We start from the raw sequence: 57,671 nt of genomic DNA, 5'->3' as shown, positions 1-57,671 counted from the left end.
TAAGTGTGAAAATCATTAAAAGGCTGCGAAACAACAATCTTGTTTCCACTTTGTAAGTGCTTCTTGGTTATAGGATCAGCATAGTGCATCGTACCATGGATGGAAGATGAGTCATGACCAACAAACTCCATAATATCTATCTCTCCACTTAGGGGCCAACCAACTTCACTCACATTGTTACCAAGCATCCATATAGCCGGCCACACTCCCAATCCCCGTGGAATTTTCGCACGAACTTCAATCTTCCCAAACTTCCAAGATGCCTTTCCAAGTGTAATAAGGGCTGCAGAAGTGTATGAAGCAAGCGAGTCTTTCTTCTGCCATGCAGAACTTGTGGAACTAAAATCTCTATTTGGATAAATTTCCTTTTTCGCTGTAATCGTTAATACTCCGTTTTCTACAAAAGCGTTCTCTTTTCTTTTATAGGTATAATACTGTTTTTCATTATTCCTTACAAATCCCTGCTCGTAACCCCATTTGGTGGAGTCGGGTAACCCCGAGTAATTAAACTCATCACTCCAAGCCAGTTTCCAACCGGAAGAAGTCGCCTGTGCTTGTACAGCCGAAACGTTGAGAGTGAGTAAAACAATAAAAAATAGTAAACGAACAAGTAGTCGCATAAGGTGGGTTGATTGGATATATACTTCTATTTAGTTAATGTAAAATAATCTATTTTTTTACCATCCTGGTTGTAGACGTTGTAGCTAATCGTGTTGCCTTCAATCGTCATAATGGCGTAGTTATACTCTTTCACTGTATTTGTAAAAATCATGGAAGGCATGTCTTTTCCACCTAATCCCTGTGGCGATCCCCCTGCAGTCCCGTTGGTGATGTAAACTGTTCCCGCCGGTTTTTGATACACGTGATCATCCGTCTGCGGCAACACTTCATTATTCCTGATAGGTTTATGGCGCTCGTATACATGGCGATGACCTGCAAGGCACAGATCTACTTTATACTTGTCTACCAAAGGCGTAATCCTGTTTTGCCAACCGGTAACATGACTCCACCCAAATGAATAAAGCGGGTGGTGCATATAAAGTATGATCCAGGTAATGTTCTTATCAGCTCTTGCTTTCGCTAAATCATCTTCCAACCAGCGGTACTCAGGTGAGCCCGGAGCAAAAGTAAAATTACCCGCCGCTTCTGCACCCTTTGCATGGCCGGAGCTTATGGCTACAAAGTGAGTGTTGCCATAGTTATAGGAATAGTCTATGTTGTTTGCGGGCAAATGAAGTACATCATAAAAAACCGGAAACGGCTTTTGATATCCCTTGCTCGCCGAGTCGTTGTCGACATCGTGATTACCTGTCACAGGCATGAAAGGTGCGTAGGCAGCTACAGATTGAATTGTGGTAAAAAGTCCATTCCATTTTTTACCAACAGAACCATTATCAACAATGTCGCCCATGTGCACCATGAACTGGATAGGAGATTTTTTCAATTGTTGTACAATCACTGCTGTTTTCTGAAACTGTTCATTAAACTCATTATCCTGCGTATCGCCCCAAACGCCTACTACAAATTTTGATTTGCTTCCAAAAGGCGGCGCTGTTGTGAAGGAAAACTGTTCGCTCCATCCGCCTTCACTCGAGCCACATTTATAGTAATATTTGGTATTAGGCTGCAAACCCTTCAAAGTAGCGTGGTAGATGTAATTTTTTGCAGTGTCGGAATATTTGCCAGTCGCTGTTTCCGTCTTCGTTAGCCGCTGATCGATGCCATATTTAACCAGCCCCTTGTTGTGATTATTGTCTGCCCACGTAATCGTCATTGTATTGGACGTTGCATCTTTCTTAATGCTGTTCCAACTAAGGTGAGCTTGTTGGGGCTGCGCGAAAACTTGTACTGAGAATAATGTAGTAACGATAGAAAGAACAAGGAATACATTTTTCTTTATCATAACTTAATTACGGCTTTAGTTTACAATTGAAGATATCTTCTCTATTTGTCTTAATTGCTTAAATATTGTTTCATAGCAGCGAGCTGCCCTACTAAATCAAGTGGTTCTTCGTCCAAAGCAGGGCAACGAGTAGTGCGGTCCGTTTCTTTGCTGAATAAAAGGACCAGTACAAGAGTCCGCACATCCAATCTAACTATTCCGGAGAAATTTTTTGCTGAATGTGCAAGATTTTCAAAGATTGGATTTCCTGCTTAAATACCTTAAAACCGTCGTTACTAAAAAGCTTTCCTGAGGGTTATAAACCGTCTAACAGGTAGTTCTTCATAAACAGTACTGTTGCATTTCTCTGAAAATCTATATTATTCTTTTTCCTGAAACCATGCCCCTCGTCGTTGGCCTCGAGATACCATACTGTTGTTCCGCCGGAGCGCAACTTATCTGCCATCTGTACCGACTCAGTGCGAGGCACCCGTGGATCATTTCCACCTTGAACAATAAAAAGAGGTTTTTTGATTTTATCTGAATTATTGTAAGGAGCAATCTTTTCAAAATAAGCGGCCATAGCAGTATCACGCTCGTCTCCATACTCTACCCTTCTCAAATCACGTCTATAGCTTTCGGTGTTTTTCAAGAATGTGTTGAAGTTTGAAATACCTACAACATCTAGCGCGCATCGGATCTTGTCATTGTAATTGGCGGCGACGGCAAGAGTCATATATCCTCCGTAACTTCCTCCCATTACCATAATTCTGCTCGCATCCAATTCAGGTTGTTGAGCTACCCAATCGAGCAGTGCTCCAATATCTTTTACAGACTCTTCTCTTTTCATCCCATTATCGGCTTTCAAAAAAGTCTTTCCATAACCTGACGATCCCCTTACATTAGGATAGATCATTGCTACTCCAAGTTCGTTTAGATAAAAATTATTTGCGCCTTGGAAAACAGGTAAAGACTGTCCTTCAGGTCCTCCGTGAATATTAATGATAATGGGTCGCTTACCTGTAAACTTCGCAGCAGGTTTGTAATAAAACCCACTGATCTCTTTTCCATCGAAGCTTTTCCATTTGACCAGGTCCGCAGATCTTAAAGCACCGGGTGCTATTCCACCCATTTCACTTTCGGTCCAACGTTCTGTTTTTCCGTTGGAGGTTGAAATCACATAAAGGTCTGCAGGATTTTGAGCAGTATTTACGGAAACCAAAAGATGTTTACTGTCTTTGTGAAAAGATAAATTAGCATATACACCAGCAGGGATAGTTCTGATTAAAAAATACTGCTGCGAGGGAGTGGTGGTATTTATTAAATAGAGCTTTGATATTCCACCTTCGTTGGCTATAAATGCAATTCGTTTTCCGTCTTCGGCAACATCAAAAGTCGTTACATCCCAATTAATAGAAGAAGTGTAGTAAGTAATGTTTTTTGTAAGCAGATCCAAAAATGCAAACCTGCTGAACTCGCTATCCTTGTCGGTAAGGAAATAAATGCCGGTACCACTTTTATTGAACTTGGCCTGGCCATAATAAACTCCTTTTTCCCCCGGCGCGGTTAACTCTTTTTTTGTGCCGGTCGCAATGTCCACTAACCAGTAGTGCGATTCATTCGCAGATATTTCTTCGCTAACCAATAATTGTTTGTCATCGGGTGACCAATCGATTACCGCCCAGCCACCGCCATTCACCTCAAGCAATAACTTTTTGCTCGACGTGTCTAATGGATCCATTAGATAAATATCGCGGTCTGTGCCGTTTCGCGCCGTCGAACTATAGGCCACACGTTTCCCTTTCCTGCTCCAGGCAATTCCGCCGTTTTGAGATCTTTTGCCATCGGTTAGTAAAGCAATACTTCCATCACTTAGGTTGTAGCGGTAGATCTGAGAAAACTCATTACCGCCTACATCTTTTGTAAATAAAAAATAATCGCCCCTAATTGGTTCATAGGAGGCATTGGTAATGGGTTCATTAGAAAAAGTGAGCTGCTTCCTCGCCCCAAGAGGCATACTCACCAGGTGTATTTGAGGTACATTTCCAAATCTTGTGCTTATCAGCATTTCCTGCCGCTTTGGGTGCCAGTCGCAAAAAACACCACTCCGGAATTCTGAATAAGGTCTAATGCTTTCAGCTATTGTATCGGGAATGGAAGGGATCCCGCTAATAATAAGATTTGAAGTTGGTGAAGCGGAGTCTTGGGCAAAGATTAGTTGGTGGCTTAACAAAAGAAAAATCAGAAATTTTTTCATGTCTGCTCTAAATGAAACGAGGAAGTAATAGAAAATAAAAATCGAGCAAAAGTATTTTTCAAAGCGCTAAGAAAAAAAGAAAAAATAAACGACTATAGTTTAAAATAGGTGGCAGATATCTGAACTCCCCGTTTTATTCATAGCAACCGCAATCGCTAGTTTCAATAAATTTGAATAGTTAATGCAGTAAAGGAGAATAATAAAGGAATAAGTAAAAAAGAAATATTATTACTATAGAGCCGTTTTAACTAAAAAAACATTGACCTAAAAAACTACTTGTTAATTAAACGAGTATATAAAGGAAAGTAAAATCCGTTATTTACATTTGAAGGATTCTTTAAAACACGTAACAGCATCATAGCGAGAAGGCGAAGAAGGTACAGCAGCATGAAAGATATTAGCAACTACATACAGTCAGGCATTATTGAATCTTATGTTCTCGGGTTAGCGTCTCCGGATGAAGTAAGGGAACTGGAAGAGCTTATGCTTGTTAATGCTGAGGTGAGGGAAGCTATTGATCAATTTAGCAAAGCTTTAGAGCAGGAGGCAATGGCAAATGCCGTTACCCCTGATCCGATTATAAAGCCCATGCTAATGGCTACCATTGATTTTATCAGCAGAATGGAAAATGGAGAGATGGCTGCTTTTCCACCTGAACTAAATGAAAACTCGAAGATTTCCGATTATGACGAGTGGCTAAATCGCTCAGATTTCCTTGCGCCCGGAAGTTTTTCTGACGTTTACGCCCGCATTATTGGCTATACTCCCCGGATAACAACCGCAATTGTTTGGATAAAAGAATTAGCGCCGCAAGAAGTACATCACGATGAATATGAAAGGTTTCTAATCGTGGAAGGAAGTTGCGAAATTATTATTGGACAAGATGTACACCAACTGGTACCTGGTAATTTTCTATCCATTCCACTTCACCAAAATCATCTTGTTAAAGTCACCTCAGAAATTCCTTGTAAGGTTATACTGCAAAGAGTTGCAGCGTAACAGTATTTAACCAGGTAATACAGCCTTTCGATATTCTTATCCCCCTTCTGCCTTTACTAATACTCTAAGCAAAACTTATAGTATCAAGATAATGAACAGTTTATCATTTCTTACTTGACAGCGCTTAAACGCACTTTTCCTTTCCTACCTTTGCCCTAAATTAATTTTTCTTCTATGTGGTTTAACAACATTCTTGAAACAATTGGCAACACTCCGCTTATTAAACTCAATAAGATTACTAAAGAACTTCCTTGTACTGTGCTTGCCAAAGTCGAGTACTTTAACCCCGGCAATTCAATTAAAGACCGCATGGCGGTAAAGATGTTGGAGGAAGCTGAAAAGGCTGGAAAAATAAAACCAGGAGGAACCATTATTGAAGGAACCAGCGGCAACACCGGAATGGGTCTGGCGCTTGCCGCCGTTATTAAAGGGTACAAATGCATTTTTGCCACAACAGATAAGCAGTCGAAAGAGAAAGCAGACATACTAAAAGCCGTTGGGGCAGAAGTTATAGTTTGTCCTACAAATGTTGACCCTGAAGATCCGAGAAGTTATTATTCTGTTGCTAAAAGATTGACGAAAGAGATCCCGAACTCTTTTCATATGAACCAGTACGATAACCTTGCAAACAGGCAGGCGCACTACGAAAACACTGGTCCGGAGCTATGGGAACAGACGGAAGGAAAGATTACCCATCTTGTTATTGCTACCGGCACTGGTGGCACTATCACCGGAACAGGACAATATTTAAAAGAGAAGAACAAAGACATAAAGGTTTGGGCTATAGATGTTTACGGCTCCTTGCTAAAAAAGTACTTTGAGACAGGAGAGGTTGATATGAAGCAAGTCCACCCCTACATAACCGAAGGAATTGGCGAAGACTTCGTGCCTGCTAATTATGATATGAGTGTTATTGACCATTTTGAACAAGTGACTGATAAAGAAGGAGCTGTGATGGCCAGGCGGATATCTAGAGAAGAAGGAATTTTCGTGGGATATAGCTCCGGAACCGCTTTGCAAGGGCTAATGCAGTTGAAACATGAACTTAAAAAGAATGATTTAGTTGTAGTTATATTTTCTGACCATGGAAGCCGTTATGTTGGCAAGGTGTACAATGATCAGTGGATGATGGAAAGAGGTTTTTTCGACGTTAAAACCTTTAAAGACATTGTCAACACGCGCGTGTCAAAAAGGCTGGTAACTGTTGAACCAAACCAAACAGTTGCAGAAGCGGTTGATCTAATGCGGAAATATGATATAGAACATATCCCGGTTATAGACGCGGAAGGCCTGGTAGGGGCAGTGAGCGAGGGTGGACTGTTTCAAAAAATATTTAATAATCCTGAGATTAACACATCTACTATTTCAATGGTTATAGAGCCTGCTTACCCGGTAGTTTCTTATGATACCCCTGTTGAACGCCTAGGTAGTTTAATCACCAAGGGCAATGGCGCAGTAATGGCAAAGGATGAAAGTGGCAACCTACACATCGTTACGAAGTACGATGTCATACAGAGCATGGCAAAGTAGATCGTTTTTTGCGAGATAAGTCCTGGAAAACGATTTTATGACTTAAGGCTGAAGGAAAGGAAGGTGTAAAGGAAAGAAGGGTTATGCCTTAAATTGATCAATGATATGGCCACAAATATTCGAAGCAACCATTTTTTCTGCAAGAAGTATCATATTTGAAAAAGCAGTAGCATTACTAATGCCGTGACCAATTACTATCGGTTTTGCTACACCTAGCACCGGTGTGCCCCCGACATCTTCATAATTAAAACGATGCATGAACGTATCAGGAATGTTTCGTTCTTTAGCTGCGTCATACAGGCTTTCGGCCATTTTTAAAATAATGTTGCCCGTAAAACCATCACAAATCATCACATCTGCTTTATCCAGGAACACGTCACGGCCCTCAATATTTCCAATGAAATTGATGCCACGATTTTCTTTTAATAAGGGATAAGTAGCCTGCGTAAGGATATTCCCTTTGCCCTCTTCCTCTCCTACGTTCAATAATCCAACTTTTGGATTTTCTATCCCAAAAACATCTTTCGCGTAAAGGCTTCCTAATAAAGCAAATTGATTAAGATTCTCTGGTTTGCAATCTGCGTTCAAGCCAACATCAAGTAGAATACCGGTTGCCCCACTTACCTTGGGAACTATGCTTGCTATTGCAGGACGATGCACGCCAGCAATGGCTTTAATACTATAAAAAGCACCAACAAGCATAGCGCCCGTATTACCAGCACTGATAAACGCATCGACTTTTCCTGCGGCAAGGGTGCGGAAACCTACTGCTATCGACGAGTCTTGCTTTTCTTTGAAAGCTTTTGTAGCATGCTCATCCATATCAATCACCTGTGAGGCATGTACAATCACTAGTTCAGGACTGACTAAACTGTACTCTGCGAAAAGCAGCTCTAGCTCAGCTTCATTTCCTATACAATAAAGAGTGGCTCGAGAATTCGACGTAGATAAATACGTTTGCAAGCCTTTCACCGCTTCAAGCGGCGCAAAGTCTCCACCCATCATATCTATACCGATATTCATATAAGCGACACTCTTTTGATTAAAATAATAGAACTGAAAGTAGACCAACCAGTATAAAGCACAAAAAATTATTCATCCACTTTATTAAGGGATGAATAATTTTAAAAGTATTGATTGGGAGGGTTTAAGCCTTTAAAGGCGCTTTTTCAGCAACTAGCTTACCCTTGTAGAATAGCTTTCCTTCACTAACATGCGCACGATGACGTACATGCAGTTCACCTGTTGTGGAGTCTTTGCTTAACGTAACCGGCTCAGCTTTATAATGTGTTCTTCGTTTTGCACTGCGTTGTTGCGAGTGTCTCCTTTTAGGATTAGGCATATCTCTTAATTTTAATAAATATCAAAAACGTTATTGTAAATCTTTAAATTGATCAAGTCCTTTCCAAATTCCACTGGCTTCTGCTGCTTTTGCACCTTCTTCCATCTTCTTTAGCTTCTCCAATACTTCCAAATTACATTGCGGACCGCCTACCTCATCTTCCTTACACATCCGTTGCATTGGAATGCTTAAGTTGATAAACTCATAAATCCAATCTTCCAGGTGTAAGTGGCTTTCCCCCTTGCTGATATAATAAATATCGGGATCATCCTCCTGGTCGTTCATCACTTCTGGATTATCAACCATTTTCACCACCAGGTTAAATTCATCCCATAATTGCAACTGCAGATTATTACCGCATCGGTCACAAATAAGTTCCACCTTGCCATCAACATCAAACTTGCATAGCATAAAGCCAACCTTCTTGTCTAAGGTAAACTTCACATTAGCTTTACAGTTTTTGAAATCCTGCTGTTGGAAGGTCTCGAAAAAACTATCGTCTATTTCATAAGAAAAATGATGCAACCCCGGCTTCAATCCTACAAATGCAATCTCATATTCTCTCCTATGGCTCATACTCATTTTTTGGGCACGCGAAGGTAAGGATTTTCTTGGAAAATAGTAGAACAATGCATGATCGATTGCAAGAGCAGATAGCTTTCTTCCGGGCACCGCTACTATTTAGTCAAAAATACTACAATCGTTTAACTCCTTAATTATCTTCGGGCGCGGGATATGAAAAAATATATAAATTCCAGGAAGACTACCATTATTTTTTTCACTTTAATATTGGTAATCAGTATTTTGATTAAGGTTGTTTCTTATTTCCCGTTTTGGGTTGAAAGAATGTATAGCCAAGGTTTATACCCTTATATTTCTTCTTTTTATCGGACCATCTTCGGCTGGATACCTTTTAGTTTCGGGGATGTTTTTTATGCTGTTGTAGGTTTACTTCTTTTTTGGAGTGTTTTACGTTTTGTTAAGATTATTGCTCGTCAGGGCTTAAAGCAATTCGACTATCGGGAAAATCTAAAAAAAGCTTTCTTCATCGCTTCAGTTATCTACATCTATTTCAATCTTTCCTGGGGTCTGAACTACAATCGTCCGGGCATTGCATATCAACTTCAGCTTAGTCAGCAAGACTACGGCGATAGCGCTTTAAAGGAAATAACGGCAATTTTACTAAAAAAAGTAAATGAAAGCAGGGCAGTATTAGGTAGCGAAGAGATTAAGTATGGTTCCTATGATCTCGTATTTGAACAAGCCAGTGTTGCTTATCAAAATGCATCTGCTACGTTCCCGTTCCTTAACTACAGCCCTAAATCAATAAAAAAATCGATGTATGGAAGAATGGGCAATTTTCTTGGTTTTCTTGGATATTACAATCCCTTTACCGGTGAAGCACAGGTAAATTTAACCCAGCCGCGCTTTCTTATTCCTTATGTGTCTTGCCATGAAATGGCTCATCAGTTGGGATATGCAAGCGAGAGTGAGGCAAATTTTGTAGGTTATTTGGCCGCTGTCCACTCCCCTAACAAGTTGTTTCACTATTCTGCCTACTTCGATCTCTTTAACTACGCGAATCGGCAATTATGGGCAAGCGACTCAATTGCAGCGAAAAACAACTATAAGCAACTGGATACTTTGGTTAAAAAAGACGAGCAAGAGCTGCGGGAATACTGGCGTAAAAGCGACAATATTTTTGAGCCTCTTATCAAAATTTTCTACGACCGCTATCTAAAAGCAAACCAACAGGCGAAAGGCGTAAAGAGTTACAACGAAGTTGTAGGCTGGCTAATTTCGTATCATGCTAAATATGGAAAAATCTAGACTGAACGCGCTTTACATACACGCTCTTTCTTAAAAACCGTCTAAAAACTGTTCTTCCACATCATACTTTCTATAGGCTTATTTGGCTGACCGCTATATTTCGCATTTGTTTTATTATTGTATTTCACCTGCACATCGCCTTCTACGGGGAAGTAAATAAGCTGGCCGATGGGCATGCCTTTATATATTCGAACCGGCTGTTTGCAAGAAATTTCCAACGTCCAATTTCCGCAAAATCCAACGTCGCCTTTACCTGCCGTGGCGTGTATATCAATCCCAAGTCGGCCTGTTGAAGACTTCCCTTCTAAGAAAGGAACATGCGCGTGCGTTTCAGTATATTCATCAGTAACCCCCAAATAAAAGTGCTGCGGCTCTAGTACAAAACCGTCCTCGGGTATTTCAAAATATTCTATTGTATTGTGTTTTTTTGCGTCAAGCACCGCATCAGTATAGGTGGCCAACCACTTACCGAGGTGTACATCATAACTATTGCTTCCGAGGCTTTCCCTGTCATAAGGCTCAATTTTAATTGTCCCTTTATCTATTTCTTCCAAAATTCGTTCGTCGGATAAAATCATACTATGTCTCTTTTTAATTGCATTTAGTACAAGTAGCAATAATTTATTTTCTAGATATACCTGTCTTTTTATTTTTACTCAGCAGAGTTGCGACGCTCCATTCATCTTTTTGTAACTAATGAAGCATCCTCAAAACCTTTAAAATTTAGATTAACTATCTATGCATCAACAACTATTAGCAAGCCTGCAATCTATAATATTGTAAATAGTAATATGCCCCTCTTTTATCAACAAAATATCAACGACACCACCCGCCTTGCCATTTGGGAGATTGATGAAGATGAAAAATTTTTCAAAGTAGCGGTGCCTTTGCATAAACCGATTACCCATCCGCACAAAAAACTACAGCACCTCGCCGGACGTTATCTACTACCCTTTTTATTTGAAGATTTTCCAAATGATGAAATCAAGATTGCTGATACGCGAAAACCTTTTCTTCCCAGCGAACGTTATCATTTCTCGATTTCTCATTGTAGTAACTATGCTGCAGCTATTGTAAGTAGTACAAAACGTGTAGGCATAGATGTAGAATTAATAACCCCACGACTTCACAGAATAAAATTTAAATTCTTACACCCCGAAGAACTACGTTTTGTGAACTCTCAGCTGGAAAGTCAGCAACTTCAACTTCTAAGCATACTGTGGAGTGCAAAAGAAGCTATGTATAAGTGGTATGGAGCTGGCGAAGTTGATTTCAGTGAAATGATGAGAATATTTCCTTTTGAACTTAGTGACCAAGGTAAAATAAATGCGGCATTTCTTAAATGTGACTTTCAACACCAGCTGGTTTTGCAATACAAACAGGTAAATAACCTTACAATGGTTTGGGTAGTTTCAAACATTTCATGACCAAAATCTCCTAAAGCTGAATTGCTTAAGTACGTATTAGAGGCACGGCTTTTGCAAAAAAGCAATCAATATGAAAAGACTCCTTATCTACGCCTTACTATTAAACTTTTTTGTAGCCTGTAATAATGATAACAACAACGAAGACGGCTCTGCAAATGAAGAAAAAACAGACCAAGTCACCGAGAAGAAAATTAGTAAAAGAGATTACAGCATAAACAAATCGAACTCCTACTCAAATCTTTTCCTAGACAGCGCTGCGGTTGAAGACTATATCGCCCAAAATAAAGTGAATGATACTATATCGCGGCGCATGAGAAGTTTTTACAACGCAAGAAATTATCAGTTTGCATGGTTCTCTACTGATGGACCAACAGAGGAAGGCAGAAGCTTTTGGAACCTGCACGAGTACTCGACCACTTATAAGCACAACAACTCTTCGGACGATAAAAAATTAAAGAAAAAAATGGACTACCTCCTTAGCGAGGAAAGTCTGAGGGTTAGTGCCGGAGACAATTCAATGATCAATACGGAGATTTCCGTTACTTCTCACTTTATTGAATACATTTTAGAAAATTATCAAAAGGGTGAAATTAAAAGGAAAGAAATGGAAAGGTTTGTTCCATTTAAAAAAGCTGAAGCAATGTATTTAGCTGACTCTCTACTTACTAAAAAACACAAAGACAATAAGTATTATGCTGACGTAAATCCTGCCTATGGTCTTCTTAAAAACCAGCTTCAAAAATACTACGACATAACTAAGAAGGGCGGCTGGCCGGCGATCAACAGCAAGCTAAAAACAATTAAGAAAGGCACTTCCTCCCCAGACATTTTAGCTATCAAAAAAAGGCTTGAAGTCACAGGAGAGTTGCCTGCGGGAGATACTTCTCAACTATTTGATGAGCAGCTTGAAAATGCAGTTAAAGCCTTCCAGGCAAGCCGCGGATTAACACCCACGGGAGTAGTAAATGCTTCGCTGATAAAAGAAATGAATGTTCCTGCACTAAAACGGGTTGAACAACTTTTAATTAATATGGGTAGAATGCGCTGGATGCTAACACCGGAGACTGGAAATTTGCTCCTTGTTAATATCCCTGAATTCATACTGCATGTTTACGAAGGAAAAAATGAAGCTTTTAGGATGGAGGTTGTAGTAGGAAAAGAAGGTCATAACACCACCATGTTTACCGGTAACTTAAACCAGGTTGTATTTAGCCCTTATTGGAATGTTCCCCTAAACATTGTAAAGAATGAAATTCTCCCTGCGATGGCAAATGACCCTGACTATCTATCAAGAAATAATATGGAAGAAGTTCCAGGTGGCGAAGATGGGTTACCAAATATCAGGCAACTGCCCGGCCCCAAAAACTCCTTGGGAAAGGTAAAGTTCCTGTTTCCAAACAGCTTTGATATTTACTTTCATGATACTCCTGCAAAAAGCCTATTCAGCAGCGACAAAAGAGCTTTTAGTCATGGATGCATCAGGCTAAGTGATCCTACGAAGATGGCGGAATATGTGCTGCGAAATCAGCCGGAGTGGACACCTGAAAGAATAGAAGAAGCGATGAATAGTGGTGAGGAACAATTTGTAAGGGTAAAAAAACCTATACCTGTTTTAATTACCTACTACACTGCCTGGGTTGATGAGAATGGAGTTTTAAACTTCAGAGACGACATTTACGGTCACGATGCTACCCTTGCACAAAAAATGTTTACTAATCCTTTGTAAGAGAAACACGCTTTATAAATAAAAAGAAACCTCGAAACAGGTTTCTTTTTATTTATATGACAACTGGCGCGATGATTTGTAAGATCAACAACTAAAATTAGTACAGCCCTAAACAAACAAAGGTTACCCTCAATCCTCGAAATAGAGTTATTCAGTACAAGGGTATGACACTTACAAAGGCAGGGATTATTTGAGGCATGGTAAATTTCTCAGCCCTTAGATAGAATATGGGTCTTTAAGTTGCGGACGGATATAAGCTTATCACACTCCTGCACTTCGTTATTTCCCTGTAGATCCAATAAAAAAGCCTCCCAAAGGAGGCCCTAGTTTATTATAAGCAATTCAATAATTTAACCTAAAACACAGGAAAACTCTTTTGATTAGCTGAGATGAGCACTTTAAAAAGTAGTGCCGTCAATCACCTTAACTTTCTTTTTACCGACTTTTTTCTCAAATTCCATCACTTCTTTAGGTTTGGTTTTAACCGCAGCTTTGGCGGCTTTCGTGTCACTTGCAACTTCTCCTTCTGCTAATCCTGGTTTGAAAAGATCCTGCCGTTTATCTAAGAAATAATTCTCGCTCCTTTTAATAAGTCCGTCTTCGTAAAAATTCCAAGTTCCATGTTTCACAGAGGAGCCTTCCATTTTTACTATTTGCCTATGCATCTTATTCTGATCTACAGGATCGTAGACGTCTATTGTATCATAGGGGTTTTCGGGATTAACCGCCTTCCAACTTTCTTCCCTTACTATGCCGGTAATATTATAGTATTGGCACTTACCGTCTTTATTTCCCCAGCGATAGTTTTCGATAGCATATAAATCACCCATACTCGTATAAGTTCTCCAAAGGCCTTCTTTTTTCCCATCTTTAAAAACACCTTCTTCGTCGCGACCAGGTTCACCTCGCAAACCTTCAATTTTAATCGACCATCTGCCTTGCTTTAAATCATTTTTATCAACACAATTAATGGTATCGTTATTACTGGTTATCCGGTAGCTTTTCCACTGTGCATTGCCTGCGAAAGAGATGGTTAGAAACAAAATGAATAGCGACTTCATTGGTAGATATTGAGAGAATAAAATTAGACGGATTTATCCTAATTATAGGAAATGTGCTGTTAAAGTCCCAAAGTGATTATTGGAGTTTGAGGCGAAAGTAGCTACCTATTTGTGCCCTCTTTCTCAATAAGACTGATGAGGGCTAGCTGGTATCCCTTCAATCCAAGACCAGCAATAGTGCCTTTACATTTCGCGGAAACGTGACTTATTTTTCTGAAGTCTTCCCTTGCATGAATGTTACTTATATGAACTTCAATAACGGGAGTTGTGATAGCAGCTATGGCATCTCCAATGGCTACAGAAGTGTGAGTGTAACCGCCGGGATTCATGACAATACCATCATAACTAAAACCTACTTCCTGTAACTTGTTTATCAACTCGCCCTCCACATTACTTTGATAATAAGTAAAAGTCACCTCCGGGAATTTGTTTTGGAGTTCTAGAAAATACTGCTCAAAATCCTTTGAACCATATACCTCCGGCTCTCGCTTACCAAGCAGGTTTAAATTAGGGCCGTTGATGATTGCTATTTTCATAACCCTAGCCCCTGAAAGGGGAATTTTAAAGACATTGATAAAATGATAGGCAGTTTAGTATAGCATATAGATAGCTTTCAAAGCCTCCCCTTTAGTGAGGCTGCTTGAGTTATTTCATCATGCCAATAAAATCATCAAATAGATACCGGCTGTCGTGTGGGCCAGGAAAACTTTCAGGGTGGTATTGAACGCTAAAAGCAGGCTTATCTTTCATCCTAATACCTTCGATGCTGTCATCGTTAAGGTTAATGTGGGTAATCTCAATATTTGAGTTGCTTTTTACTGCTTCCGGGTCTACACCAAAGCCATGATTTTGCGTAGTAATCTCACATAAACCTGTAATAATATTTTTTACAGGATGATTCAATCCTCTATGACCATGATGCATCTTATAAGTAGGAATGTCATTGGCAAGTGCTAACAACTGGTGGCCTAAGCAAATACCAAATACAGGCTTGTCTTCTTGTAAAATCTCCTTCAAGGTATCGACTGCATAATCCATAGCCGCAGGATCGCCGGGACCATTTGAAATAAAGTAACCATTTGGATTGAAGCTCTTCATATCACTAAGGGTAGCTGTTGCAGGAAAAACCTTTACGTGTGCACCTCTAGATGTCATGCAGGTCAAGATATTTTGCTTAACGCCATAATCGATAACTGCAATTTTTATTGGAGAGCTTTTATCGCCTTGCTCATAAGCCTCTTGTGTCGATACTCTCGAAGCCAACTCAAGCCCGTCCATGCTCGGCACCTTTGCGAGCTCCTGTTTCAATTGCTCAACTTCCAAAATTTCAGAAGAGATAATACAATTCATCGCACCCTTAGTACGCACATGAGCTACAAGGGCCCTTGTATCGACATCTTCAATAGAAACAATATTGTTTTGCTTTAAATACTCATCAAGCGAGCCCTTGGCTTGTTTCCTACTATAAAGCTCTTCCAGATTTCTTCCGATAAGTCCCTGAATTTTTACTGTCGCACTTTCTACGTCACTTTCCTTCACTCCGTAATTGCCCACGTGGACATTATTCATTATAACTATTTGCCCGTAATAACTGGGGTCTGTAAACACTTCCTGGTAGCCAGTCATGCCTGTGTTAAAACAAATCTCACCTGTGGTGGTTCCGGTTTTTCCAAAGGCTTTACCGTAATAAGTTGTTCCGTCTGCAAGAAGTAAAATTGCTGTAGCTTGTTTGTTCATTTGGAAGTTAGTGCTTGTTCAAATTGTTCAAAAAATATTTGCCGTACAATTGTGCGACGCAACCATGTTGCTATCTTTCTTAAGAGCGACCCAAAATTATTGTTATCCTGAAAAACGTTATGCTAAAGTTACCAACAACAAAAAAGGCAAAGCCGTAATGACTTTGCCTTTTGATATTTTGTAAGCTAACATTACTCAGCAGCTTTCTCTTCAGGGTTATTGTCGATAACAGCAGCATCAGCATTTGCATCAGTAGCAGCAGGAAGATCCGTAGCTGTCGTAGCTTCAGGGGTTGAAGTAGCAGCAGTTGCTGTTCCTTCGCCACCTTTTTTGCTACGTCCACGACGTGTTCTTTTAGCGGTCTCAGTAGTATCAGTTGCAACGCCTTTACCGTATATCTCGTTGTAGTCAACCAACTCGATCATCGCCAATTCAGCATTGTCACCTACCCTGGCTCCTAACTTAATGATACGTGTATAACCACCTGGGCGACCTTCTACCTTCAAACGAACCACATCAAATAATTCTTTGATAGACTCTTTATCTTGAAGATAACTGAACACAATACGACGTTGGTGAGTAGTATTTTCTTTCGCCTTTGTAATAAGGGGCTCAACATAAGTTCTTAAAGCTTTTGCTTTCGCCAATGTTGTAGTGATACGCTTATTAGCGATTAACTGAGCCGCGAGGTTACTAAGTAACGCTGAGCGGTGGGCCTTTTTACGGCCTAAATTGTTGATTTTGTCTCCGTGACGCATGACATGTTTTGTTTTATGAGTTGTACCGTGTCAGGAATTACAACCGGTGAGAAATCAAAAGTAAAAAGTGAAAATTAAAAACTTGTTTTTCGACTTTTTACTTTTGCCTTTTTACTTTTTAATAATCATCTTTATCTACACCTAATTTACCAAGGTCCATTCCGAAGCCTAGGCCTCTTTCGTTCAGAACTTGTTCGATTTCACTTAAAGACTTTTGACCGAAGTTTCTAAACTTCATCAGGTCTTCTTGTTCGTATTGAACCAATTCGCTTAAACTGTTGATCTTAGCAGCTTTAAGGCAGTTGAATGCACGAACTGAAAGATCAAGATCTTCAAGTGGAGTTTTTAGAACCTTACGAAGTTGCAATGTTTGCTCATCTACGAGGTCTTCTTTCTTTTCTTCTTTGCTGTCAAAAGTGATGTTTTCATCTGTAATGATCATCAGGTGCTGGATCAAAATACGAGAAGCTTGCTTAACAGCTTCTTCAGGATGAATAGTACCATCTGTAGCGACATCCATTACCAGTTTTTCAAAGTCGGTTCTTTGTTCAACCCTGGTATTTTCGATAGTGTACTTTACGTTTTTGATCGGTGTGTGAATACTATCGATAGGAATATATCCAAAAACAGAGTCTTTTACTCTATTATCTTCAGCTGGGACATATCCACGACCTTTTGCAATAGTAATTTCGATATCAAGCTTAGAGCTGTTATCCATGGTACAAATAAGCAACATTGGATTCATTACTTCAAAAGCTTGTGTAGCATCTCCAATCATACCTGCAGTAAACTCGGTTTGATTTTTAATGCTCAATGTTACTTTTTCGTTGTTAACGTCTCCGTCAACTCTCTTTTTGAAACGAACCTGCTTTAGATTTAATACTATTTCGGTTACGTCTTCTGTGATGCCTTTCAATGTAGCAAATTCATGCTCGGCTCCTTCTATCTTAATACCTACAATGGCATAACCCTCCAGTGAACTCAATAACACTCTACGAAGTGCGTTTCCAATGGTAAGGCCATAACCTGGCTCCAAAGGACGAAACTCAAACTGGGCATCAAAATCATTAGCTTTCTGTAAAACGATTTTGTCGGGTTTCTGAAAATTTAAAATGGCCATTATTTATTGACGATTTATTGATTTAATATTTGTGTGAAAAGTTAGTTGTCAGTGGTAAGTGAAAGCAATTGAAATTCACTACTCATAACTCACTATCTTACTTGCTATACAATTCCACGATCAGTTGCTCCTTGATATTCTCAGGAACACTTTCTCTTTCAGGATAAGCTATGAAAGTCCCTTTCATTTCAGCTTCATTCCAGTCTAACCAGCCAAACTTGGGATTCCTACCACGAATATTGCTAGTAACAGCAGTATTGATAGCGCTCTTTTCTTTTAGACCAATTATATCACCAGGCTGTAATTGATAAGAAGGAACATTTACAACCATACCGTTTACGGTTACATGCTTATGAGCAACCAGCTGGCGGGCAGCAGGACGGCTAATCGCAATACCTAAACGGAAAACTGTGTTGTCTAAACGAGCTTCTAATAACTTAATAAGGTTCTCACCTGTTACACCTTTACGACGTGCAGCCTCTACGAATGTGTTGCGGAATTGTTTCTCTAACACGCCGTAAGAGTATTTTGCTTTTTGCTTCTCTTTCAACTGTAATGCATACTCACCTAAAGTTTTGCGCTTACGCTGAGCACCGTGCATTCCCGGAGGGTTGCTGTTTTTCCCTAACCACTTTCCGTTGCCTAATATAGGCTCTCCAAACATTCTTGAAATCTTGGTCTTTGGACCAGTGTACCTTGCCATGTTCTTAGTTATTTAGATTTTTTAGTTCCCGGTACAGTTCATTAAAAATCTTAAAAATTCGACCTGTACCAGCTTTTGAATAATTAGAAAGGAAAAATGAAAAAGTCAAAACTTTTGCTTTTTGACTTTTTACTCTTGATTTATTTTATACTCTACGCTTTTTTGGAGGACGACAACCATTGTGTGGTAAAGGAGTAACGTCTTTAATCATTGTCACTTCAAGACCACTGTTAGCAAGTGCACGAATAGCACCCTCTCTACCAGAACCTGGTCCTTTTACAAATACATCTACTCTTTTTAAACCAGCGTCTAATGCAACCTTAGCGGCATCTTGTGCAGCTAATTGTGCGGCATAAGGCGTGTTCTTCTTAGAACCTCTGAAACCCATCTTACCAGCACTTCCCCAGCTAATTACCTGGCCGCTTTTATTTGTAAGACTAATGATGATGTTGTTAAAAGTAGCATTGATATGTGCATCGCCATAGGCGTCTACTTTTACGATTCTTTTTTTGGCAGCAGCTTTTGCGCTGTCTTGCCTTTGTGGTGCTTTAGCCATAATTTTTTTTAAGGTAATCTGTGATTTAAAAAGCCCCTCCCTCCTATTATAGAGATCCGGCGGCTGTATAATAAGTTACAAACTACCTGGTGCCAGTTGCAGGTTTAGTACCGCTGACAGGCAACAGGTAACTTAACAACTACTTATTTTTTGGCAACTTTCTTTTTGCCGGCAACTGTCTTACGCTTACCTTTTCTTGTACGACTGTTAGTACGAGTTCGTTGACCGCGAAGAGGTAAACCTTTACGATGGCGAAGACCACGATAAGAAGCAATGTCCATCAGGCGCTTAATGCTCATCTGAACTTCACTACGTAAAGCACCTTCAACTTTAATCTCGCTGTTGATGGTATTACGAATAGCAGTCTGCTCTTCATCATTCCATTGGTTCACTTTTTTATTCCTGTCTATTCCATTCGCATCAAGAATGTGCTGAGCAGTTGAAAGACCAATACCATAAATATAGGTAAGACCTATTTCGCCTCTTTTATTTTTTGGTAAATCTATACCGGCAATACGAGCCATATGTTAATTTCTAATTTTAAAATTTGTCTTGACGGTCAACAATTTCTCTGTTAACTGCCAACTAAATAATTACCCTTGGCGCTGCTTAAAACGAGGGTTCTTTTTGTTTACGATGTACAGCTTTCCTTTTCTTCTCACGATCTTACAATCGGCGCTGCGTTTTTTGATGGATGCTCTTACTTTCATGTCTTGTTTTTATTAGTAATTTCTATTGCTTGCAGCTATAAGCGAGGCTAACAGCTAGTTTATTTGTATCTAAAAATAATTCTGCCTCTGCTCAAATCATAAGGGCTCATCTCGACTCCAACTTTATCTCCAGGCAGAATACGGATATAATTCATCCTCATCTTTCCGCTGATAGTAGCAATGATCTCGTGACCATTTTCCAACTTAACCCTGAACATTGCATTTGAAAGGGCTTCAACTATAGAACCATCTTGTTTAATCAGTGCTTGTTTCGACATACTATTTTTCGGAGCGCGAAGATAAGAGTATGCAATTTAATAGAGAAAAAAACGGGGATAATTTTCGCTTTTTTGGGGAAAACTTAAGAAATAGGTTATAAAAAGACGCCAAAACTAAAAAAAATTATAGGAAAGACTTCTTTTGCACTATATAAAAAGAAGCAGCAAATCATTCAAAGCTTCAGAAATCTTTACTTAAATGGTTTTAATGCTGTTATCTTTCGGGTTTTCTAATTATTTGTGTTTTAAGATTTGTCTTTAAGTCTTCAGTTTTTAATTTTTTGCGGGTTTCTAAAATGGGTTTTCATTAAAATAATCCTTAAAAGTTTCTATGCTTTTGAGAAAGTCATCTTCCATTTCATTTTGCTATTTGTGCGCGCATTTGCTGCTGTTACAAACAACAAAGGAAAATACTTACCATTAACCCAGCTATCAACAAATTGATCGTAATACTTACTGCCAGGGTTGCCACTCTGGCCACCCGGATACACTCCATATGCTTCTGTGTCTTCAGTAAGTTGTACTATCATTCTCCAGCTAGGCCCATGATCACCGGACGTCGCATTAATAATATTCGTACCCCCACCAATTGGCAGGTGCAGTTGGCTCATCGAAGGCAGTTTCAACAGATGCCTTATTCCGGTGTCCTTAAACTTGCCCCAAGCTAGTTTATTATCGGCGTCGGCTATTTTCATATCACTGTATGCAGATTTGAAAGCCTTTAAAACAATATCATTTACACTTTCAATGGCTGGAGTACTTACGTCATCAATAAATTTATAGGTGCTGTCCTTTAGCAATCCTTCAAGCAAAGTACTTTCATCTGGCCACTTCAGAGGGAGTGAGGTTTGAGCAAATTCATCTCTAAAAACGGTTTGAGCAAAGTTGTCCCACCACAACTTAAAGACTGTCGGGCCTTCTTCATTTATGTCACTTCGCAGATTCCAATTTTTAAATTTATCCAGGTAACGTAACTCATCTTCTGTAAGTTTCGTTTGATCTAAATACTTAAGAAAAACCGGCTTTGCCATTTCTGCAAACACGTTGTAATTGTCCGTTTGCAACCTTTGCATGTTTGCAATAGTTATATCAGACATGTGACTGAGTTTTCTATTGATAATAATACCCCTATAAATCTCCAATTGTCCAGCGAGATAATAAGGATAAGTTGCATCAGTAGCCAATTGATTGGCACTGCTAAGAAAACCACGTGCAGGATTAATGATTGATGGGTTTTCCCGGGAAGGAATAAAGCCCTGCCACAAATAACCGGTGTCTGTTCCGGGCATTAGAAAATCACCTTGCCTTTTCCACTTGGCAGGAAATTGGCCCTGTTGACGTATCGCTATATTGCCTGTTTTGGTTGCAAACACAAAATTTTGTCCCGGTGTTTGAAAAGTGGTTATGGCTTTTATATAATCCACATAATTCCTAGCGTGGTTAAGTTTATTGAACGTAAGCAACTCGTTGCTGGCATCATGCGCCTTCCAGCGCAATGCATAGTACTTTCCATCTTTTAAGACATTAGAATAGTTTTTGTCAAACATAACAGGGCCAAAAGCAGTCATGGCAATTCGTTCCGTGACATCTTGCTGACCTTTTACCTTGATTACTTCGTTTCGAAAAGTCGTTCTTCTCCAATCACCGTTATACATGTACTCCTGCATAGAGGTATCCCTAAAGCTAATTTCATAATAGTCCTTTACATCCCGGCCAGCATTTGTAACTCCCCAGGCACAACTATCGTTGAACCCTATAACGATTGACGGCGCACCGGGGAAACTCACTCCGTAAGCATTAAAAGTTGGGGTAGATATCTGCATTTCGTACCACAAGGATGGGAGGTTTAAACCTAGGTGAGGATCATTACAAAGAATGGGCGCCCCGCTTTTAGTTTTGCTACCTGCCACCACCCAATTATTACTGCCATTATTTTTATTTGGCTTGATGATTAGGGGAGTTTCAGTAGTGTCGGTTGAATGAAAATAAACAGAGTCAGCAGCAGACGGTTTATGGGCTACAACAGTAGCCTGTTGAAATATTGTACCTTTTGGAATTATAGGGTCAAGACTGTCGCTGGTTGTTGGATACAAGAGTTCAATATCAGTTGCAGAAAAAATGTTCTTCGCGTTTGTCATTTCAAAATCGTTGTCACCACCCGCCAAATCAAACGACATGTACTTTAAAAATAATTGGGTTTTAAGGTTTGTCCATTTTTCGGGCCGATAATTTAGAAGTTTATATTCAAAAGGAATGTGATTAGTTTTTAGTGCGCTGATGTAGGCGTTCACTCCAGCCGTATATGCGTCCGTTTCATTTTTTGTAATTGGGTCCGCTTCCATTTTTTTTAGAGACTGCTCTGCCCCGTAAACCATTCCCAGCCTTCTAAAAAAACGATCTATTTTAAGAAAATTACTTCCTCCGCTCTTTTCGCCCATAATTTCGCTGAGTCTGCCTGCAGCTGCATATGTTTGAAACTCCATTTGCCATAACCTGAACTTTGCATGCAGGTAGCCTTGTACAAAGTAGGCGTCGTTTTCATCTTCAGCATATACATGAGGGACTAGCCTGTCGTCAAAGTAAACTTGCACCTTTCCCCTAAGATTAGAGAAATGTAGGGTAGCATTGAAGTCTTCATCTGCTGGTTCTGCATTTTGCCAGAAACCATGTTGAGGACTTAAAAATGCACCAAAACGGGGTGTCTTACTTCCGCTAACACTTAAAGGAATGTTTAAGACAAGAATTAAGACAATTGTTATAATAGCACATATTGTGAAAAGCACAATTCTCATAAGTAAACAATAAGAATCGAAAATACATTTTTTTAAAAGCAATCACCAATTGCAATAAAAGCAGACTTGCCTAAATCACTTCAACTATTGTTATAGATATTTGCCGAAATGCAATAAAGATCGGAGAACTGCGAATTTGACGTAGTTACAAAAGGTCGAGTAAAATAATTAAAGTACAAGGGAGTGACACAACAATTTTGCTTGTAATTGTCAGCCCAAAAACAAAAGAACAATCAGAAAAAAAGGCACTTGATGGAAGAAGTTACTGAATACCAAAAGAATATTCTAGGATTACACTTACCAACGGATCCTCGTTGGGCTGACCTTGCGAATATTTCGCTAGAAGAAATTTTAACTGATCACGCGTACTGCGAGCAAAAAGCTGCCACCAGTTGTATTTCTTTAATACAACGTTATTCGGAAAAGGAAAAACTCGTTACAGAATTAGCTCCTATTGTTACTGAGGAATGGGGCCATTTTAGACTTGTATTAGCAGAGTTGAAAAAAAGAAATCTAACGCTTGGAAAGCAGCGCAAGGATGACTATGTAAACAAGTTAATGCCATTTCAAAAAAAGGACGGAAGTGATGATGAAAGGTTCCTGGATAAACTATTAATTTTTGCTTTGATAGAAGCCCGCAGCTGCGAAAGATTTAAAAGACTAAGCGAGGGATTAAATGATGCTTACCTAAGTAATTTCTATCGCCGGTTTATGGAAAGTGAGGCAGGTCACTATACATTGTTTATTGAATTAGCCGAGACTTATATCAACAAAGAACGTGTGAGAACGAGGTGGCAGCAATGGCTTGCATATGAAGCGGGCATAATGAAAGAGCTAGAAACAAGAGGTGACCGAATTCATTAGTTTTCTACCCACACATTTTGATTGGCGTTGTTATTAAAATCCCTCTTTTTATTTTTTAAAGCGGCATAAAAAAAGTCCCGATAAGCGGGACTTTAAACTATTTAAGCTATTGAAATAATCTTATTCAGATGATTTCTTAGCAGCTTTTTTAGGAGCGGCTTTTTTAGCGGCAGCCTTCTTAGGAGCCTCAGCTTTCTTAGCAGCAGCTTTCTTAGGAGCGGCGGCTTTTTTAGCAGCAGCTTTCTTTGGAGCTTCAGCTTTTTTTGCGGCAGCTTTCTTAGGAGCAGCAGCGGCTTTTTTTGGAGCAGCAGCTTTCTTAGGTGCAGCAGCTTTCTTAGCGGCAGCCTTTTTAGGAGCAGCTTTTTTTGCAGTTGCCATGTTTTAAAATTTAATGGTTAGTAAATATCCATTAAAATTAAAAAACTTATACCAACCCTCAAAATTTATTCAGCCACAGGTACTTCTGAAGGAACTTCTGTAACTACAGATACGGTAGTTCTTTCATTTCTTCCTTTCTTAAATTCTACCAATCCGTCTGTTAAAGCAAACAATGTAAAGTCTTTACCAAGACCAACATTTTTCCCAGGATGATATTGAGTACCACGTTGACGGATGAGAATATTACCAGCAATAGCCGGTTGACCGCCAAATATTTTTACACCGAGGCGTTTAGCCTGCGAGTCACGACCGTTTTTTACGGAACCTTCACCTTTCTTATGAGCCATAATATTTTGATTTAGAGATTTTGTAATGTTCTGATTTCATGATGTAGGAGTTCATCCGTCATCGATAAATCTGACAATTACGCGATGCTTTGAATTTTAATTTGAGTATACTGAGTTCTGTGCCCAAGCTTTTTACGGAAACCTTTTCTTCTTTTCATCTTAAAAGCGATTACTTTATCGCCTTTAATAAGATCACTTACGATTTCCGCGGTAACTTTTGCTGTCACTCCTGCGCCTGAAGATAGATCGCCTTCGCTACCTGTTAACAGTACATCACTGAACTCAACAGTATCTCCGGTTTTACCTTGCAGGTGAGGTACATACAAACTTTGACCAGCCTGTACTCTAAATTGTTGTCCTGCGATTTTTACTACTGCAAACATAACTTTTCCAAAATTAGGATCGCGAAGGTAGGGAGAAGCAGTTAGAAAAGAACGGAAATAATTAAAAAAAGTCTAAAAAGTCTCTTAATAATCAGCAAATTTCACGGACAGGGTGAATCAGAGTAAAAATAAATGCTTTAGTAGAGGTTTCTATACTTTTGTCATCCCTTTTATTTTTTGGGAAATGCATGAGTATAAAATCTTTTCTGGCTAAACCATTTGCCTCTTTTATCTACAATCAAATAAAAAAGGAAACTCTTACTGCTGTCAATGACCAGAAGAAAATTCTCGAAATGTTAATCGCCAAAGCTAGTAGTACTGCTTTTGGGAAAGAGCACAATTTTGACAACGTCGCTTCTTACGAAGACTTTAAAGAAGCTGTTCCAGTAAGAGATTACGAACAATTAAAACCTTTTATCGAACGAGTAAAAAAAGGCGAAGCAGACATTTTATGGAAAGGCAAGCCGATTTATTTTGCAAAGACCAGCGGAACGACCAGTGGAGTCAAATACATTCCTATTTCAAAAGACTCTATCTCCAATCATATAAATACTGCACGGAATGCCTTACTCTGCTATATGGTCTTGAGTGGTAACTATTCTTTCATAAATGGCAAACTCATTTTTCTCAGCGGCTCTCCTGTTTTAGATCTAAGTGGAGGTATTCCTACAGGCAGGTTGAGCGGAATAGTAAATCATCATGTGCCTGCATACTTACGCTCTAACCAAATGCCAAGTTATGAGACAAATTGTATTGAAGAATGGGAAACGAAACTAGACCGGATTGTTGAAGAAACAATTAATCAAAACATGACCTTGATAAGCGGTATTCCACCTTGGATGCAAATGTATTTTGACCGACTAACCGAAAAAACGGGAAAGAAAGTCAAAGACATTTTTCCAAACTTTTCTGTGATGGTTCAGGGAGGAGTAAACTATGAACCTTACAAGGCAAAACTGTTAGACAGTATTGGGAAACCGATTGATACAATTGAACTCTTTCCCGCTTCTGAAGGCTTTTTCGCTTTCCAGGATAACTATAAGGAACCCGGTTTGCTGTTAAATACTAATTCAGGTATTTTCTTTGAGTTTATTCCTGCTGCAGAAATTTTCAACGCAACTCCGAATCGTCTTTCATTAAAGGATGTGAAGGTGGGTGAAAATTACGCGTTAATAATAAGCAATAATGCAGGGTTGTGGGGTTATAACATTGGCGACACAATTAAATTTATAAGTACGAACCCGTATAAAATAATCGTAACCGGTAGGATCAAGCATTTTATTTCTGCTTTTGGAGAACACGTAATTGCTGAAGAAGTTGAGTATGCATTGTTGAAGGCTGCAACCGAAGAAAATATTAAAATTGTTGAATTTACAGTAGCACCTTTCATAAGCCAAACGAAAGGAAAGAGTTACCACGAATGGTTTATCGAGTTTGAAAACCTGCCCACTGATCTTTCGTCCTTTTCGAAAAAAGTGGATGAAAACCTTAGAAGTAAGAATGTGTATTATGATGATCTGATCGCCGGAAATATCTTAGACGAGCTCAAAATTTCTTTGGTGAAAAAGAATGGGTTTATCGACTACATGAAAAGCATTGGTAAACTTGGCGGACAAAATAAAGTACCGAGGTTAAGCAACGATCGAAAGATTGCTGAGGAATTATCGCCATTTGTTGCTTAAGCTGCCTCCCTTTATAAAATTGCGTCTGCTGCTAGGCTATTCCCTCCTATCCAAAATGTTAAGACTTCTTCAATTCCGATTGAAGTTATAAGAGCGACGGGGTGCTTTAACGACTTACCGTTCTCATCAATTTTTAAAATCTAATATTCCTATATCTTTACCGCCCCTGATTTTAAAATTTATGTCTCAAAAAAGAATAGCAATATTTGGCTCGACAGGCTCAATCGGTACACAAGCACTCGAGGTTATTGCGGCTAATCCTGAGAAATTTTCTGCTGAAGTTCTTACTGCCCAAACCAACGATGAACTATTGGTGCAGCAGGCAATAAAATTCAACCCTAACGTTGTAGTAATAGGCGACGAAAAAAAATATTTTAAAGTAAAAGAGGCCTTAGCTGGAACAGATGTAAAAGTTTTCGCCGGCGAAAAAGCTTTGGAAGAAGTAGCTGCAATGGATTGCTACGACCTTATGCTGGCGGCGATTGTGGGTTATGCAGGTTTAAAACCAACCCTTGAAGCATTGGAAACAGGTAAAGCTGTAGCACTCGCCAATAAAGAGACATTGGTTGTTGCAGGAGACATTGTAATGAAAAAGGCAATGGAAAAACGAGTACCTGTAATTCCAGTGGACAGCGAACATTCTGCCATTTTTCAATGCCTTGTGGGTGAAACAAGAAACCGGATAGAAAAAGTGATCCTGACTGCAAGTGGTGGTCCGTTTAGAGGTAAAAAACCTAACTTCCTGGTAAATGTAAAAAGGGATCACGCGCTACAACACCCCAACTGGACAATGGGTGCAAAGATTACTATTGACAGTGCGACGCTCATGAATAAAGGCCTTGAAATGATAGAGGCTAAATGGCTCTTTAATTTAGCGCCTGATCAGATCCAGGTTGTTATACACCCTCAAAGCATTATTCATAGCATGGTGCAGTTTGAAGATGGAAGTATCAAAGCACAAATGGGTTTGCCTGACATGAAGTTGCCTATACAGTATGCCTTAGGGTTTCCAAACCGGATTGCAAATAACTCCCCTCGTTTAAACTTCCGTACATTCTCGACTTTAAACTTTGAAGAACCGGATATTAAAACGTTTAGAAATTTAGGTCTGGCAATAGAAGCATTGAATAAAGGTGGAAACATGCCGAGTATCTTGAATGCCGCGAACGAGATAGCAGTATATGCTTTTCTCCGCAACCGCATCGGGTTTTTGGATATGACCGAGGTGGTAGAGCAAACGATGAACAAAATTCCTTTTATTGAAACTCCAACCTTAGATGAGTATTTTGATAGCGATGGAGAGGCACGAAGCTTTGCAGCGTCTTTGATTCAAATGTAAGTTAGCAGCATGCAAAAAGTGGCTTACACGTGCCGAACCTTTAACGTAAATACTTGTAATACTTTCGCGGTTTATGTTTTTATTTGCCGAACAATGAGCAGACGGTACAAGTGAGTGACACAACAATGCTAGCCACAGAACTACTGTTGATTTCCAAAAACTTACAACAGGTACATCAAAACCGGTTAAAAAAATTTCATCATTCTTAACTCCGCTTAGAATACGGATTTAAGGTTAAAGTCCCGAGGGGATTAGGGTAAACATGACATTATTAGCTATAGACTGGAGTAGCGTAGCAGTTAAAACAGGACAATTTATTTTATCGTTTTCTATATTGGTGGTACTACATGAGATGGGCCACTTCTTTCCCGCCAAATGGTTTAAATGCAGGGTAGAAAAATTCTACCTTTTCTTCAATCCGGGAATAAGTTTATGGAAGAAAAAAATAGGTGAAACCGAATATGGTCTTGGGTGGGTACCATTTGGAGGATATGTAAAAATATCCGGAATGGTAGATGAGAGCATGGACAAAGAGCAACTTAAAAAGCCAGCCGAGCCGTGGGAGTTTAGAAGCAAAAAAGCATGGCAACGATTAATAATTATGATCGGCGGAGTGGTTGTAAACATTGTGCTTGCTATCGCTCTTTTTATAATGATTATGTATGTGTGGGGTGAGGAATATTTACCTGCAAAGAATCTTACTTACGGTATACATGCCGACACGCTTGCAACAAAAATAGGTCTGCAAGACGGCGATAAAATTGTCTCAATTGGCGGAAAACCGGTCGATAACATTGAAACTGTAGAAGCTGAAATTATATTGTCTGAAGCCAAACAATTACAGGTTGACAGGAACGGTCAGTCGGTAACAATTCCAATTCCTAATGGGTTAGTTAAGCAACTAAATAAAAACAAACTGCAAGGATTCATTGACGTTCGCTTCCCGGTAATATTCGACTCCGTTGCACAGAGTGCAACCTTCACCCAAGGTAAAGTTGAAAGAGGGGATAAACTCATTGCTTTCAATAATAAACCTGTTCAATTCTTTCATGAATTTGATGCGGAAAAAAGCAAGTTGAAAAACGTTGATGTCCCAATGAAATTGCTGCGGGGAACAGATACGGTTGACGTAAAAGTGAAGGTTAATGAGAAGAGTGCTTTAGGAATATACTTTAGAACGCCCGGTACTTTGTTTGGAACAACTGTAAAGACTTATACGCTAGCTCAATCATTTCCTGTTGGCTTTAATAAATGCTTTGAAACTTTAGACCGTTATGTTACCGGATTGAAGCAGTTGTTTACGGGTAAGGTAAATGCAAGCGACTCTTTGGGTAGTGTAATCAGTATCGGCAATACTTTCCCAAGCTTATGGGACTGGCAAAAGTTTTGGACTCTTACAGCCATATTTTCGATTATTCTCGCCTTTATGAATATACTGCCTATCCCGGCGCTTGATGGCGGCCATGCTTTATTTACTTTGGTGGAAATGGTGAGTGGTCGCAAGCCAAGTGATAAGTTTATGGAGTATGCCCAGATGGTAGGTATGGTATTACTTCTGGGACTGATGGCTTATGCTTTAGGTCTGGACTTTTGGAGATTGTTCAAATAAGAGAATCTGTTCTAAAAAGATCGAAAGTAATTGGAAGGGCTTAAGGAACTGTGCTGTTTTCTACCTTCTTCCTAATCTAATAAACTCCAAAAAGCTTTTACATTTCAATGCCGATCTTCTTCATCAACAAAGATGCGTTCATACTTTGGCAAATGCCGCTCTTTAACTTGTAATCGAAGTACAATTCCTCTCCTTCAACCTGAACGTCGAAATGATAGTTGCTGGCAGCACCTTGCTGCGTTTTATAAAGATTGGCAAGTTCTACATCATGCGTTGCAATTATTGCTACAGCCTGCTCCCTTATTAATTGTCGGATCAATGCCTCTGAGCCTGTATGACGATCAAGAGAATTGGTGCCTCGCAGAATTTCATCGAGTAAAATGAAGACCTTTTCATGTTGTTTTACCTGGTCAATGATACTTTTCAATTTCTTTAATTCGGCGTAAAAAGTAGAAGTATTTTCTGCAAGATTATCGGCAATTCGCATACTGCTATAAAGCTTAACAGGGCTAAACTCAAATGTGCTTGCACACACCGGCGCTCCTAATTGTGCAAGTACAAGATTGACGGCAATACTGCGCAAAAAAGTACTTTTGCCCGCCATATTAGAACCTGTTATGATGGCTACTTTCCCCGTTCCGCTGGTAGAGAAGGAATTATCAACACGCTTTTTTTCATCTATTAACGGATGCCCGATGTTCTCCCCTATCAAAGTAAAATGTTCACTGGAATTGGTTGGAAAATTCCATGTAGGATGATTGAAAGTAAGTGTTGCAAGGGTATTTACCAGTTCGATGTTTTGTAATATTTTAAACCATTCCGGCACTACCAGTGCATACTTGTCTTTCCATTTATTCAGGCTTAGCGTTTGCCGAACGTCCCAGAGAAAGAACGTGTTTAAAACAAAGAACACAAGGAGGTTTAACCGAAAATCAAAGCGTTTTAGTATTTCCTTTAAATCTCTAATGCCTTCAGTGCCGCCCTTTTTAGACACTAAAATCTCTTTATAAGAGTCTAATAATGGCGAACTACAAGGCAACTTTTCTACCAACAACAATTGCTTGTAGAGCGTGTCTAGTTCACCTTCGATTTTTGTAAGTGCCGTATATGTCTGAATTACTTTTGCACTTGTGTATTTAGCAAAAAGAAAGTAAGCAAAAACAAGCAGCCAGAAAACAGAAGAATTGATCCAACCAAAAAGGTAAGCTGCTACAGTGGCTAACGTGATAGCAGTGAATACAACAGGCAATATTTTCCACAAAGCCTGCTTTAATGGCTTAGGCATAGACAGCCATACCTTTATCTTTTGTTCGGTTGCAAAAGTCAAAGGATTTGCCATACCCGTTGATTGCAGATTCTGCCGCCACGCCCATTGTGGAGCCAGGCTTTTTGCTGCCGCTTGTCGATCTATTATGACGTTTTCTTCAGATGCCTGGAGCAGGGCGGTCGCTAATAATTGTTTCGATTGCTGCGATGTGCAACGACTTATATATTGGTAAAGAGATGCTGTTCCGAACAAATCTATGTCACCGGCATAGGGATGTTCATGAGGTAAAAAAGAAATGCCGTCTTCCCTGTTTTGATAATTTCCTGATAGTATCTCCAGTTCTTCCCGGTTAATAAATAACAATCGCTGAGCGTCGGCTATCTTTTCATTGTTATCTGCGTCAATAGAAATTACATAAAGGAAAAGAGCAATTCCTGCAGCGACTAGTATCCATGTTATCAGGGAGGATTTGAAGAAAAGAGAATAAATGAGAAGTAGTATCGCTAGAACTATTACTAATCTTAACCAACCAATATTGCTTCGTTTACTTTTTAGTTTTCTTAAGAGATCCGAATAATAACTTACCTGTTGTTTGTATATTTCTCCTGGTGTCTTCTGTTGGTTCATAGCTATAGTAAGAACATAATAAAAACGTTAAGATAACGATTGGAATAGCAATGTTTAGTAAATTTGCGCAACAACAATGGGGCTGTACCTGGTTTTGACAGCATAGGTTGTTGTGGGTATAAGCATGCAGTGCGTTGTGTTATTAGCACTTTAATCTGAAAGCTCAACAAACAAAAGGCGAAAATACTTACGCCATGGCTGCTTAATTCAGAGAATTAGCACCCATTATGGCCGGGAATGCAGGTTGACCTGTTACCACGCTTCCCCGCCGAATCAAACAAACAAAACGGGTTGCCACTACGGAAGGCTGTGACTGTAGTGTAAGACCATACAGCTAAGGAAGTGATTGGTTCGTCCGGCTCCGGCTGCTTCCCGACAAATAATTCCGGAATAAGCATGTAGAAGGCTTATGGCAAATATGTTTGGACAGCGGTTCGACTCCGCTCAGCTCCACGGTTAAGAGGATAAGTGTATTGTAAATCAATATCTTATCCTCTTATTTTTTTTATAGGGAGCAAAAAAGGTAGTAAATTTAAAAGGATTTTCATATGTTTTTACACTTACCGAGCCACAAAGCTTTCCTCAAGTGTAAAACAACCTTGATATTTTTCACATGGGAATGAGAGGTACTGCTCTACTTTTTCTTTTTCACCCGCCCCAGTCATAAATATTTTACCTGCCTCCTTTAACAAGTTCGGAGAAACTTAAAGTGCAAAATATTACTCGCACCTGAAATTGGAGGCGTAAAATTACAGTGAAGGTAAAATTTGAGAGTGTGAGTAAAATTAGAGAGTGTGAGCCAGCTATGTTTTGGTCGGGCCAAAACTTAATATCATGCGGTGCATTCATCAAAAATATTAGAGGCAATTTTGGGATAAGACATTTTATACGACCAACGGGAGTAATAAACGAGCAATGAGTTTTTGTTCGACAGAAACACCGCTCGCCTTAATACAGGCGCACTGAATTTTTGCACATAGTTTTGAGTTGAACTGAAATTTTAGCTGGTGAAAAAAAAGTAAGATCTGTCAAAATAGTATTACACTGCCTTTAGCTGATTTTCTTCATGAGAACCTCCCCAGGCTTTAACCATTACAACTTTTTTTCGCTGCTCTGTAACCTTCACATAACGTTTGAAGCTTCTATAGTCTAAATTGCCACTAATTGACATTACTTCCTCTGCCGACATCCCCTTTTCTAATGACAAGGTGCAAAACGTTTTTCGACCTGTATGAACACCAACTAACTCATATTTTGGATATGTAATTGCTTCCCGCTTTATGCCTCTGAAACGAACAATCTCTATTTGTTCGTCAATGCAAGCAAGTTTGCAAAGATCCTTTAATGCATAATTCATATTTTGATTTGAAATAACTGGTAAAGGCTTTAACATCCCTTCATATTTCTTCAAAATTGCCCGAGAATAAAGATTTAATGGTATTGTGAGGATTTCTTTTGTTTTCTTAACTGTAAGCCTTATTTCTTCACTTTTTATGTGCTCTCTTTTCAATTGCCATAAATCTGAATACCTTAAACCAGTAACACATGCAAAACAAAAAACATCTCGGACATTGGCCAGTCGCTTATTGCCTGACAGATCCATGTGAAAAAGTGTTTCAAACTCTTCGTTCGTAAGTGCAATTACCTCAAGGCTTTCACGTTTTATTTTAAAATCTTTATACTTGTCACTGACTTCAACACCCTGCTGTTTAGCATAATTTAAAAAAGTCTTTATTGTGCTTAGTTGCTTTGCTACCGTAGTATTATTTAGTCCTTTAATAATTTTCTTTTCTACCTCGCCATTTTTTTCTCGTAAAACTGTTCTGTCTTGATATAAGAAATTCTGGAAAGACTGAAAAAAACTGTAATCCAAATTATCGAAAGTGACTTTCTTGCCAGTGCTTTTACAATAATCCTGCAAGTGGTTCTTGACTGATTTATAAACAGAAATGCTCGTCCTGGTACGAATGTCTTTATGCTCGTCAATATATTTTTGCATAAAATCAAACAAAATATTAGACGCTTCCTCCTTCTTAGTGGCTGGTTTCTGTTGCTGGTTAAGCTTCTCTACAACCATTTCAGAAGAATAAGCAACGCTATCCATTTCAAAACGCTTTTCAATTTCAATAATAGTTAAGGAAAGTTTATTTAAATGAATGTTAGTTTCTTCTACTTCACTGAAGGCGGGCAAGGAATAAAAATCGATTGCAAATGATTTAGCCAATTTTTTATCAATATAAACTGCTTTTTGCGTTCCGGAATCCCAGGAGCAAGGATGAAGTTTTATTCTAGTTCTGTAATACCTTCTTTGACCCGATACTTGGTAGATTAAATCAACTGGAGAGGTGCCATCTTTTAAAGACTTATCTAAGCGAAGGACGTAGCGAATTGTTCCCATAGTAGCCTAGGTTTAACATTGAAGATACTATTTATTAAATAAATAGGTAGCAAAAAAGGTAGCAATTTTTTACTTATCTAGGTTTAATTCCGTTTACCTTTATTTACGTCAATTCCAATTAAGACATTAATAATCAAGTATTTAATATAAGTTTAAGTAAGGCTGATTTAAGATAGATATGGAACATTCGACTCCGCTCAGCTCCACTACTTGGCATTAAGAAAAAATAAAAAAGTCTGCAACTAAAGTGGCAGACTTTTTTATTTTTTTATTTTTGTAGCAAATAGCTCCATCACTTACTTTGGTATTTCAACATAAAAAGTAGTCCCCTTTCCCTCTGTACTTTCAAACCAGATGCGGCCATCGTGCCATTCTACAATTGTTTTTATAATTGACATACCAAGTCCGGTAGTAGGTTCACCTTTAATACCCATTCTTCTTGCCTTTGTAAATTTGTTAAAAATAAAAGGCTGCATTTCTGCTGGTATTCCAATTCCATTATCCTGCACTTTTATAATGATCGTTTGCTGTTGATCTTCCAGCTTCACTACAATATGTCCTCCGTCAGGAGTAAACTTCTGAGCATTCAAGAGAAGGTTATTAACGACCTGCATAAACTTTGAGACATCAATAGATACATACAGGCTCTTGAGGGGAGTTTCAAAATCGACAGTTTGCCTAGCGACCGTATGCGGATCTTTGTATTGCTCAATAATCTCCTGAATTTTTAAAACAATATCAACCCTTTGTTTAACCAATGTTGTTTCGCTTGATTCAAGAAATTCCCTGTTAATCAAGTCTCGAATCATAGTGACACTTCGCTTACTGTTTTTATCAACCAGGTCAATTAATTCCATAATATCCTCATTCTCTGCTATCTCCGGATATTTTGACAGCATTAGTGCAGACATTTGAATATTTCCAAGCGGTCCTAAAAGGTCATGAGATAAAATTTGTAGAATCGAATTCTTCTTATTCGAAAATTTATGTAAGGTCTCAATGTAGTTTTTGTACCCAGTAATATCAGAACCTGTTCCGACGACAATTTTATTGTCACTTTTTTCCGACAAGTACGCATCAACCTTAAGCCACTTGATACTCCCTTCGGGTTGCAGTATTCGAAATTCGATAGTTTGCTTTTGCTTATCCTCCTTGAGATTGAAAAAACTAGATGTCACATGAGACCTGTCATCAGGATGAACGGTTTCTAGGAGCAAGTTCAGCTTAGAACCTATTGACTCGCGGGAAATATTCCAAATGCGTTCGAACGCCTCGTTGAGATAAAGCATCTTGTTTATCTGCAGATGAAAAGCAAAGAACACTTCTTCCGTTAATTCGGGCAGTCGCTGTAAGGGGTTTCCTGAAGGTAGCGGTTCTGTTGTTTCCATAAAATCGACATTATTTCTTGTCAACTTCAGTATGCACCTTTTTCAGGTAGTTACTGGAAAACGAAGATATGCCAAATTAAATAAATGTATAATGTGATAAAATCTCGTTTTAATTAAAGGCTCAGGCGAACAACTTTTAGAAGTTGTACCGGAGCCCTATTTGAACCTGGAAAGGGTCACCTGACGGAGTTGCAATACCAGCAGTATTTACTCTATAATTAAATCTTCTATTAGAAGCATCAAAAGCTGGAAGAGCAGGACTTGTACTGGTTGCAGGTATGCCAATAGCATAGAGGTTTTGATTTCCTAAAGATTTGTTTACACCTCGGTTTCTATTGAAGACGTTTGCCACATTGAACACATCCGCCGACAATTCGAGATTGTGAGCTTTATACAGTTTAAATTTCTTGCTTACCCTTACATCGATGATGCCATAAAAACCGTTCACGCCGCCGTTCCTTTCTGCAATTTTGCCAAAGTACTTAGTGATATAATTTTTGATACTTGGGCTTGCATCAGAATTATTAAGAATTGCCGTTAATCCTGTTTGAACGTTCACTGGTACAGCAGGATTATTAGGGTCGAAAATAAATGCCAGGTCATTTGTACCTGAAACAAAATCTGCGTTACTGTTAGCACCCGATAACAAAGTATAACGGGTGCCACCAATTCCGGAGTAGCGAATTCCAATACTTACACCATAAAATGTAGGTAAGGACCCATAAACAACTACCTTATGCCTGAACTGGTTATCGGAATAACTCATTTTACTTAAATCCCTCGGATCATCTTTCACCTGCAAGGAAAGAGTAGCCGTGTTGGCGACGTTACCATTGTACGACGTATTATCCCTTGTATCGTTCCAAGTGTAACTAAAAGAGATATCTCCATCTTTAAAGTACTGGTAAGTACCATCGACAACTATTGCAAACTGGTTCACCTTACCTTGGCTATTTAATTCCAATACGCGCCCCAGTTTCTTACTGATCCGTCCTTCAAGCCAATCGCCGGCCCCGTTTGCAGGCATGGTGCTTAATGGCACATACACGCCGCGGTTGTCTTCGTCAGGCAATGTAAAAAAAGGCTGGGCGGCCATGTTACGGTCCACATACATATAATTGTGTCGACCTAGTGTTGCGTAACCTGTTATACTCATTTTAAACTTAGCGGTAAAATAATGGCTATAAGAGAGGTTAGCCTTATACATTACCGGCACTTGCGCATCCGTACCATTTGTGTTGATGGTAGGCAGCTGAAAGTCGGTTAGTGTGGGAATTTTCGATGGATCAGCACGATAAGCCGTGAAATCAACAGGTGGAATATTAGGGGCTCTTACATCCACGGTAGCTGAATGCTTACCATCAAACACCAGGTTATTGATCAAGACATAGTTATTAATGTCTGATGCAAAAATGCCGGCACCGAAACGAATAAAGTCCGTACGTTTTTCATTCACATCCCACGTAAATTGAAAACGTGGCTGTATTACCGAAGATTTAAGTTTATTGTCTGTTCGTAATTTCAGCTCATCAAAAACTAACTGATTTAGAGGAGATGAAGGATAATGAGCGTAATCGAAGCGCAAACCGGCTGTCAGATCTAAACCCGGTGCGAGGGTAGTTTGCATTTGCGCATATACCCCAAAGTTTTGGATATTGCCCACTACACTTGGATCAGGTACAATAGGTACTTCGCGGTAATACCTGTAAGGTGTATTGCTTTCAAATGCTGCAAGGTTAATGTAATGAAATCTCCCGTTTACCTCGCTACCATATCTCGAATGTGAACGGGTATTCATAGCGTCTATCCCGAACGTGTATTTAATTTTATTCGTGTTGTAATATAAATTATCGACCACCTGCACTACGTTGTTATCAAAGTTTTCCTGGGCGAAACGATGACCCCCGATCTGAATATTTGTTGACCTTGTAACTCCACCAATTGAGGAGGTAACGTTTTCTACAATTGCCCTGGGTATGTTTGCCCCAGGCAGATCATCACCGGGCTCGCTCGACTGAAAAGTGTAGAGGTGCTGTACTTTCAGCTCATTGGTAACGCGTGAACTAACAGAAGTACGTAAGGTTGCAAGCAGACTGTTATCCCTGTTGAAATCATTGCCAGTTGATTCGTATAGATTAATTGCCGTATTATCTGTCAGCCCTAACTTATTTCGGTCGTTCGTATAGTTGTCGCGAATCGTTAGCAAGTTTTTGCTGTTGATCTGCCAATCAAGACGGGCAAAAACAGCATCAGAACCGCGGTTTTTATCAAATGAACCATACTGTGCTTTGTTAGAAACTCCGTACTTGGCACGGGCAATACTTACAAAATTATCAAGGGTAGCTTTTGTTACGTTGAACCTTGTCTCATCCGCTGGCGATTGTACATCAGCAATAACTAAAGAACGTTTATCCTGCTGGTGATCCCACGCAACAAAATAATGTAGTTTATCTTTAATAATGGGACCGCCTAAGGAGAATCCATACTGGTAAGTAGAATAATTGTTATTACGCTTATTACCCCTGATATCATAACTACTGGCCAGGCGATTGTCGCGGCCGTAAGTAAATGCGCTTCCACTTAATGTGTTAGTTCCTGACTTGGTTACAGCGCTAACAGTTCCTCCTCCACTTCTTCCATAGGTAACATCGTATTGATTCGTAACTACTTTAAATTCTCTAACAGCTTCTATAGAAATGGAATATGGAGCACCACTACGGCTTGTGGTTGATCCCGCGGAAGTAGGGTTCTTAGCATTCATACCATCAATTGTGTAATTCGTGGAAGAATTTAATTGGCCGGCAATGTTTCCTCCCCTGCTTAATGGAGAAAGATCCATCAATGTCGTAAAGTTTCTTCCGTTAACAGGTAGCCGTGTCATTGTACGGGCAGAGATCGCAGTAGCGGCGCCAATGTTTTCTATTTTATTTTTTAAACCTGATGCTACAACCTGTACCACTTCAAGGGTGTTCTCCCTAACCTGCATGTTGATATTGACCTTTACTGCGTCGCCCTGATTGAGTGTATAACCGCTTATCTTTTGCTCTCCAAACCCCACATAAGTAACACTTACAGTGTATGGTCCCCCAAGGGGTAGCTCCTTAAAAGTGTATTCTCCTTGTGCATTGGTTAAAGCTTTTGTAGTAAAGCCTGTTGATTCGTTGCGAACCGTAACCGAGGCACCTACCTGTGGTTTTTTGTCATTGTTCAATACTATTCCGGAGATTGATGCTTGCGTCGTCTGTGCTATTGCGTTTGCAGACAAAAGGCCAAATAACACTAATAGAAGAGTGAATAGATTTTTACACATACGGCTAGTTTTGATTTTAAATTTGCAGCAAAAGTAGAGTTGACCTATTAAGATATTGTAATCTTAATATTATTGTTGAGTTACGAAAACCCGTCTTTGTTTAAACAAATTAGGGTATAAAAATGGATATAGCAATACCTACAAAGGGCCGTAAGTTTAAATGTTTTGGAGGCAATAAAAGGCTTTTATAAAAAGAAGGTAGGTAAAAATTAAAGGTCTTTTTTCCTTTGCTAATTTCCCTGAGGGGCAGATTATTTAAGGGCGGAAACGTTCAATTCCTGTCCTTTTAAAAATGTTGTCTATCATTCTTTCGTATTCGCTTTCTGAAGGCATCTGTAAATCCAACGAATGTTTGTTGTGATGAAGATCCCATTCCTGCAAGTCGCTATCTTTTTCTGGTAGGCGGAAATTCAATTTGCATAACCTCACCAGTTCCTTGCAACTCACTTTTTTTACAGCCGCATCTGCCAGTACTCTTCTTTTCACATGTCCACAGATATCAAAATGGGGATGAATAGTCTTTCCCATAAAATCAATCCAATCTGGATGCAGACCTATTTTATTTGCGTAATTATAAAGCTCATGAAGATTGTTGGCTGTCAAGTGACTGCCATCCGTATAAACCATACAACAGGATTTGTAAATACGCCTCAACAAGCCCGCCAACTACCCTACGAAAAAGGTTTTTTCATACTCAAAAAAGACATTAAATAACGTTTAAACCGGGAAGTAGCTCCCGAAGTGACTAGTGGATCGAGCTTCCAAGTTTTGAGTTTCACTTAATACTTCATACATTAATCCTTTAATCCTTCAACCAATTTTTATGACCAAAATTTTAAAATGCATCCTCATAGCATGTGTCATTTGCAGCTGCAAAAAAAACAGTGAACTACAAGCCGTTACTCCAAATCAGGAACAAGGGCAGCCATTGAGCAACGAACAGATCAATCATTTCATTCAGCAACAATTATTGGAAAAGGGATCATTTGACTGGAAAGATGCTACCGACGAAATGGTATGGAGTGCTTTAATAAACAGTGACAGTATCATGTCCATCGGCTACATACCTGAAAACGAATCAAGCATCGACAACAGACAATCTTCAATTGACATTACAAAAAGCGACTGGCGGGCAACTAAAGAAAAAGTGATGCAAATAATATTTAATGAAGAGAAAAAAAGAAATGCAACAATACAATTTGAAACACTGGAAGTATGGAAAGAAAATAAATTACCGGTATTGGATGTAAAGATTTCTAGCCTGCAAACCGTAAAACAATTACGACGTAATAATCTTGTTCGCTATGCAGAACCGATGGGCTATGATCCGATAGAAGAATTTGACAAAGAAGATGCAGGGCCAGCTCAACGCTCTGAAAGTGATGGTCTTTTTGGAGGTATTGGGTGTGGTGGCTATAGCGGAAGCAGTTCCCTCATTGCCGGTTCCGACTACATCTCGCTTCTTCCAAACACAAAAGTTTCTTGGAATTTTGGTTACCACAAAATCACCCAGGCTTGGACTAAGTCAACAGGAACAGGCGTGAAGGTAATGGTGATAGATACAGGAGTGAGTCCGGATCAGGACAACCTCGGCAGCCAATTCAACCAGGGATACTCGGGTGAGCGCACAATCGAAAAAATAGTAACCCTACCCGGAGGAAGCAATACCAACGACGCGTGCGGGCATGGCACTACCATGAGCGGAACGATTGCTGCGCCGCGAGGGAATGACGGCAATTCATGTGGCGTTGCTTATAACAGCAACCTCATAGTTTGCCGCGCTGCAAACAACGTGTATATCGACGGCAGTAACGAAGTAAAGGGAGTAAGCGACGCATATCTATTTGCCGCAGACAACAAAAGCGTAAAGATTGTAAGCATGAGCATGGCCCGTATTACTAACAGTGGACAAATTAAAGACGCTATCCAATATGCTTACGGCAAAGGCAAGGTCATGTTCTGTGCAGCAGGCACTTCAAAAAGTTTTCTTGCAACTTTAATCGGTGTTATGTTTCCTGCGAGTCTTGATGAGGTTCAGGCTGTAACCGGGGTAAAAGATCTCTCTTCTTTATCAGCATGTGAGGCTTGTCATAAAGGGAAGCAGGTCGACTTTGTAATAGTAATGCAGAAGCAAAGTAGCGGCCTGAAAGCTTTATCAACAGCAACAAGCGGAGACGTTCCAACCGTTGTAGGCGGCTCGTCAGTAGCCACCGCTACAGCTTCCGGCATTGCAGCACTTGTATGGAGCCGGTTCCCTTCTTATACAAGAGACCAGCTAATAAATAAACTAACCGTTACAGCAAGTGGGTATCCAAACAAAAGCAGCAATTATGGCTGGGGTAAACTAAACGCTGATGCGGCAACGAATTAATTCTATGAGATAGTTAGAATTATAAGCGTAGCTATTATCATTAAATATCTTACAACGAGCATCACTTCGCAAACTCGCCAGCAAACAAAAAATGCTCAATTTCTAAATCCCGATTTCTAATTCAACTATCTTCGTCAAAAATAAATTAGCTATATGAATTTGCATGAGTACCAGGCTAAGGAGTTACTAAAGAAATACAAAGTTCCTGTACAGGAAGGCATCGCTGTAGATACTGTTATGGCTGCCGAGGAAGCATACAGGCAAATCAAAAATGACACGGGCAATAACTTTGCGGTAGTGAAAGCGCAAATACACGCAGGCGGACGTGGCAAGGGAAAAATTGAAGGGAAAGAACAGCGTGGTGTGGCCGTAGGCAAAAGCCTTGAAGACGTTTCGAATATTGCTAAAAATATATTGGGTGGCACTTTGGTTACTATTCAAACAGGACCTGCAGGTAAAAAAGTAAGTAAGGTGCTGATTGCACAGGACGTTTATTATCCTGGTCCAAACCCTGTAAAAGAGTTCTACCTGAGCATACTACTCGACCGCGCGAAAGGTCAGAATGTAATTATGTACAGCACCGAAGGCGGAATGGACATTGAAGAAGTAGCTCATAATACTCCTGATAAAATATTTAAAGAGTGGGTTTACCCGGGTGGTGGTTTGCAAGGTTACCAGGCAAGAAAAATTGCTTTCAACTTTGGACTGAGTGGTGAAGCCTTTAAGAACTGTGTTAAGTTCGTTACCAATTTATACAGTGCATATTGTGGTCTCGATTGCAGTATGCTTGAAATAAATCCATTGTTTAAAACGGCCGATGAAAAAATCATAGCTGTTGATTGCAAGATGAATTTAGACGAGAATGCTTTAATGCGTCACGCTGATCTTGCTAATCTCAGAGATGTAAACGAAGAAGATCCTACCGAAGTAGAAGCAGGTCAGTATAACCTGAATTTTGTAAAGTTGGATGGCAACGTTGGTTGTATGGTAAATGGTGCCGGCCTTGCAATGGCTACTATGGATATGATAAAACTTGCCGGTGGTGAACCAGCAAACTTCCTTGACGTAGGTGGTACTGCAAACGCACAAACTGTTGAAGCTGGTTTTAAGATTATTATGAAGGATCCAAATGTAAAAGCAATTCTAATCAACATTTTTGGAGGTATTGTTCGTTGCGACCGTGTTGCTTCGGGTGTTATAGAGGCTTATAACAAGATGGGCAATATTAATATTCCTATCATCGTTCGCCTGCAAGGAACCAACGCCGAGGAAGCTAAAAAGCTGATAGATGAAAGCGGCTTAAAAGTTCAGAGTGCAATTTTGTTGAGCGAGGCAGCTGAGCTTGTGAAAAAAGCGGTAGCTTAAGAGTGTTTTAAGTTGTATGTAATAAGTAATAAGTTTTATAAGTAGATCCCACCTTATCGGTGGGATTTTTTGTACCTGGCAGATAACAACTATTGAACATCGTGGGGGCGTTGACAGATAGTAGCTATTGCAACAGCGGCTTTTAAAAAAGCTTTACTAAGAGCATTTTATTCAAAAATTGTTTCTTTAATTTATTCAATGAAAATATTTGTATCTGATTCTTATGAAGCGATGTCCAAAAAGGCGTTTGCGGTTTTAAATGAACGAGTGAAGGAGCAAACAACTCCTCTTATCTGTACTGCCTCCGGAGATAGCCCCGCGGGATTGTACAGAGAGTTGGTAGCTAGCGTGCAAAAGGGCGAAATTTCCGTTACTGACTGGAACTTCGTCAGTCTTGATGAATGGGTTAGGATGAATGAAAACGATGAAGGCAGCTGCAGGTATCACTTAAATCAACAGTTGTTTGAGCCGTTAAAAATTGCTCATGAGCACATTTGTTTTTTCGATGGTAGGTCGCCAGAAAAACAAAAGGAATGTGATAAGGTAGAGAACTTCATAGCTGCGAATGGTGGTATAGACGTAGCCGTTATTGGTTTAGGATTGAATGGTCATGTTGGAATGAACGAACCAGGAACGTCACCTGAACTGAGATCACATATAGCAGATATACACCCTCAGACACAAGAGGTTGGACAGAAATATTTTAAAGAAAAGCGATCATTGACAAAGGGTTTGACATTGGGAATTGCTTCGCTGCTGGACGCTAAAAACGTAGTACTGCTGGTTAGCGGAAAGCGAAAAGCCGAAATCGTTAAACAGGTGATTGAAGCGGAGATTTCAACCGAAATTCCTGCAACCTTTCTTCGCGACCACCCCTCGTTTTATATTTTTTTAGACGCAGACTCGGCGTTATTAATCGACAAAAGCAAGTACGAATAAGGGTCTTAATTTTTTCAGTATGACTGTTGCTTCCAAGATGCAATTCCTGGGCAGAGTGTCAATTTTATATTTACAGCTTTGACCCTTTTTAATAGCAATTTTACTAATGCACTAATCTACGCAGATCAATAACTAAATGAGTGAAGAATTGGCGTTAATGCTGCCGTTTTTAACGCTGCAGAATTTTTATCCTGAAAAGCATCAAACTAAGAAGCTAAGTATTTGACAGCAGAAATCGAAGGCATGAAGAAATAGGCGCCGCCCATGGTGTGAACAAACATTGGAAGATTTTGAAGTCTTTTACGGAAGGGTTTCTCCTGTATCGAAAAGCTGTTTGTTTCGTTATTGTTACCCCGCCCTAAAGGGTTTGCTACCAGTGGATCCAATTCATCTGTCAGGCTCTGGAATTTTGGATTATTGATCCATATGTTTTGAATAAACTCAAACTGGCGGGCAAGGTCTGCATTAAAGCAAATAAAATTCAGGCCCCGTGCACCCGAAGGTGCAGTGTCGTTTGTTTTAAGGATATCCTGCGGGTTCATAGATTTAGCGACAGGTGCACCAAAAGAGCGGCCCCTTCTTAGCAATCGATGTTTTCTTGTAATAAAAGACGACTCCTTAGGAATTCCTTCCAGGCAATCGCGGGGATGGTTGCGGCGAACGTGGGCACCATACGGACAACCAAGTCCCTGCGGATCCTGCGTATGGTATAGAAAATCATTTTTATCACACATTGAGGGGTCATCCTTCTCAGGACTATCGACGAGGGAAGTTCCGGACGGCCAGCGTCCCACCATTTTAGATGCAAGTTTAACGGCTTCTTCGTGTATATAATTGCCATTTTTATCTTTCGAATTCTCATAGGCGAAATCCCAAAATGCCTTCACATCCTGCCCCAGTTGACGAAAAACAAGATAGCTGCCATTTGCACCGAAATCTTTATTGTTTGTTTCAGGTTCGACAGGAAACAAATTAGCAGGATCCTCAGATGGTAAAATCGACGGGCTGTCCGTGTACTGTCCATACTCATTCTTATAACCAAGGATAAATTCTCCTATTGCTATCGGATCGTCCGCAGGTCCTTTTTCGCTCAACTCCGCTAGGAAGGGTTGTGAGATACCATCCTTAAACCCGAAATGCTCTTTTTCATTATCAGGCCTGCACGTGTCTATTTTTTCGAGTATTGTTATCCCCGCCGCATTTATTCGTTCAATTACTACCTTTTTAAATGTTTCCAAGCGCTCATTGGTATCTGTATACAGCATCAGCATTACGTGCACTTCAGGACAATGTGGTCCTCCCCACGCCCAGTTTTTTGGATCGCTTTTACCATAGTCGCCAAACATCAATTGTTTGTGTTCTGTTGACATGCCTTCTTCAAATTCACCCGAGAAGGTTTTTAAGGCATTTTTGCTCAAACCTAATTTTTTCATGCCCTCTAGCGTAAACGCAATGTTCATCGCGTTTTCCCGCGGTTTAGTGTCTCCATCTGTTATTTGGTCACCAATTTCTGCCAGCCATTTTTTTGCATTTTCTACGTTAGTTATTTGGAGTAACAAATAGATAGCGTTTGGCAAGTTGCTGTAGCCGCGAAGTATTAACCCCTGTATTTCTTTCTTAGCTAGTGTGACCATCTTAGTATTATAATAGGTTTAACCATTGTTGCGCTTTCTTATCGCTGATAGAGCCATACAGACCCATGCGAACATTGGTATTGGCAATAATATTTTTTACGGTAATGTCCTTATAAGCGCTATACCAAACCTGGGAAGGAATTTGTTTTTTTCGGGCCCATGCTACAAAACCCTTCATGTCCCTGGCGCCTTCCAGTACAAGCCATTTGGTCTTGGGGAAGTCCATCATGTGGCAAAAAATTGCAGACATAGGAGCAGGCTGCTTATTTACAAAATCAGTAAGGTATTGATCAGAAGTTCCGTCATAATTACTAATGAAGATTAACCGTTTATGATCATCAAGAAAAACCCACCTTGCAAAATGTATAGATGGAATGGTGGCCAACTTTCCCTTATTGAAAACATACCGGCTTACCCTGTTTATCATCCATAAGGTCTTCTTCAAAAATCGCAGCCTAAACGTTCCCGGCTTTATATTACCAACGGCGGAAAACTGGTTTTGTAAATTGAATTTTTCGTGCTTTTGCAGTAAGCTTACTTTTGATTTATCAAGGTGATGGTCTGTAGCTGGCTCTTTCATTTCCCTGCGGCGAAGCATTATTAATGCGGTAATGACCATGATCAAAAGAAAAGGCAGCAATATAATTGCACAACAGACCAGGAAAGCGAGGTAGCCGTAGTATTGAAAGTTTTGCTTGAAAGATCTTTTACCCGGGGGAACTTTCGACCACGCGAATTCGTCCTTACTCCAAACATATTCACGCACCTTATTTCGTATTTCAAGGGGAGATTTAGTTATTAAGGCTTCCCTGTTTGCATCAAGGTAATCTTCGACCGCGTAGTATAACTCTTTCTCCTGCTTGATTTGCTCAACCGATCTACCCCAAGCTCCAATAAACAAACCGGTCTTTGGTGCATTGTGACTATTAATGAAAACCAATACTTCTTCACGTGTCACATTTTCCTTTTCAGGAAATCCTTTGCAAGTGCGAAATATTTTTATGAAACCGGGCAAGCCAACATCCAGCATCTCGTTTATATGTTCCGCTTCGTCACCGTCGTAATCAGATTCGAAAAGCAGGTGAGCCGGTATTGGATTTCCGTCTACGTCGTGCGTTGCATCCATCATTACCCAACGCGCAAAATGGATTTTTTTCATCTTGCCAAAAGGCATCAGGTCATTCGCCTCAATATTCTCCGACAATTTATTTAATAGCTGTATTAGATCCTGCAGTTTATCTTCTCGTGTATCAAAAAGGAGGGTTAATCCGTCCTGAACATTCATCATAGCTGGTATTTTTGATTCAACGTACTAGGGTTTTTATAGTTTTTAAGGGTAAAACTTAGGTAGACTATAAACACCAATACGAGTAACATATCTCCAGCCCCGGCAACCAATACCATGTAGGTAGCCTGACCTAAAAAATAGTAATATAACCATACACCTACTGCCGCTGTTTTTCCGAGGACACCTACAATAGCCATTGCATAGTTCTGTCTTACATCCCTCGAGACAAAATAAAACCCAATACCCATGATGAGTATAAAAAGCCAGAAATTGTAATAGTGAATTTTGAAGAGATAATCGGCAGAGTAATCTACCACGTTGTAAAACAGTTTGATGTTGAACGCCAGTGAGACTACTCCTAATAATCCAGCTCCAACATTCCAGAACGCTGCAAAAAGAAAGAATTTTTTGTAGAAGGAATTTGCCTTCTCAGTTTTAATATCTCTATTGAGATTATCTCCTGGGTTCATGACGAGTTGGTTATAAAAACGAAAGAACTCTAATATAATTCGCGGGTTTTTAAAATACTAATCAGAAAAAAAATAATATAAATGGATGAGATTACTCGTTTACTGAAGAAGAGCCAAGGGAAGACGATAGCATCAAATAATTGGATGGTAAGGTTTGAAAGATTTTACTGCCTTTTTACGCTTTTTCAAAAATTACCACAAAAAGGCTTGATCGCTATGTATGAGCAGTGGCTTGGATGGAAAATGATTAAACCACAAATTATTACAATACGATGAGTGGCATAATTTAAGTAGAAAGTACTTTTGCAGTTTAAAAGCATTTCATCAATAAGAACATATAGCATGAGTACAAATGAAAATTCAAATAATCCTGATGTAGTCTTGATTGGAGCCGGTATAATGAGCGCAACTCTCGGAGTGTTGCTAAAGCAATTGCAACCCGATTTAACTATAGAAATTTTTGAAACCCTTGATGTTGCCGCAGCAGAAAGTTCTGATGCATGGAATAATGCAGGAACGGGTCACTCTGCATTTTGTGAACTTAATTATACACCTGAGCTTGAAGACGGATCAATTGATACAAGTAAAGCTGTAAAAATCGCTGAGTCTTTTGAAGTTTCAAAACAGTTCTGGGCATATCTTATCCAGCAAAATTTTATTACTGTACCGCCTTCTTTCATACGACCTATTCCACACATGAGTTTTGTTTGGGGGGAAAAAAACGTTGAATATTTAAGGAAACGGTATGAGGCTCTTACATCGTGTCACCTTTTTAAAGGCATGAAATACACCGAGGATAAAAGTCAGTTGGAAGAATGGATCCCCTTGGTGATGGAAGGCCGTGATCCTGAAGAAAAAGTGGCGGCAACACGAATGGATATTGGAACAGATGTAAATTTTGGTTCACTTACCCGCTGCATGTTCGATCATTTAAAGAAGCAGCCCGGCGTATCTCTTCATTTTAGCCACCAGGTGCGCGACCTTGAAAAGGACGAGGGCGAAACCATGTGGCGGATAAACGTGAAAAACACCGTAACAGGCCAAAGACGTAAGCTGCAAGCAAAGTTTGTTTTCATTGGGGCCGGCGGAGGTTCGTTACCGCTGCTGATAAAATCAGAAATCCCAGAAGGAAAAGGGTTCGGCGGATTCCCGGTGAGTGGTCAATGGTTGCGCTGTACAAACCCGGAAGTAATCGCAAAACACAATGCAAAAGTTTATGGAAAAGCTTCTGTGGGAGCACCGCCAATGTCGGTACCACACCTTGATACAAGAATGATTGAAGGCAAACGAGAGTTACTCTTCGGACCTTACGCCGGATTTTCCACGAAGTTTTTGAAGCACGGTTCGTATATGGATTTGCCGATGTCGATAAAATTGGGAAACATTGGGCCTATGTTATCTGCGGGAATTAAAAATATTCCTCTTACTAAATACCTGATCGACCAGGTAAGGCAATCGCCGGAAGATCGATTAGATGCGCTTCGCGAATACCTGCCCGCGGCAAGGCTCGAAGATTGGGAAATAGAAATTGCAGGTCAGCGGGTGCAGGTAATAAAAAAAGATGAAAAAGAAGGTGGTGTGCTTGAATTTGGAACAGAGGTAGTTAGTTCTGCTGATGGAACTATTGCGGCATTGTTGGGCGCGTCTCCCGGGGCTTCAACGGCGGTTTCTATAATGTTGGATCTTTTAAAGCGTTGCTTCAAAGACAAGGCAGGTACAGCTGAATGGCAATCGAAGCTGAAGAAAATGATTCCTTCTTATGGTCAATCGTTGGCGTCAAATGGAAAACTTTGTGCAGAAGTAAGAAGGCAAACAAGCGAAGTTCTCAAATTGCAGTTTGCAGAAGGTGTACTTGAGGAAATACATCAATAATACTTTGAAACTTTTAAGTATAAAAAAACCCTTGTAGCTTAAATTAGTTACAAGGGTTTTTTTATGAAAGAACAGAATAAGGCACGTTTATGTCAATAGTGAAAAAGCTGATTAAAGATTTACTGCTGAACGGAGCGTCGCAACGATAACGCATAAAGAGCTAATGTTCACTATTAAAACTACTCTGCCATCATTTGCTGGATTGTTTCGACAATATTTTCCGCATTTGGCTTACTAAAATAATCGCCATCACTTCCGTAAGATGGACGATGAGCCTGCGCCGTTAGGGTTCTTCCGGCTACATCCAAATAGCGGTAGCCGTTTTGTTCTTCGAGCACTTTATTATACATGTACGCGGCGGCCCCACCCGGCACGTCTTCGTCGATAAAAATAATACGATTCGTTTTTTTGAGGGAAGCAAGGATGGTAAGCGGGCGATCAAAAGGCACCAGTGTTTGCACGTCAATAATCTCGCAACTGATACCTAACTTTTGCAACGAATTTGCGGCTTCACTTATTATGCGCAAAGTGGAGCCGTAGGAAACAATAGTTACATCTTCTCCATCACGAAGAATTTCAGGAGTACCAAGAGGCACTCTGAGATCTAGCAGGTTTGATGGCAACTTTTCTTTCAAGCGATAACCGTTCAGGCTTTCTATCATTAAACCAGGGTCGTTGCCTTCTAACAGGGTATTGTACATACCCGCTGCCTGCACCATATTTCGAGGAACGCAAATGAAGATTCCGCGCAGCGCATTAATGACCATACCCATTGGAGAACCACTGTGCCAAATGCCCTCGAGACGATGGCCGCGGGTGCGAACAATTAGCGGACAACTTTGCAAACCTTTGGTTCTATAATGTGTAGTGGCAACGTCGTCAGCAAGCGGTTGCAGGCCATAGAGCAGGTAGTCGAGATATTGAATTTCAGCAATGGGCCGAAGTCCTCGTAGCGCTAACCCAAGCCCTTGGCCAATAATAGAAAGTTCGCGAATACCTGTGTCAAAGATGCGGTGAGATCCGTGCTTTTCCTGCAAGCCTGAAAATCCCTGGTTTACATCTCCTATTCTTCCAACGTCTTCGCCAAAGGCAATGACTTTTTTATTAGTAGCGAATAAACCATCAAAGTACTTATTGAGTATTTCAAAGCCGTTTACAATTCGTGCATCATTCGCATAAGTCGCTTTTACTTCAGTTATTCTTAAAGCAGATTTGGGCCCTTCGTTATATAAATGCGTATTGAAGATGAGCTTGTTCTCGCGCTTCAACTCTTCATAATAACTCTTGACTTCTTTACTAGCAGGAATTATTTGCAAGGCTGTTCCAAGAGTCTTCATTACGTCCCGGCGAAGTGGTTCACGATTCGTTTGTAGTTCAGCTGTTAGCTTTTTAAGCTCTTCTGATTTTACAGGATGTTGTTTCGCAACTGCATTCATCACCTGAACCACTCTAGCCACCTGCTTTTTAATTGGTGCAATATAATTTTCCCAGGCTTTTGCTTTGCTGGCTCTCACATACTCTTTAGCTGCTGATTCTATATCAAACAGCTCATCTTCTGCAGCAAGACCGTTGGCGATAATCCATTCCCTGAATTTCTTTATGCAATCCCACTCCTTCTCCCACTGTAGTCTTTCGTGGGTTTTGTAACGCTCATGGCTGCCACTTGTTGAATGGCCCTGCGGTTGGGTGATCTCTTCTACGTGAAAAAGTGCAGGAGTATGCGTTTCGCGCATTTCATCCAGCGCAGCTTCAAAAACTTCACACATGCCAGCGTAATCCCAGCCGTTTACCTTATAAATATTGATACCGTTAGTGAGGGTATTTTTTTGAAAACCGGAGAGCGCGTCAGAAATTGACCCTTTTGTAGTTTGAAGCTTTTTTGGCACAGAAATGCCATAACCGTCATCCCACACAAAAATGGCTAAGGGAACCTGCATCACGCTTGCTGCATTCACTGTTTCCCAAAAATGTCCTTCAGAAGTACTTGCATCGCCGATGGTGCAAAAGCAAATTTCATTGCCGTGGTTACTAAGATTTACCAGCTCCTTTGTGTCACCGAGATTTCGAAATGTTTTTGATGCTAAGGCAAGACCAAGTGCTCTTGGCATCTGGCCGGCTGTAGGAGCGATATCAGCAGATATATTTTTTAGATTGGTAAGGTCTAACCAGTTTCCTTCTTCGTCAACAAACTTTGTGGCAAAGTGCGCATTCATCTGGCGACCGGCACTAAAAGGATCGTTATTAATATCTGGGTCAGAATATAATTGAGCAAAGAACTGTTGAATAGTTGCAAGACCTGTAGAGAACATAAAAGTCTGATCACGATAATACCCTGATCTAAAATCCCCGTTTTTAAAAAACTTAGCCATCGCAATTTGGGCTACCTCTTTTCCATCACCAAATATTCCAAATTTCGCTTTCCCCGTCAGCACCTCTCTTCTACCAAGTAAACTGGCTTCGCGGCTTTCCATTGCAATCTTGTAATCCTGTAAAATCTCCTGCCGAAACCTGTCATACGACATTACTTCTTCGCTAATCTCAGTATTTAAATGCTGATTATCCATATGCAAACTTATAAATAATGGGGGTGCAAACGCATTTGTGTTAAAAAATACAACTTATTAAACTTGTATATAATTTACAGGTCGTATTTGCGTTACTACTCCAAACTAAAAGCCATTAATAAATTCTTAAAAACAGAAAGGGTAAGAAAATAGGCACCATTATTTCTTACCAAAAACAATAACTTTACAATCTTAAAAATCATTCCTCAAATGAAGAAAATTACTCTTGTTCTTACCAGCTTATTTGTTGCTGCTATTGTAAATGCGCAGACTACTACAGCTACTACGCCGGCGGTGAGTACTCAAATTACTCCTAAAGCCGACATTGCGAAGGTTCTTGAATTTAAAGAAGAAAATCATGACTTCGGAAAAATTCCTTACGGTAAGCCAGTTGAGTTTGATGTAGCTATCAAAAACATCAGTTCAGAGCCTATTAAGATTGAAAATGTAAAAGTTGGTTGTGGTTGTACTACGCCTAAATATGAACAAGGAAAGACTTACGCCCCGGGTGAAACTTTTAAAGTAACCCTAGGATTTAGTGGTTATGCTGAAGGCGCATTTGAAAAATATGTAGACATTTTCTTTAACAATGGATTGACGAAACAAATCAAGTTTCACGGTACTAGTTACAAAGTAGAAACTCCGGCTCCTGCCAATACAAGCATTCAGAAAATGAAAACTTCAAGTAAATAAAATTATTTAAAAGAGAAAGGTTGTTCGAATTAATTGACAACCTTTTTTATTAATACCTCTAAATATGAAAAAAGTACTTTTTTTAGTTGTTGCAGTTTTAAGCCTTTCGGTAGTTTTTGCACAAGGCAAAGCACCTATTGAATTTAAGGAAGTGAAACATAGTTTTGGAAAGATTAAGCAGAATGTTCCTGCTACCTACACGTTCACTTTTACGAATACTTCAAATACACCTGTAGTTATTGAAAATGCAACTGCAGAGTGCGGATGTACTACACCTGAGTACCCTAAAGGAGCAATTGCAAAAGGAGCTTCAAACAAAATAAAGGTCACTTACAATGCCGCTTCAGTTGGTAGCTTCACTAAAAGAGTTACAGTTAGAGTTGCAAAAGTTGCCGATCCTATTGTGTTGACAATAGACGGAGAAGTTGTTGATGCAAAAGCAACAGCTAAAACAGGAAAATAATTACCAAACCATTTTTGTCATAAAGCCACCAGCCCGGTGGCTTTTTTTTTGTTTCGAATTACTATCCTACTTCACTCAACTATCTTTGCGGCATGTTAACTATTAGCAAAAGAGGCGAAATGATGCCTGCTTCTCCAATTAGAAAACTTGTTCCTTATGCGGAGGCAGCCAAGAAAAAAGGGATCAAAGTTTATCACCTTAATATTGGTCAACCAGACATTGAAACGCCGAAGATGGTGTTGGATGCGGTTAGAAAAAGTGATTTTTCTGTTTTAGAATATAGTCACAGTGCGGGCAACGAAAGCTATCGCAAGAAATTAGTTCAATACTACAGGTCAGTAGGGATTGGGGTTGACTACAACCAGATCATTGTTACAACAGGTGGAAGCGAAGCTATTTTGTTTGGCTTTATGACATGTCTCGACGCTGGCGATGAAGTTATCATTCCAGAACCATTTTATGCCAATTACAATGGATTTGCTGTCGAAGCAGGCGTAAGTGTCATCCCTATAACTTCTCGTATTGAAACAGGTTTTGCCCTGCCACCTATCGAAGATTTTGAAAAGGTTATTACTTCACGCACAAAAGCGATTGTTATTTGCAATCCCAATAATCCAACTGGTTATTCATATAGCAGAAGCGAGATGGAGCAACTGAAAGAGCTGATTAAAAAACACAACCTCTACCTGTTTTCTGATGAAGCATATCGGGAGTTTACATACGAAGAAAAGCAGGTCAGTGCCATGCACCTGCAAGATGTAGACGACAATGTGATTATCATGGATACTATTAGCAAAAGGTATAGTGCATGCGGCGGGCGTATAGGTGCTTTTGTTACTAAAAACAAAGCTGTATTAGATGCAACGATGAAGTTTGCACAGGCTCGTTTAAGTCCACCAAGTTTCGCTCAAATCGCCGGCGAGGCAGCAGTTGATTTACCTGCTGATTACTTCAATACCACAAAAGAAGAGTATAGGAGTCGCCGAGATTTAATCGTGCAACGTTTAAATGCTATGGATGGTGTTTTTTGTCCAAACCCTGGGGGTGCTTTTTATGCAATGGCAAAGTTGCCTATTGATGATAGTGACAGATTTTGCCAATGGCTGCTGGAAAATTTCGAGTACAATAAGTCGACCCTTATGCTTGCTCCCGCTACAGGTTTTTATGGCACGCCGGGCCTGGGGAAACAGGAAGTACGGCTAGCGTATGTGCTCAATCGGGCTGCGATTAGTGCTGCAATGGATTGTCTTGAGCAGGCATTGAAAATCTACCCGGGAAAAACAAATTAACCACTGTAACAGTAGATTATGCGCAGGTGAGAAATTACTTGTAAAAAGGTTGATACCAGCAGTTGCCTTGTATAGCATCATCGTTGCGTCGCAATCTTTATCAGCATATCATTTGGCATCTTTTTTCAAAGCGGCTATAAACAAACAATTAATAACGACAGTGAAAATTAAAGAGGTTCTCCAGGTACTCGACGAGCTAGCTCCCTCCTCATACCAGGAAAGTTATGATAATGCCGGATTAATAGCAGGCGACTCCTCCGTGGAGTGTACCGCTGTCATCTGTACTTTGGATGCGACCGAAGAAGTTATACTCGAAGCCAAGCAAAAGGGCTGCAATCTCGTGGTCGCTCATCATCCAATCATATTTTCTGGTTTAAAGAAGTTAACCGGAAAAAGTTACGTAGAGAGAGCTGTCATAACTGCCATAAAAAATGACATCGCTATTTACGCCATACATACAAATCTAGACAACTTACTTACAGGTGTCAACGGTAAAATGGCCGACAAACTAAACCTGCAAAACAGAAAGGTGTTATTGCACAAGCAAAACAACCTAATGAAACTGATCGTGTTTGTTCCCGTTGCGGAAGCGGAACAAGTGCGTGAAGCCATCTTTAGTGCGGGCGGCGGCAACATCGGAAAATACAGCGAGTGCAGTTTTATTATAAGAGGGAAAAGCACCTTCACTCCCGGTCATGGAACGAATCCGCATACGGGGCAGGTTGGTAAAAGAGAGGTAAATGACGAAGAGAAAATCGAGATTATTTTTCCTGCATACTTAAAAGAAAAGTTAATTACTGCGATGACGGATGCACATCCTTACGAGGAAGTGGCTTATGATATCATCGCGCTCAACAACTATTTCCACGAAGTTGGAAGCGGGCTGATTGGCGATTTGCCAGAACCAATCGAAATAACTAGTTTCCTTAAAACTGTCAAACGGCAATTTGGTCTTTCAGTCATCCGCCACACGCCTTTTGTAGCGAAAGAAGTACAGAAAGTTGCCCTTTGCGGCGGTGCAGGAAGCTTTCTAATAAAGAACGCTTTATCTGCCGGCGCTGATGTCTACATTACAGGTGACGTGAAGTATCATGAATTTTTTGACGCCGAAGCTAAAATGGTTCTTGCAGACATCGGGCATTGGGAAAGTGAGCAATTTACGGTAGAGTTGCTACATGATGTTTTACATTCAAAATTTCCTACCTTCGCCGTCTTAAAAAGTGAGGTAAAGACTAACCCGGTTAATTATTTCGTTGATTGAGTTAGCTGATTTTGTTTGCTTTGCTAGAGGGAAAACCAGGGCACAAAAAGATGAACGTAGTGCGTCGCAACGACGAACAACCGGAGTTGCTCAGCTGGTTTCAAAAAGTAAATCCTCGAAAAACTATAACTATTAAAATTTTTTAAAAAAGATATGGCTACTGTAAAGGACTTTTCTGTAGAAGAAAAATTAAGCTCGCTGGTTAAGTTGCAAAAAGTTGATTCTAAGCTGGATGAGATTGGGATTTTGAAAGGTGAATTGCCAATGGAAGTGAGTGATCTTGAAGATGAGATACAAGGTCTTCACGCGCGTCAGACGCGGATTGAAGAGGAAATAAATGGTATTTCTGATTTTATCGAAAAGAAAAAAGAGGTAATAAAAGAAGCAGAAGCTCTTATTAAAAAGTACGAAAAGCAAAGTGAGAATGTAAAAAACAACAGGGAGTTTGAAGCCATTAATAAAGAAATGGAAATGCAACACCTGGAAGTGAAACTTGCTGAAAAGCATATAAAGGATGCAAACGAAGAGATTGCCGATAAAATTAAAGTACTGGATATTGCAAAAAAGCAGATTGCAAGCAAAGACAGTGTTTTAAATAATAAGAAAGGTGAGCTTCAAAAGATTATTGGCGACACGGAGATTGAAGAGAATCACTACAAAGAACTTAGTGGTGAGGCCCGCGCTGCGCTTGACGAGCGGTTGTTGTTTTCTTATGACCGTATTCGTAACAATTATCGCAATGGCTTAGCTGTTGTTCCGGTTATGAGAGATTCTTGCGGTGGTTGTTTCAATGCCATTCCACCACAAAAGCAAAGTGAGATCAAGCAACATAAAAAGATTATAGTTTGTGAGAACTGCGGTCGTATTCTTGTTGATGAGGAACTGCACCAAAATGTAGAAACTAAATAAGATCAGTACTTATAAAATTGTGAAAAGGGCATCCAACGGATGCCCTTTTTTAGTAGGCATTGTTTATCTCATATCTTTACAGCCAATGAAGAAGGCCTTATTTACCATTACAATTTGTTTATTCTCCATAATTTCTTTCGGTCAAAAAGTATACGATTTCAATCAAACCTGCAGGGAGGCTTATACAGAAATAATCAAACTAAAATTAGTCACCGGCAAAGAGTTAATTGCTAAGGAAAGACAACAAAATCCTACAAACCTTATCCCTGATTTATTAGAAGGCTACATTGACTTCTTTACTTTATTTTTTAACGAAGATCCCACCGAGTACGCAGGCCGGAAAGACAACTTTGATAAAAGGATTGAAGCGTTCGACTCCGGGCCAGCTAATACTCCTTTCTATCGTTATAGTAAGGCTTTGACCTATTTACAACGGGCAGCAGTAAAGATAAAATTTGGAGAACGCTACGGCGCAGGATGGGACTTTAAGAAAGCAAACTCCCTTATTAAAGACAACAAAGAAAAGTATCCTGCCTTTCAGCCGAACAACATGCTTACAGGACCTATCGAAGTAGTGATAGGTACAATACCATCAGGCTACAAATGGTTAACAAGCTTGTTTGGAATGAAAGGTTCTATAAGCGAAGGCATGCAGGTGATGCGGTCCTTCCTCAACAGCAATGATCCGTACGCTAAACTTCTTAACAGCGAGGCCACCTTCTACTATTGCTACCTGATGTTTTATGTCGAAAACAAACCAGAGCAGGTTTTCAAACTAATCCAGGCAAAAAAACTGGATGTTGTAAATAATCATCTTTTCACCTACCTCGCTACCAACCTCGCACTTAATAGTAAGCAGACCGACTATGCAGGTAAGGTTATCGACGCTCGCAATATTTCACCCGAATACATGCAAACTGCCGCATGGGATTTTGAGATGGGTTTCGTGCAACTGCACAAACTGCGGTTGGATGAAGCAATCAAGCACTTCGATCAGTTTTTGAATACGTACAAAGGCAAGTTTTATGTAAAGGATGTATCGCAGAAGATAAGCTGGGCCTACTACCTGAAAGGAGATAAATCGCAAGCTGAGAGTTATCGTCTCCTTACAATTAAAAACGGAAACACCGAAAGTGATGCGGACAAAAAAGCCTATCGAGATGCAAAAAAAGGATTGTGGCCCAATGAAATTTTACTCAAAGCAAGAATTTTAAATGATGGCGGCTACCAAAAAGAAGCATTGGGATTATTGCAGGGAAAAACGATAAACGACTTCCCAAAACCAGAGGATGCACTTGACTTTACCTACCGGCTGGCCCGCGTCTATGACGATATGGGTAGAGACGATGAAGCCATTAAATATTACCAGCAGGCGATCAATTTAGGAAAGACCAGGACTGAATATTATGCTGCAAGAGCGGCATTACAGATGGGTAATATTTACGAAAACCGAAACCAAAAATCACTTGCTATTGCTGCTTATAAGGAATGTCTTGACATGGGAGACCATGAGTATAAAGACTCTTTAGATCAGCGGGCCAAATCTGGGATTGCCCGGTGCAAAGGGGAGTAAGAATTTATCTAAAAGCGAATTGTACATCCTAATACTTTCGATTGGATAATACCCATGTTCGTCTCCAATTGCACAAACATTTGATTAACCAATGTAAACCCATCAACAACTTTTTCAAAAGGCTCTATAATCCAGTATTCACTTACACCAAACTTTTCATATGCACGCTTTTTTTCTTTTTTATCAAGGTTTGCATTAGACGTAGACAGAACTTCTATAATTAAATCAGGCGTCCCAAAGAAACCACGTTCTTGTATTTTTAAAGTATTTTCTTTAGAAATAAAAACCAAGTCAGGCTGAAAAATATTTTCCTCATCGAAATAAACATCGTACGGTGCAATTCTTAATTCGCCTAAGCCTTTATCCTCTACATACCCGAGCAGCTTTGTAAAGATTTTACCCAGAACTTTTTGATGAGTATCAGATGGAGCAGGAGACATTACGAGAGCTTTATTAATTACCTCGCATCGAGTTCCTTCTGGAAGATTTTCAAAAACTTCAAGAATGGTTCGAGGAGGTGTTTGTAGCAAAGTGGCTTGCATAATGACTAAAGTTACAGTTTTCTATTGTCAAAATCGTAACCACACTTTCTGATGAGCGCTGTTTTTCCACACCGTTGATAATTCATTTTACAACATGCTGATCGCAACTATCTTTACTTTATGTTACGCAGGTTACAC

52 protein-coding genes and 1 other RNA gene (2 of these 53 cut by a window edge) are annotated in these 57,671 nt (G+C 39.8%); 22 read left to right on the top strand and 31 right to left on the bottom strand.

The window, feature by feature from the left end; genetic code table 11:
• The 3 genes from SAE01_RS06995 to SAE01_RS06985 form a co-directional block, all read right to left on the bottom strand.
• Nucleotides 1-620 carry the 5' portion of a glycoside hydrolase family 16 protein gene (locus SAE01_RS06995; protein WP_147202955.1) on the bottom strand. The gene continues 226 nt to the left of window position 1, outside the view, so 620 of the gene's 846 nt are visible here — the first part of the coding sequence; the start codon lies at nucleotides 618-620; the stop codon falls past the left edge of the window.
• A gap of 26 nt (nucleotides 621-646) precedes the next feature.
• Entirely contained in the window at nucleotides 647-1,903 is a 1,257-nt protein-coding gene (locus tag SAE01_RS06990; protein WP_147202954.1) for a purple acid phosphatase family protein, read from the bottom strand.
• A gap of 295 nt (nucleotides 1,904-2,198) precedes the next feature.
• Nucleotides 2,199-4,139, bottom strand: a complete 1,941-nt coding sequence (locus SAE01_RS06985) for a S9 family peptidase (protein ID WP_147202953.1) — start codon at nucleotides 4,137-4,139, stop codon at nucleotides 2,199-2,201.
• A 387-nt stretch (nucleotides 4,140-4,526) separates the two neighbouring features.
• Here SAE01_RS06985 and SAE01_RS06980 point away from each other — a divergent pair, with 387 nt between their 5' ends.
• Both SAE01_RS06980 and SAE01_RS06975 read left to right on the top strand, forming a co-directional pair.
• Complete coding sequence (locus tag SAE01_RS06980) at nucleotides 4,527-5,138, top strand: cupin domain-containing protein (protein WP_147202952.1); 612 nt, start codon at nucleotides 4,527-4,529, stop codon at nucleotides 5,136-5,138.
• A gap of 174 nt (nucleotides 5,139-5,312) precedes the next feature.
• On the top strand, nucleotides 5,313-6,668 hold the full coding sequence (locus SAE01_RS06975; protein ID WP_147202951.1) for a pyridoxal-phosphate dependent enzyme: 1,356 nt from the start codon (nucleotides 5,313-5,315) through the stop codon (nucleotides 6,666-6,668).
• A gap of 81 nt (nucleotides 6,669-6,749) precedes the next feature.
• On the opposite strand, the gene plsX is transcribed toward SAE01_RS06975, so the two are convergent.
• From plsX to SAE01_RS06960, 3 genes are all read right to left on the bottom strand, one after another.
• On the bottom strand, nucleotides 6,750-7,691 hold the full coding sequence (gene plsX, locus SAE01_RS06970; RefSeq protein ID WP_147202950.1) for a phosphate acyltransferase PlsX: 942 nt from the start codon (nucleotides 7,689-7,691) through the stop codon (nucleotides 6,750-6,752).
• 124 nt (nucleotides 7,692-7,815) lie between these two features.
• Nucleotides 7,816-8,010, bottom strand: a complete 195-nt coding sequence (rpmF, locus tag SAE01_RS06965; RefSeq protein ID WP_147202949.1) for a 50S ribosomal protein L32 — start codon at nucleotides 8,008-8,010, stop codon at nucleotides 7,816-7,818.
• A gap of 30 nt (nucleotides 8,011-8,040) precedes the next feature.
• Entirely contained in the window at nucleotides 8,041-8,586 is a 546-nt protein-coding gene (locus SAE01_RS06960) for a YceD family protein (protein WP_147202948.1), read from the bottom strand.
• Between the two features lie 159 nt (nucleotides 8,587-8,745).
• Here SAE01_RS06960 and SAE01_RS06955 point away from each other — a divergent pair, with 159 nt between their 5' ends.
• On the top strand, nucleotides 8,746-9,840 hold the full coding sequence (locus SAE01_RS06955) for a DUF3810 domain-containing protein (protein ID WP_147202947.1): 1,095 nt from the start codon (nucleotides 8,746-8,748) through the stop codon (nucleotides 9,838-9,840).
• A gap of 41 nt (nucleotides 9,841-9,881) precedes the next feature.
• On the opposite strand, the gene dcd is transcribed toward SAE01_RS06955, so the two are convergent.
• A complete protein-coding gene (gene dcd, locus SAE01_RS06950) occupies nucleotides 9,882-10,418 on the bottom strand; it encodes a dCTP deaminase (RefSeq protein ID WP_147202946.1) in 537 nt (178 codons plus the stop codon).
• Nucleotides 10,419-10,631: 213 nt separating this feature from the next.
• Here dcd and SAE01_RS06945 point away from each other — a divergent pair, with 213 nt between their 5' ends.
• Both SAE01_RS06945 and SAE01_RS06940 read left to right on the top strand, forming a co-directional pair.
• Entirely contained in the window at nucleotides 10,632-11,267 is a 636-nt protein-coding gene (locus SAE01_RS06945; RefSeq protein WP_147202945.1) for a 4'-phosphopantetheinyl transferase family protein, read from the top strand.
• Nucleotides 11,268-11,337: 70 nt separating this feature from the next.
• A complete protein-coding gene (locus tag SAE01_RS06940; RefSeq protein ID WP_147202944.1) occupies nucleotides 11,338-12,993 on the top strand; it encodes a L,D-transpeptidase family protein in 1,656 nt (551 codons plus the stop codon).
• 398 nt (nucleotides 12,994-13,391) lie between these two features.
• On the opposite strand, the gene SAE01_RS06935 is transcribed toward SAE01_RS06940, so the two are convergent.
• From SAE01_RS06935 to SAE01_RS06885, 11 genes are all read right to left on the bottom strand, one after another.
• Complete coding sequence (locus SAE01_RS06935; protein ID WP_147202943.1) at nucleotides 13,392-14,054, bottom strand: toxin-antitoxin system YwqK family antitoxin; 663 nt, start codon at nucleotides 14,052-14,054, stop codon at nucleotides 13,392-13,394.
• Between the two features lie 101 nt (nucleotides 14,055-14,155).
• Nucleotides 14,156-14,590, bottom strand: a complete 435-nt coding sequence (aroQ, locus tag SAE01_RS06930; protein ID WP_147202942.1) for a type II 3-dehydroquinate dehydratase — start codon at nucleotides 14,588-14,590, stop codon at nucleotides 14,156-14,158.
• 109 nt (nucleotides 14,591-14,699) lie between these two features.
• On the bottom strand, nucleotides 14,700-15,791 hold the full coding sequence (gene carA, locus SAE01_RS06925) for a glutamine-hydrolyzing carbamoyl-phosphate synthase small subunit (protein ID WP_147202941.1): 1,092 nt from the start codon (nucleotides 15,789-15,791) through the stop codon (nucleotides 14,700-14,702).
• Between the two features lie 191 nt (nucleotides 15,792-15,982).
• Complete coding sequence (gene rplQ / locus SAE01_RS06920) at nucleotides 15,983-16,549, bottom strand: 50S ribosomal protein L17 (protein WP_147202940.1); 567 nt, start codon at nucleotides 16,547-16,549, stop codon at nucleotides 15,983-15,985.
• Between the two features lie 118 nt (nucleotides 16,550-16,667).
• A complete protein-coding gene (locus SAE01_RS06915; protein WP_147202939.1) occupies nucleotides 16,668-17,669 on the bottom strand; it encodes a DNA-directed RNA polymerase subunit alpha in 1,002 nt (333 codons plus the stop codon).
• A 97-nt stretch (nucleotides 17,670-17,766) separates the two neighbouring features.
• On the bottom strand, nucleotides 17,767-18,372 hold the full coding sequence (rpsD, locus tag SAE01_RS06910; protein ID WP_147202938.1) for a 30S ribosomal protein S4: 606 nt from the start codon (nucleotides 18,370-18,372) through the stop codon (nucleotides 17,767-17,769).
• Between the two features lie 145 nt (nucleotides 18,373-18,517).
• Nucleotides 18,518-18,928: a 30S ribosomal protein S11 gene (gene rpsK, locus SAE01_RS06905; protein WP_147202937.1), complete on the bottom strand. Its 411-nt coding sequence runs from the start codon at nucleotides 18,926-18,928 to the stop codon at nucleotides 18,518-18,520.
• 143 nt (nucleotides 18,929-19,071) lie between these two features.
• Nucleotides 19,072-19,452 (bottom strand): 30S ribosomal protein S13, encoded by a 381-nt coding sequence (gene rpsM, locus SAE01_RS06900; RefSeq protein ID WP_147202936.1) that lies wholly within the window; start codon nucleotides 19,450-19,452, stop codon nucleotides 19,072-19,074.
• Nucleotides 19,453-19,521: 69 nt separating this feature from the next.
• On the bottom strand, nucleotides 19,522-19,638 hold the full coding sequence (gene ykgO / locus SAE01_RS06895; protein ID WP_147202935.1) for a type B 50S ribosomal protein L36: 117 nt from the start codon (nucleotides 19,636-19,638) through the stop codon (nucleotides 19,522-19,524).
• A gap of 59 nt (nucleotides 19,639-19,697) precedes the next feature.
• Complete coding sequence (gene infA, locus SAE01_RS06890) at nucleotides 19,698-19,916, bottom strand: translation initiation factor IF-1 (protein ID WP_018612876.1); 219 nt, start codon at nucleotides 19,914-19,916, stop codon at nucleotides 19,698-19,700.
• Between the two features lie 329 nt (nucleotides 19,917-20,245).
• A complete protein-coding gene (locus SAE01_RS06885) occupies nucleotides 20,246-22,708 on the bottom strand; it encodes a penicillin acylase family protein (RefSeq protein WP_147202934.1) in 2,463 nt (820 codons plus the stop codon).
• Between the two features lie 252 nt (nucleotides 22,709-22,960).
• Here SAE01_RS06885 and SAE01_RS06880 point away from each other — a divergent pair, with 252 nt between their 5' ends.
• On the top strand, nucleotides 22,961-23,572 hold the full coding sequence (locus SAE01_RS06880) for a MiaE family protein (RefSeq protein ID WP_147202933.1): 612 nt from the start codon (nucleotides 22,961-22,963) through the stop codon (nucleotides 23,570-23,572).
• Nucleotides 23,573-23,692: 120 nt separating this feature from the next.
• Here the strand turns inward: SAE01_RS06880 and SAE01_RS06875 are convergent, their stop codons facing one another.
• The 3 genes from SAE01_RS06875 to rplU all read right to left on the bottom strand — a co-directional run bounded on the left by SAE01_RS06875 (nucleotide 23,693) and on the right by rplU (nucleotide 24,680).
• Nucleotides 23,693-23,950, bottom strand: coding sequence for a hypothetical protein (locus SAE01_RS06875; RefSeq protein WP_147202932.1), 258 nt, complete (start codon nucleotides 23,948-23,950; stop codon nucleotides 23,693-23,695).
• Between the two features lie 65 nt (nucleotides 23,951-24,015).
• Nucleotides 24,016-24,297 (bottom strand): 50S ribosomal protein L27, encoded by a 282-nt coding sequence (gene rpmA, locus SAE01_RS06870; RefSeq protein WP_147202931.1) that lies wholly within the window; start codon nucleotides 24,295-24,297, stop codon nucleotides 24,016-24,018.
• 77 nt (nucleotides 24,298-24,374) lie between these two features.
• On the bottom strand, nucleotides 24,375-24,680 hold the full coding sequence (gene rplU, locus SAE01_RS06865; RefSeq protein WP_147202930.1) for a 50S ribosomal protein L21: 306 nt from the start codon (nucleotides 24,678-24,680) through the stop codon (nucleotides 24,375-24,377).
• Between the two features lie 188 nt (nucleotides 24,681-24,868).
• On the opposite strand from rplU, the gene SAE01_RS06860 reads away from it, so the two are divergent.
• The 3 genes from SAE01_RS06860 (at nucleotide 24,869) to rseP (ending at nucleotide 29,310) form a co-directional block, all read left to right on the top strand.
• Nucleotides 24,869-26,362 (top strand): GH3 auxin-responsive promoter family protein, encoded by a 1,494-nt coding sequence (locus tag SAE01_RS06860; protein WP_147202929.1) that lies wholly within the window; start codon nucleotides 24,869-24,871, stop codon nucleotides 26,360-26,362.
• Between the two features lie 181 nt (nucleotides 26,363-26,543).
• Nucleotides 26,544-27,701, top strand: a complete 1,158-nt coding sequence (locus SAE01_RS06855) for a 1-deoxy-D-xylulose-5-phosphate reductoisomerase (RefSeq protein ID WP_147202928.1) — start codon at nucleotides 26,544-26,546, stop codon at nucleotides 27,699-27,701.
• A gap of 262 nt (nucleotides 27,702-27,963) precedes the next feature.
• Nucleotides 27,964-29,310 carry an RIP metalloprotease RseP gene (rseP, locus tag SAE01_RS06850; RefSeq protein ID WP_147202927.1) on the top strand — a complete coding sequence of 449 codons (1,347 nt, stop codon included), beginning with the start codon at nucleotides 27,964-27,966 and terminating at the stop codon, nucleotides 29,308-29,310.
• Nucleotides 29,311-29,407: 97 nt separating this feature from the next.
• Here rseP and SAE01_RS06845 read toward each other — a convergent pair whose 3' ends face one another.
• Nucleotides 29,408-31,204, bottom strand: a complete 1,797-nt coding sequence (locus SAE01_RS06845; RefSeq protein WP_147202926.1) for a MutS family DNA mismatch repair protein — start codon at nucleotides 31,202-31,204, stop codon at nucleotides 29,408-29,410.
• A gap of 78 nt (nucleotides 31,205-31,282) precedes the next feature.
• On the opposite strand from SAE01_RS06845, the gene ssrA reads away from it, so the two are divergent.
• Nucleotides 31,283-31,660: a transfer-messenger RNA gene (gene ssrA / locus SAE01_RS06840) on the top strand.
• A gap of 583 nt (nucleotides 31,661-32,243) precedes the next feature.
• On the opposite strand, the gene SAE01_RS06835 is transcribed toward ssrA, so the two are convergent.
• The 4 genes from SAE01_RS06835 to SAE01_RS06820 all read right to left on the bottom strand — a co-directional run bounded on the left by SAE01_RS06835 (nucleotide 32,244) and on the right by SAE01_RS06820 (nucleotide 38,927).
• Nucleotides 32,244-33,602, bottom strand: a complete 1,359-nt coding sequence (locus SAE01_RS06835; RefSeq protein WP_147202925.1) for a site-specific integrase — start codon at nucleotides 33,600-33,602, stop codon at nucleotides 32,244-32,246.
• Nucleotides 33,603-33,898: 296 nt separating this feature from the next.
• Nucleotides 33,899-34,990 (bottom strand): PAS domain-containing sensor histidine kinase, encoded by a 1,092-nt coding sequence (locus SAE01_RS06830; protein ID WP_147202924.1) that lies wholly within the window; start codon nucleotides 34,988-34,990, stop codon nucleotides 33,899-33,901.
• 136 nt (nucleotides 34,991-35,126) lie between these two features.
• Nucleotides 35,127-38,300, bottom strand: a complete 3,174-nt coding sequence (locus SAE01_RS06825) for a TonB-dependent receptor (protein ID WP_147202923.1) — start codon at nucleotides 38,298-38,300, stop codon at nucleotides 35,127-35,129.
• A 255-nt stretch (nucleotides 38,301-38,555) separates the two neighbouring features.
• Nucleotides 38,556-38,927, bottom strand: a complete 372-nt coding sequence (locus SAE01_RS06820; RefSeq protein ID WP_147202922.1) for a DUF4031 domain-containing protein — start codon at nucleotides 38,925-38,927, stop codon at nucleotides 38,556-38,558.
• A gap of 196 nt (nucleotides 38,928-39,123) precedes the next feature.
• Here SAE01_RS06820 and SAE01_RS06815 point away from each other — a divergent pair, with 196 nt between their 5' ends.
• The 3 genes from SAE01_RS06815 to SAE01_RS06805 all read left to right on the top strand — a co-directional run bounded on the left by SAE01_RS06815 (nucleotide 39,124) and on the right by SAE01_RS06805 (nucleotide 42,975).
• Complete coding sequence (locus SAE01_RS06815) at nucleotides 39,124-40,671, top strand: S8 family peptidase (RefSeq protein WP_147202921.1); 1,548 nt, start codon at nucleotides 39,124-39,126, stop codon at nucleotides 40,669-40,671.
• A gap of 153 nt (nucleotides 40,672-40,824) precedes the next feature.
• Entirely contained in the window at nucleotides 40,825-42,036 is a 1,212-nt protein-coding gene (gene sucC / locus SAE01_RS06810) for an ADP-forming succinate--CoA ligase subunit beta (protein WP_147202920.1), read from the top strand.
• Nucleotides 42,037-42,234: 198 nt separating this feature from the next.
• Complete coding sequence (locus tag SAE01_RS06805; protein WP_147202919.1) at nucleotides 42,235-42,975, top strand: glucosamine-6-phosphate deaminase; 741 nt, start codon at nucleotides 42,235-42,237, stop codon at nucleotides 42,973-42,975.
• 206 nt (nucleotides 42,976-43,181) lie between these two features.
• Here the strand turns inward: SAE01_RS06805 and SAE01_RS06800 are convergent, their stop codons facing one another.
• Genes SAE01_RS06800 through SAE01_RS06790 form a run of 3 tightly spaced genes read right to left on the bottom strand, consistent with a single transcriptional unit; the run spans nucleotide 43,182 to nucleotide 46,367 of the window.
• On the bottom strand, nucleotides 43,182-44,609 hold the full coding sequence (locus tag SAE01_RS06800; RefSeq protein ID WP_147202918.1) for a Dyp-type peroxidase: 1,428 nt from the start codon (nucleotides 44,607-44,609) through the stop codon (nucleotides 43,182-43,184).
• A 7-nt stretch (nucleotides 44,610-44,616) separates the two neighbouring features.
• A complete protein-coding gene (locus tag SAE01_RS06795) occupies nucleotides 44,617-45,897 on the bottom strand; it encodes a hypothetical protein (protein ID WP_147202917.1) in 1,281 nt (426 codons plus the stop codon).
• The gene (locus tag SAE01_RS06790) at nucleotides 45,894-46,367 is read right to left on the bottom strand and encodes a hypothetical protein (RefSeq protein WP_147202916.1); all 474 of its coding nucleotides are present in this window, start codon (nucleotides 46,365-46,367) and stop codon (nucleotides 45,894-45,896) included. Before SAE01_RS06790 ends, SAE01_RS06795 begins: the two co-directional genes overlap by 4 nt.
• An 81-nt stretch (nucleotides 46,368-46,448) precedes the next feature.
• On the opposite strand from SAE01_RS06790, the gene SAE01_RS06785 reads away from it, so the two are divergent.
• Nucleotides 46,449-46,643 (top strand): hypothetical protein, encoded by a 195-nt coding sequence (locus SAE01_RS06785; RefSeq protein ID WP_147202915.1) that lies wholly within the window; start codon nucleotides 46,449-46,451, stop codon nucleotides 46,641-46,643.
• A gap of 66 nt (nucleotides 46,644-46,709) precedes the next feature.
• Nucleotides 46,710-48,239 (top strand): malate:quinone oxidoreductase, encoded by a 1,530-nt coding sequence (locus SAE01_RS06780; RefSeq protein WP_147202914.1) that lies wholly within the window; start codon nucleotides 46,710-46,712, stop codon nucleotides 48,237-48,239.
• 179 nt (nucleotides 48,240-48,418) lie between these two features.
• Here SAE01_RS06780 and SAE01_RS06775 read toward each other — a convergent pair whose 3' ends face one another.
• On the bottom strand, nucleotides 48,419-50,803 hold the full coding sequence (locus SAE01_RS06775; RefSeq protein ID WP_147202913.1) for an alpha-ketoacid dehydrogenase subunit alpha/beta: 2,385 nt from the start codon (nucleotides 50,801-50,803) through the stop codon (nucleotides 48,419-48,421).
• Nucleotides 50,804-51,013: 210 nt separating this feature from the next.
• Between SAE01_RS06775 and SAE01_RS06770 the strand changes: the two genes are divergently transcribed.
• The 6 genes from SAE01_RS06770 to SAE01_RS06745 all read left to right on the top strand — a co-directional run bounded on the left by SAE01_RS06770 (nucleotide 51,014) and on the right by SAE01_RS06745 (nucleotide 56,991).
• A complete protein-coding gene (locus SAE01_RS06770; protein ID WP_147202912.1) occupies nucleotides 51,014-51,496 on the top strand; it encodes a DUF1573 domain-containing protein in 483 nt (160 codons plus the stop codon).
• A gap of 64 nt (nucleotides 51,497-51,560) precedes the next feature.
• Complete coding sequence (locus tag SAE01_RS06765) at nucleotides 51,561-51,959, top strand: DUF1573 domain-containing protein (RefSeq protein ID WP_147202911.1); 399 nt, start codon at nucleotides 51,561-51,563, stop codon at nucleotides 51,957-51,959.
• A gap of 92 nt (nucleotides 51,960-52,051) precedes the next feature.
• A complete protein-coding gene (locus SAE01_RS06760) occupies nucleotides 52,052-53,248 on the top strand; it encodes a pyridoxal phosphate-dependent aminotransferase (RefSeq protein ID WP_147202910.1) in 1,197 nt (398 codons plus the stop codon).
• Between the two features lie 160 nt (nucleotides 53,249-53,408).
• On the top strand, nucleotides 53,409-54,509 hold the full coding sequence (locus SAE01_RS06755; RefSeq protein WP_147202909.1) for a Nif3-like dinuclear metal center hexameric protein: 1,101 nt from the start codon (nucleotides 53,409-53,411) through the stop codon (nucleotides 54,507-54,509).
• A 153-nt stretch (nucleotides 54,510-54,662) separates the two neighbouring features.
• Nucleotides 54,663-55,418, top strand: coding sequence for a zinc ribbon domain-containing protein (locus tag SAE01_RS06750; protein WP_147202908.1), 756 nt, complete (start codon nucleotides 54,663-54,665; stop codon nucleotides 55,416-55,418).
• Nucleotides 55,419-55,503: 85 nt separating this feature from the next.
• Nucleotides 55,504-56,991 (top strand): tetratricopeptide repeat protein, encoded by a 1,488-nt coding sequence (locus SAE01_RS06745; RefSeq protein ID WP_147202907.1) that lies wholly within the window; start codon nucleotides 55,504-55,506, stop codon nucleotides 56,989-56,991.
• An 8-nt stretch (nucleotides 56,992-56,999) separates the two neighbouring features.
• Here SAE01_RS06745 and SAE01_RS06740 read toward each other — a convergent pair whose 3' ends face one another.
• Nucleotides 57,000-57,533: a Uma2 family endonuclease gene (locus SAE01_RS06740; RefSeq protein ID WP_147202906.1), complete on the bottom strand. Its 534-nt coding sequence runs from the start codon at nucleotides 57,531-57,533 to the stop codon at nucleotides 57,000-57,002.
• Between the two features lie 120 nt (nucleotides 57,534-57,653).
• Here SAE01_RS06740 and recN point away from each other — a divergent pair, with 120 nt between their 5' ends.
• Nucleotides 57,654-57,671: the beginning of a DNA repair protein RecN gene (gene recN / locus SAE01_RS06735; RefSeq protein ID WP_147202905.1), read on the top strand. Its footprint extends 1,638 nt past the window's final position; only the first 18 of its 1,656 coding nucleotides appear in the window; the start codon lies at nucleotides 57,654-57,656; its stop codon lies off the right edge, out of view.

It is taken from the genome of Segetibacter aerophilus (genome assembly GCF_007991655.1).
GTDB lineage: Bacteria > Bacteroidota > Bacteroidia > Chitinophagales > Chitinophagaceae > Segetibacter > Segetibacter aerophilus.
The sequence above is the reverse complement of the archived record's forward strand: the minus strand, read 5'-3'. Positions and strand labels throughout refer to the sequence as shown.

Excerpts from the sequence above, each read along its gene's own strand:
- rpmA (WP_147202931.1), bottom strand. The coding sequence starts at position 24,297 with ATGGCTCATAAGAAAGGTGAAGGTTCCGTAAAAAACGGTCGTGACTCG.
- aroQ (WP_147202942.1), bottom strand. The coding sequence starts at position 14,590 with ATGAAAATAGCAATCATCAACGGCCCTAATTTAAACCTGCTTGGTAAG.
- SAE01_RS06770 (WP_147202912.1), top strand. The coding sequence starts at position 51,014 with ATGAAGAAAATTACTCTTGTTCTTACCAGCTTATTTGTTGCTGCTATT.
- SAE01_RS06880 (WP_147202933.1), top strand. The coding sequence starts at position 22,961 with ATGGAAGAAGTTACTGAATACCAAAAGAATATTCTAGGATTACACTTA.
- SAE01_RS06760 (WP_147202910.1), top strand. The coding sequence starts at position 52,052 with ATGTTAACTATTAGCAAAAGAGGCGAAATGATGCCTGCTTCTCCAATT.
- SAE01_RS06775 (WP_147202913.1), bottom strand. The coding sequence starts at position 50,803 with ATGGATAATCAGCATTTAAATACTGAGATTAGCGAAGAAGTAATGTCG.
- infA (WP_018612876.1), bottom strand. The coding sequence starts at position 19,916 with ATGTCGAAACAAGCACTGATTAAACAAGATGGTTCTATAGTTGAAGCC.
- carA (WP_147202941.1), bottom strand. The coding sequence starts at position 15,791 with ATGAACAAACAAGCTACAGCAATTTTACTTCTTGCAGACGGAACAACT.
- SAE01_RS06790 (WP_147202916.1), bottom strand. The coding sequence starts at position 46,367 with ATGAACCCAGGAGATAATCTCAATAGAGATATTAAAACTGAGAAGGCA.
- SAE01_RS06785 (WP_147202915.1), top strand. The coding sequence starts at position 46,449 with ATGGATGAGATTACTCGTTTACTGAAGAAGAGCCAAGGGAAGACGATA.
- SAE01_RS06855 (WP_147202928.1), top strand. The coding sequence starts at position 26,544 with ATGTCTCAAAAAAGAATAGCAATATTTGGCTCGACAGGCTCAATCGGT.
- ykgO (WP_147202935.1), bottom strand. The coding sequence starts at position 19,638 with ATGAAAGTAAGAGCATCCATCAAAAAACGCAGCGCCGATTGTAAGATC.
- SAE01_RS06935 (WP_147202943.1), bottom strand. The coding sequence starts at position 14,054 with ATGAAGTCGCTATTCATTTTGTTTCTAACCATCTCTTTCGCAGGCAAT.
- SAE01_RS06825 (WP_147202923.1), bottom strand. The coding sequence starts at position 38,300 with ATGTGTAAAAATCTATTCACTCTTCTATTAGTGTTATTTGGCCTTTTG.
- rpsK (WP_147202937.1), bottom strand. The coding sequence starts at position 18,928 with ATGGCTAAAGCACCACAAAGGCAAGACAGCGCAAAAGCTGCTGCCAAA.
- rpsM (WP_147202936.1), bottom strand. The coding sequence starts at position 19,452 with ATGGCTCGTATTGCCGGTATAGATTTACCAAAAAATAAAAGAGGCGAA.
- SAE01_RS06830 (WP_147202924.1), bottom strand. The coding sequence starts at position 34,990 with ATGGAAACAACAGAACCGCTACCTTCAGGAAACCCCTTACAGCGACTG.
- SAE01_RS06945 (WP_147202945.1), top strand. The coding sequence starts at position 10,632 with ATGCCCCTCTTTTATCAACAAAATATCAACGACACCACCCGCCTTGCC.
- SAE01_RS06915 (WP_147202939.1), bottom strand. The coding sequence starts at position 17,669 with ATGGCCATTTTAAATTTTCAGAAACCCGACAAAATCGTTTTACAGAAA.
- SAE01_RS06845 (WP_147202926.1), bottom strand. The coding sequence starts at position 31,204 with ATGAACCAACAGAAGACACCAGGAGAAATATACAAACAACAGGTAAGT.
- SAE01_RS06780 (WP_147202914.1), top strand. The coding sequence starts at position 46,710 with ATGAGTACAAATGAAAATTCAAATAATCCTGATGTAGTCTTGATTGGA.
- rplU (WP_147202930.1), bottom strand. The coding sequence starts at position 24,680 with ATGTTTGCAGTAGTAAAAATCGCAGGACAACAATTTAGAGTACAGGCT.
- SAE01_RS06955 (WP_147202947.1), top strand. The coding sequence starts at position 8,746 with ATGAAAAAATATATAAATTCCAGGAAGACTACCATTATTTTTTTCACT.
- dcd (WP_147202946.1), bottom strand. The coding sequence starts at position 10,418 with ATGATTTTATCCGACGAACGAATTTTGGAAGAAATAGATAAAGGGACA.
- SAE01_RS06740 (WP_147202906.1), bottom strand. The coding sequence starts at position 57,533 with ATGCAAGCCACTTTGCTACAAACACCTCCTCGAACCATTCTTGAAGTT.
- SAE01_RS06805 (WP_147202919.1), top strand. The coding sequence starts at position 42,235 with ATGAAAATATTTGTATCTGATTCTTATGAAGCGATGTCCAAAAAGGCG.
- SAE01_RS06875 (WP_147202932.1), bottom strand. The coding sequence starts at position 23,950 with ATGGCAACTGCAAAAAAAGCTGCTCCTAAAAAGGCTGCCGCTAAGAAA.
- SAE01_RS06940 (WP_147202944.1), top strand. The coding sequence starts at position 11,338 with ATGAAAAGACTCCTTATCTACGCCTTACTATTAAACTTTTTTGTAGCC.
- SAE01_RS06990 (WP_147202954.1), bottom strand. The coding sequence starts at position 1,903 with ATGATAAAGAAAAATGTATTCCTTGTTCTTTCTATCGTTACTACATTA.
- SAE01_RS06750 (WP_147202908.1), top strand. The coding sequence starts at position 54,663 with ATGGCTACTGTAAAGGACTTTTCTGTAGAAGAAAAATTAAGCTCGCTG.
- SAE01_RS06795 (WP_147202917.1), bottom strand. The coding sequence starts at position 45,897 with ATGATGAATGTTCAGGACGGATTAACCCTCCTTTTTGATACACGAGAA.
- SAE01_RS06835 (WP_147202925.1), bottom strand. The coding sequence starts at position 33,602 with ATGGGAACAATTCGCTACGTCCTTCGCTTAGATAAGTCTTTAAAAGAT.
- SAE01_RS06745 (WP_147202907.1), top strand. The coding sequence starts at position 55,504 with ATGAAGAAGGCCTTATTTACCATTACAATTTGTTTATTCTCCATAATT.
- SAE01_RS06985 (WP_147202953.1), bottom strand. The coding sequence starts at position 4,139 with ATGAAAAAATTTCTGATTTTTCTTTTGTTAAGCCACCAACTAATCTTT.
- SAE01_RS06800 (WP_147202918.1), bottom strand. The coding sequence starts at position 44,609 with ATGGTCACACTAGCTAAGAAAGAAATACAGGGGTTAATACTTCGCGGC.
- rplQ (WP_147202940.1), bottom strand. The coding sequence starts at position 16,549 with ATGCGTCACGGAGACAAAATCAACAATTTAGGCCGTAAAAAGGCCCAC.
- SAE01_RS06820 (WP_147202922.1), bottom strand. The coding sequence starts at position 38,927 with ATGGTTTATACGGATGGCAGTCACTTGACAGCCAACAATCTTCATGAG.
- plsX (WP_147202950.1), bottom strand. The coding sequence starts at position 7,691 with ATGAATATCGGTATAGATATGATGGGTGGAGACTTTGCGCCGCTTGAA.
- rpsD (WP_147202938.1), bottom strand. The coding sequence starts at position 18,372 with ATGGCAAGGTACACTGGTCCAAAGACCAAGATTTCAAGAATGTTTGGA.
- SAE01_RS06975 (WP_147202951.1), top strand. The coding sequence starts at position 5,313 with ATGTGGTTTAACAACATTCTTGAAACAATTGGCAACACTCCGCTTATT.
- rpmF (WP_147202949.1), bottom strand. The coding sequence starts at position 8,010 with ATGCCTAATCCTAAAAGGAGACACTCGCAACAACGCAGTGCAAAACGA.
- SAE01_RS06885 (WP_147202934.1), bottom strand. The coding sequence starts at position 22,708 with ATGAGAATTGTGCTTTTCACAATATGTGCTATTATAACAATTGTCTTA.
- SAE01_RS06815 (WP_147202921.1), top strand. The coding sequence starts at position 39,124 with ATGACCAAAATTTTAAAATGCATCCTCATAGCATGTGTCATTTGCAGC.
- rseP (WP_147202927.1), top strand. The coding sequence starts at position 27,964 with ATGACATTATTAGCTATAGACTGGAGTAGCGTAGCAGTTAAAACAGGA.
- SAE01_RS06960 (WP_147202948.1), bottom strand. The coding sequence starts at position 8,586 with ATGAGCCATAGGAGAGAATATGAGATTGCATTTGTAGGATTGAAGCCG.
- SAE01_RS06980 (WP_147202952.1), top strand. The coding sequence starts at position 4,527 with ATGAAAGATATTAGCAACTACATACAGTCAGGCATTATTGAATCTTAT.
- SAE01_RS06860 (WP_147202929.1), top strand. The coding sequence starts at position 24,869 with ATGAGTATAAAATCTTTTCTGGCTAAACCATTTGCCTCTTTTATCTAC.
- sucC (WP_147202920.1), top strand. The coding sequence starts at position 40,825 with ATGAATTTGCATGAGTACCAGGCTAAGGAGTTACTAAAGAAATACAAA.
- SAE01_RS06765 (WP_147202911.1), top strand. The coding sequence starts at position 51,561 with ATGAAAAAAGTACTTTTTTTAGTTGTTGCAGTTTTAAGCCTTTCGGTA.